Genomic DNA, 57,671 nt, shown 5'->3' on the forward strand with positions numbered 1-57,671 from the left:
ATCGCCCCCATCGCCATGGAAGAAGGTCTGCGTTTCGCTATCCGCGAAGGTGGTCGTACTGTGGGTGCCGGTGTGGTTGCCACGATCATTGCATAATTGATTTTGTAGGGGTATAGCTCAATTGGCAGAGCGTCGGTCTCCAAAACCGAAGGTTGTAGGTTCGATTCCTACTGCCCCTGCCACCTCTTAATGGTGGAATCAACAAGAGCCCGCCTTTGGCGGGCTTTTGTGTCTTGAAATTGCACATTTTTGTGCATTTGAAACAAAATATGGCCACTACTCAGGTTGAAACAGTCAGCTCTGCAGCTGACAAAGCAAAAATAGCCGCTGTTGCGGCTTTAGTTGTTGCTTCTATTGCTGGCTTTTATCTGTTGAGCAAGCAAGGCGCACTGGTGCAGTGGGCGACGTTGATTGTCGGCCTGGCTCTGGCTGCTGGCGTGTTTCTGATCTCTGAGCCGGGTAAGCGCTTCATTGGCTTTGCCCGTGATGCTTGGCGTGAGGTGAAGAAGGTGGTCTGGCCCACACGCAAGGAAACCATGCAGATGACTCTGTATGTCTTTGCCTTCGTGGTGGTGATGGCCTTGTTCTTGTGGTTCACCGATAAGACGCTTGAATGGGTCTTGTACGACTTGATTTTGGGCTGGAGGAAGTAATGGCTGATGCAGTCGAAACAGATGTGAATGGTGGAACGGCGGGACCCGCCAACCCCGATCTGCGCTGGTATATCGTCCATGCCTATTCGGGTATGGAGAAGGCTGTCGAGCGCAATATTGCCGAGCGTATTGCGCGCTCGGACATGCAGTCCAAGTTTGGCCGCATCCTGGTGCCTTCTGAAGAAGTTGTGGAAATGCGCAACGGCACCCGTCGCACGACAGAGCGCCGTCTGTTCCCCGGTTATGTGTTCGTCGAAATGGTGATGGATGACGATACATGGCACCTGGTGAAGCACACCAGCAAGGTGACCGGTTTCGTTGGTGGCGCCAAGAATCGTCCTGCTCCCATCTCCGAGGAAGAAGTTCGCAAGATCGTCGACCAGATGCAGGAAGGCACCGAGAAGCCTCGCCACAAGGTCGAGTTCATGGTTGGCGAAATGGTCCGTGTCAAGGAAGGTCCTTTCGCAGACTTCAACGGCTCCGTCGAGGAAGTCAACTACGAAAAGAACCGTCTGCGTGTGTCGGTCACCATCTTTGGCCGCGCAACTCCTGTGGAATTGGAATTCTCTCAAGTTGAGAAAACTTGAGATTCGCAATAGAATCAAGGGCTTCGCATTTTTTGACTCGATGCGAAGCTTTTTTGTAGAGTCAGCAACCTCGGGGAGCTGCTTGTACGCATTGCAAGTGGCGCTATACCCGTAAGGAGCTCAACATGGCGAAAAAAATCGTCGGCTTCATCAAGCTGCAAGTGCCAGCTGGTAAGGCCAATCCTTCTCCTCCCATCGGTCCTGCGCTGGGTCAGCGCGGCCTCAACATCATGGAATTCTGCAAGGCGTTCAACGCCCAGACCCAAGGTGTCGAGCCCGGCCTGCCTCTGCCCGTGGTGATCACGGCTTTTGCTGACAAGAGCTTCACGTTCGTCATCAAGACTCCTCCCGCAACCGTTCTGATCAAGAAGGCTGTGAAGCTGGACAAGGGTTCTTCCAATCCTCTGAAGAACAAGGTCGGCAAGATCACACGTGCTCAGCTGGAAGAAATCGCCAAGACCAAGCTGAAGGACATGAACGCCGCTGACGTTGACGCTGCTGTGCGTACGCTGGCTGGTTCTGCCCGTTCGATGGGCGTGATCGTGGAGGGTGTGTAAATGGCCAAGTTGACCAAGAAGCAAAAAGCTCTCCAGGGCAAGGTTGATTCCAACAAGCTGTACTCTTTCGCTGACGCCGTGGCGCTGGTGAAGGAAGCTGCAACTGCCAAGTTCGATGAATCCATCGACGTGGCCGTGCAACTGGGCGTGGATGCCAAGAAGTCGGACCAAGTGGTGCGTGGCGCCGTGGTTCTGCCTCACGGTACCGGCAAGACTGCTCGCGTGGCTGTGTTCGCACAAGGCGCCAAGGCTGAAGAAGCCAAGGCCGCCGGCGCTGACGTGGTCGGTATGGACGACCTGGCTGCTCAAGTCAAGGCCGGTGACATGCCCTTCGACGTGGTGATCGCTGCTCCCGACGCTATGCGCGTTGTGGGTCAGCTGGGTCAGATCCTGGGCCCCCGCGGCCTGATGCCTAACCCCAAGGTTGGCACCGTGACTCCTGACGTCGCTACGGCCGTGAAGAACGCCAAGGCTGGTCAAGTGCAGTTCCGCGTGGACAAGGCCGGTATCGTGCACGGCACGATCGGTCGCCGCTCGTTCGACGCCGACAAGCTGCAGGGTAACCTGGCTGCTCTGATCGATGCGCTGAACAAGGCCAAGCCTGCTTCCAGCAAGGGGCAGTACCTGCGCAAGGTGGCGGTGTCGTCGACCATGGGTGTGGGCGTTCGCGTCGATACACAATCCATCTCGGCGTAATTGCTAGAAATCGTCAGATGAGCCTGGCTCATCTGGTGTGGTGGGCTGCGGGAGTTGTTGCTCCTGCAGGTCATCCAAGACCGTTGGTGTGATTTGATCACTTAATCACGAAGGCCAACGCAGATGGCGATCCCGCTGCAGATGGAAATTTTTCCTAAACAGTTGGTCGCTGCAACAAGAGCGTGTATGCAGGGCTTGCCTTGTATATACATTTGAAGGAGTAGACCTTGAGTCTGAATCGCAGTGAGAAAGAAGCGGTCATTTCCGAAGTGACCAGCCTCGCCGCTAAAGCTCAAACGCTTGTGATCGCGGAATACCGTGGCATCACGGTCGCCGACATGACCAAACTGCGTGCCGATGCTCGCAGCAAGGGTGTGAGCCTGAGCGTGTTGAAGAACACCCTGGCCCGCCGTGCTGTTGCCGGTAGCGCGTTTGACGTGGTGGCTGACCAGATGACTGGTCCCCTGATCTATGGCTTCTCTGAAGACGCAGTGGCTGCCGCCAAGGTGGTGGCCGACTTCGCGAAGACCAACGACAAGTTGGTGATTCGCGGTGGTGCGTTTGCAGGTAAGGCCCTGGACGTCGACGGCGTTAAGCAACTGGCAAACATCCCCTCTAAGGAAGTACTGCTCGCACAACTGTGCGGCTTGCTCATGTCGCCTATCTCGCGTACAGCCGTTGTGCTGGGCGCTCTGGCGGCCAAGAAGGGCGAAGGCTCTGCCGAAGCGGCAGCCGAACCAGCCGCAGCCTGAGTGCTCGGCAAAACCAACCAATTTTAGGAAATCAAAATGGCATTCGATAAAGACGCATTCCTGACCGCCCTGGACAGCATGACTGTTCTGGAACTGAACGACCTGGTCAAGGCTATTGAAGAGAAGTTTGGCGTGTCCGCCGCTGCTATGGCTGCTCCCGCTGCTGGCGGCGCTGCTGGCGGCGCTGCTGCTGCTGAAGAAAAGACCGACTTCGACGTCGTTCTGACTGAAGCTGGCGCCAACAAGGTGTCCGTGATTAAGGCTGTGCGCGAAATCACTGGCCTGGGTCTGAAGGAAGCCAAGGATCTGGTCGACGGCGCTCCCAAGACTGTGAAGGAAGCCGCTCCCAAGGCTGACGCTGAAGCCGCTGTGAAGAAGCTGGTGGAAGCCGGTGCTAAGGCTGAACTGAAGTAATTCAGTGAAATCAAGGGCTGGAGACTCGTAAAAGGGTCTCCAGCCTTTGGCGCTTGTGGAACGCGCTGAAAGAACACACCAGAAAGCAGGTTTCCTAGGGAGTCTGCTTTTTAGTGTCTTCTGACAATCCGACAGCAGAAGATGCCTTGGTTCGGGCGATGTGCAACGCATCGCCGTCAGCCATGGTTGGTAGTGGCCAACCGCCAAGCCCGCAGGAGAACCCTGTGGGGCAGTCGTCGCAGACCCAGGACTCATGTCTTTGCCCGGAGATCTCATGGCCTATTCTTATACCGAACGCAAGCGAATCCGCAAAAGCTTCGGGAGCCGCGATAGCGTGCTCGAAGTGCCTTATCTGCTGCAGATGCAAAAAGATGCCTATACAGCATTCCTGCAGGCAGATGTAGCCCCCAAAAAACGTACCATTGATGGCCTGCAAGCGGCCTTCAATTCCGCCTTCCCCATCGTCTCCCACAATGGTTTTGTGGAGATGAAGTTTGTCGAGTACAACCTCGCCAAGCCCGCTTTCGACGTGCGTGAATGCCAGACCCGTGGTCTGACCTTCGCCTCCGCTGTCCGCGCCAAGGTTCAACTGATCATCTATGACCGCGAGTCCTCCACGGCTCAGTCCAAGGTGGTCAAGGAAGTGAAGGAACAAGAGGTCTACATGGGCGAAGTGCCCCTGATGACCGACAAGGGTTCGTTCATCATCAACGGTACCGAGCGCGTGATCGTGTCTCAGCTGCACCGTTCGCCTGGCGTGTTCTTCGAACACGACAAGGGCAAGACCCATAGCTCGGGCAAGCTGCTCTTCTCGGCTCGTATCATTCCTTACCGCGGCTCGTGGCTGGACTTCGAGTTCGACCCCAAGGATCTGCTGTACTTCCGCGTCGACCGTCGCCGCAAGATGCCTGTGTCGATCCTGCTGAAGGCCATCGGCATGACGCCCGAGACCATCCTGGCGACGTTCTTCGTGAACGACAACTTCCGCCTGATGGACAGCGGTGCCCAGATGGAATTCGTGGCCGATCGCCTGAAGGGCGAAGTCGCGCGTTTCGACATCACCGACAAGTCCGGCAAGGTCGTGGTCGCCAAGGACAAGCGCATCACCGCTCGCCACACCCGCGAGCTGGAGCAGTCCGGCACCAAGTTCGTCAGCGTGCCTGAAGACTTCCTGCTGGGTCGTGTGCTGGCCAAGAACATCGTTGATCCCGACACCGGTGAAATCATCGCCAAGGCCAACGAAGAACTGACCGAAGCCCTGCTCAAGAAGCTGCGCAGCGCCGGTGTGCAGGACGTTCAGTGCATCTACACCAATGAACTGGACCAAGGCGCCTACATCTCGCAGACCCTGCGCACCGATGAAACCGTGGACGAGTTCGCTGCCCGCGTTGCCATCTACCGCATGATGCGCCCTGGCGAGCCTCCTACCGAGGACGCCGTGCAGGCCCTGTTCCAGCGCCTGTTCTACAACGCCGACACCTATGATCTGTCGCGCGTGGGCCGTATGAAGTTCAACGCCAAGATCGGCCGCGAAGGCGCGACCGGTCCCATGGTGCTGTCCAACGAAGACATCCTGGCTGTGGTCAAGATTCTGGTGGACCTGCGCAATGGCCGTGGCGAAGTCGACGATATCGACCACCTGGGCAACCGCCGTGTGCGTTGCGTGGGCGAACTGGCCGAAAACCAGTACCGCACCGGTCTGGCTCGTATCGAAAAGGCTGTGAAGGAACGTCTGGGTCAGGCCGAGCAAGAGCCTCTGATGCCTCACGACCTGATCAACTCCAAGCCCATCTCTGCGGCCCTGAAGGAGTTCTTCGGTGCCTCGCAGCTGTCGCAGTTCATGGACCAGACCAACCCTCTGGCAGAAATCACGCACAAGCGTCGTGTTTCCGCCCTGGGCCCGGGCGGTCTGACCCGCGAACGTGCCGGCTTTGAAGTGCGTGACGTGCACGTGACCCACTACGGTCGCGTCTGCCCTATCGAAACGCCTGAAGGTCCCAACATCGGTCTGATCAACTCGCTGGCTCTGTACGCCCGCCTGAACGAGTACGGTTTCATCGAAACACCGTACCGTCGCGTGGTGGACGGCAAGGTGACGATGGACATCGACTACCTGTCGGCCATCGAAGAAGGCAAGTACGTGATCGCCCAGGCCAACGCCGATCTGGATGCCGCAGGCAATCTGGTGGGCGAGCTGGTGTCGGCCCGTGAAGCCGGTGAATCGACCCTGGTGTCGGCCGAGCGCGTGCAATACATGGACGTGTCGCCTGCGCAGATCGTGTCCGTGGCTGCTTCGCTGATTCCCTTCCTGGAACACGACGACGCGAACCGTGCCTTGATGGGCGCCAACATGTCGCGTCAGGCCGTGCCTGTGCTGCGTCCTGAAAAGCCCATGGTCGGTACCGGCATCGAGCGCGTTGCCGCCGTGGACTCCGGCACCGTGGTCACCGCCAAGCGCGGCGGTATCGTGGACTATGTCGACGCGACCCGCATCGTGATCCGTGTGAACGACGACGAAGCCGTGGCCGGTGAAGTCGGCGTGGACATCTACAACCTGATCAAGTATCAGCGTTCCAACCAGAACACCAACATCCACCAGCGCCCCATCGTCAGCCGTGGCGACAAGCTGGCCAAGGGTGATGTGCTGGCGGACGGCGCTTCGACCGACCTCGGCGAAATCGCCATCGGCCAGAACATGCTGATCGCGTTCATGCCCTGGAACGGCTACAACTACGAAGACTCGGTGATGATCAACGAGCGCATCGTGGCTGACGATCGCTACACCTCGATCCACATCGAAGAGCTGGTGGTGATGGCTCGCGACACCAAGCTGGGTGCCGAAGAAATCACACGCGACATCCCCAATCTGTCCGAGCAGCAACTGAACCGCCTGGACGAGTCCGGCATCATCTACGTGGGCGCCGAAGTGCAACCCGGCGACGTGCTGGTGGGCAAGGTCACCCCCAAGGGCGAGACCACGCTGACGCCTGAAGAGAAGCTGCTGCGCGCCATCTTCGGCGAGAAGGCTTCCGACGTGAAGGACACTTCTCTGCGTGTGGATCAGGGCTCGCAAGGCACCGTGATCGACGTGCAGGTGTTCACGCGTGAAGGCATCCAGCGCGACAAGCGCGCCCAGCAGATCATCGACGATGAACTCAAGCGCTTCCGCCTGGACCTGAACGACCAGCTGCGCATTGTGGAAGCCGACGCTTTCGACCGTATCGAGAAGCTGCTGACCGGCCGCGTGGCCAACGGTGGTCCTCAGAAACTGTCCAAGGGCGCCAAGATCGACAAGGCCTATCTGGACGGCGTGGAGAAGTTCCACTGGTTCGACATTCGTCCTGCCGAAGACGATGTGGCCGCTCAGCTGGAGTCCATCAAGAACTCCATCGAGCAGCAGCGTCACACCTTCGACCTGGCGTTCGAAGAAAAGCGCAAGAAGCTCACCCAGGGCGACGAACTGCCTGCCGGCGTGCTGAAGATGGTCAAGGTCTACCTGGCCGTCAAGCGTCGTCTGCAGCCTGGTGACAAGATGGCCGGCCGTCACGGTAACAAGGGTGTGGTCTCCAAGATCACTCCTGTGGAAGACATGCCTTTCCTGGCTGATGGCTCCACTGCCGACATCGTGCTGAACCCGCTGGGCGTGCCTTCGCGTATGAACATCGGTCAGGTGCTGGAAGTGCACTTGGGCTGGGCCGGCAAGGGTCTGGGCCAGCGCATCGGCGACATGCTGCAAAAGGAAGCCCGTGCTGCTGAAGTGCGCGCCTTCCTGGAAGAGATCTACAACCGCAGCGGTCGCAAGGAAGAGCTGTCTCAGTTGGACGATGGCGAAGTCATGTCCATGGCCAAGGAACTGACCACGGGCGTGCCATTCGCAACGCCGGTGTTCGACGGTGCTTCCGAAGCCGAAATCAAGGACATGCTGAAGCTGGCCTACCCTGACGACATCGCTGCCGCCAAGGGTCTGACCGAGACACGCACTCAGGCTTATCTGTATGACGGCCGCACCGGCGAGCGCTTCGAGCGTCCGACCACCGTGGGCTATATGCACTACCTGAAGCTGCACCACTTGGTCGACGACAAGATGCATGCCCGCTCCACCGGTCCTTACTCGCTGGTGACGCAACAGCCTCTGGGCGGTAAGGCCCAGTTCGGTGGTCAGCGTTTCGGTGAAATGGAAGTGTGGGCGCTGGAAGCTTACGGCGCCGCCTACGTGCTGCAGGAAATGCTGACCGTGAAGTCCGACGACGTGGTCGGTCGTACCAAGGTGTACGAGTCCATCGTCAAGGGCGAGCACTCGATCGAAGCGGGCATGCCCGAATCGTTCAACGTGCTGGTCAAGGAAATCCGCTCTCTGGGCTTGGACATCGAGCTCGAACGTTCTTAAGCCCTATTAAACAGAGAGCTGCAACCGCTTTAAAACAAAGGATTTGCGCTTGGTTCGTTGCTGAAACCAAGGCAAATCCAGCGGTGGCTGCAATGATTTTTGACGAAAAGGAAAGAGTTACATGAAATCGCTACTCGACCTGTTCAAGCAATTTACGCCTGATGAGCATTTCGATGCCATCAAGATCGGCCTGGCCTCGCCCGAGAAGATCCGTTCCTGGTCTTTCGGTGAAGTGAAGAAGCCTGAAACGATCAACTACCGTACTTTCAAGCCCGAGCGTGATGGTCTGTTCTGCGCCAAGATCTTTGGCCCGATCAAGGACTACGAATGCCTGTGCGGCAAGTACAAGCGCCTCAAGCACCGCGGTGTGATCTGCGAGAAGTGCGGCGTTGAAGTCACACAGACCAAGGTGCGTCGCGAACGCATGGGTCACATCGACCTGGCCGCGCCCTGCGCCCACATCTGGTTCCTGAAGTCCCTGCCTTCGCGCCTGGGCCTGGTGCTGGACATGACGCTGCGCGACATCGAGCGCGTGCTGTACTTCGAAGCCTATGTGGTGACCGACCCCGGCATGACTCCGCTGAAGAAGTTCAGCATCATGACCGAGGACGACTACGACGCCAAGCAACTCGAGTACGGCTACGATGAGTTCACCGCCAAGATGGGCGCTGAAGGCATCAAGGACCTGCTCGAAGGCATCGACATCGACGTCGAGATCGAGCGCCTGCGCAACGATCTGACCGGCTCCGAAGTCAAGGTCAAGAAGAACGCCAAGCGCCTGAAGCTGCTGGAAGCGTTCAAGAAGTCCGGCATCAAGCCCGAGTGGATGGTGATGGAAGTGCTGCCCGTGCTGCCTCCCGATCTGCGTCCTCTGGTGCCTCTGGACGGTGGCCGTTTCGCCACTTCCGACCTGAACGACCTGTACCGCCGCGTCATCAACCGCAACTCGCGTCTGCGTCGTCTGCTCGAGCTCAAGGCTCCTGAAATCATCGCGCGCAACGAAAAGCGCATGCTGCAGGAAGCAGTGGACTCGCTGCTGGACAACGGCCGTCGCGGCAAGGCCATGACGGGCGCAAACAAGCGTGCCCTGAAGTCTCTGGCCGACATGATCAAGGGCAAGAGCGGTCGTTTCCGTCAGAACTTGCTGGGCAAGCGCGTGGACTACTCCGGTCGTTCCGTGATTACCGTGGGTCCTTACCTCAAGCTGCATCAGTGCGGTCTGCCCAAGCTGATGGCGCTGGAGCTGTTCAAGCCCTTCATCTTCGCGCAGCTCGAGCAGCGCGGCATCGCCACGACCATCAAGGCGGCCAAGAAGGAAGTGGAAGCCGGTACGCCCGTGGTGTGGGACATCCTTGAAGAAGTCATCAAGGAACACCCCATCATGCTCAACCGTGCGCCTACGCTGCACCGTCTGGGTATCCAGGCTTTCGAGCCCATCCTGATCGAAGGCAAGGCCCTGCAACTGCACCCGCTGGTCTGCGCGGCCTTCAACGCCGACTTCGACGGTGACCAGATGGCTGTTCACGTGCCCCTGTCTGTGGAAGCGCAGATGGAAGCCCGCGTGCTGATGCTGGCCTCGAACAACGTGCTGTTCCCCGCTTCGGGCGAACCCTCCATCGTTCCTTCCCAGGACGTGGTGCTGGGTCTGTATCACGCCACGCGTGAAAAGATCAACGGCAAGGGCGAAGGCATGGTGTTTGCCGACCTGATGGAGCTGCAACGCGCTCTGGATGCCGGTGAGACCGAACTGCACGCCAAGATCAGCGTGCGCCTGACCGAGTGGAACAAGAACAAGGAAACCGGCGAATTCGAGCCCGTGACCTCGCTCGTGGAAACCACCGTGGGCCGTGCCCTGCTGTCTGAAATCCTGCCCAAGGGCCTGGCTTTCAGCAACATGAACAAGGCGCTGAAGAAGAAGGAAATCTCCAAGCTGATCAACGCCTCCTTCCGCAAGTGCGGTCTGAAGGCCACGGTCGTGTTTGCCGACAAGCTGCTGCAAAACGGTTTCCGTCTGTCCACGCACGCTGGTATCTCGATCTCCATCGACGACATGCTGGTGCCTCCGCAAAAGGCCGACATCCTGGCCCGCGCAGAGTCCGAAGTGAAGGAGATCGAGCAGCAGTACGTCTCAGGTCTGGTGACCTCCGGCGAGCGCTACAACAAGGTGGTGGACATCTGGGGCAAGGCCGGCGACGACGTGTCCAAGGTGATGATGGACCAGCTCAAGGTCCAGAAGACCACCGACCGTCACGGCAACGAAGTCGATCAGGAATCGTTCAACGCGATTTACATGATGGCTGACTCCGGCGCCCGCGGCTCCGCAGCGCAGATTCGTCAGCTGGCCGGTATGCGTGGTCTGATGGCCAAGCCTGACGGCTCGATTATTGAGACGCCTATCACCGCGAACTTCCGCGAAGGCCTCAACGTGCTGCAGTACTTCATCTCGACCCACGGTGCTCGTAAGGGTCTGGCCGACACGGCGCTGAAGACGGCTAACTCCGGTTACCTGACTCGTCGTCTGGTGGACGTGACGCAGGATCTGGTCGTGAACGAACAGGATTGCGGTACCTCCAACGGCTATCTGATGCGCGCCATCGTCGAAGGCGGTGAAGTGATCGAATCCCTGCGCGATCGCGTGCTGGGCCGTTCGACCGCCGAAGAAGTGCTGCACCCCGAAACCCGTGCCGTGCTGGTGCCTGCCGGTACCCTGCTCAACGAAGACACCATCGAAGAGCTGGAAGCTCAGGGCGTGGACGAAATCAAGGTGCGTACGGCTCTGACCTGCGAAACCCGTTTCGGCCTGTGCGCCACCTGCTACGGTCGCGACCTGGGTCGTGGCGGCCTGATCAACCTCGGCGAAGCCGTGGGTGTGATCGCTGCCCAGTCCATCGGTGAACCCGGCACGCAGCTGACCATGCGTACCTTCCACATCGGTGGTGCCGCTTCGCGCGCTGCCATCGCCTCGAGCGTGGAAGCCAAGTCCAATGGTGTCATCGGCTTCAACAGCACGATGCGCTATGTGTCCAACACCAAGGGCGAGCTGGTGGTGATTTCGCGTTCCGGCGAGATCGTGATCAGCGAAAACGGCCGCGAGCGCGAGCGTCACAAGGTGCCTTATGGCGCCGTGCTGACCATCAAGCCCGATGAAGCCATCAAGGCCGGCAAGATCCTGGCGAACTGGGACCCGCTGACCCGACCCATCATTACCGAATACGCCGGTCAAGTGCGTTTCGAGAATGTGGAAGAAGGTCTGACGGTGGCCAAGCAGGTCGACGAAGTGACCGGTCTGTCCACTCTGGTGGTGATCGATCCCAAGCGTCGTGGCTCCGCCAAGGTGGTGCGTCCCCAGGTCAAGCTGATCGACGCCAACAACCAGGAAGTCAAGATCCCTGGTACCGACCACGCCGTGACGATCGGCTTCCAGGTCGGCGCCCTGATTCAGGTGCGCGACGGCCAGGACGTGGGCCCCGGCGAAGTGCTGGCCCGTATCCCTGTGGAAGGTCAGAAGACCCGCGACATTACCGGCGGTCTGCCCCGTGTGGCCGAACTGTTCGAAGCCCGTACGCCCAAGGACAAGGGCACTCTGGCCGAGATGACCGGTACTGTGTCCTTCGGCAAGGAAACCAAGGGCAAGATCCGCCTGCAGATCACCGATCTGGAAGGCAAGGTCTGGGAAGAACTGGTGCCCAAGGAGCGCAACATTCTGGTCCACGAAGGCCAGGTGGTGAACAAGGGCGAGTCCATCGTTGACGGTCCTGCCGATCCTCAAGACATCCTGCGTCTGCTGGGTATCGAAGAGCTGTCGCGCTACATCGTGGACGAGGTGCAGGACGTTTACCGCCTGCAGGGTGTGAAGATCAACGACAAGCACATCGAAGTGATCGTGCGTCAGATGCTGCGTCGCGTGATCATCGAGAACTCTGGCGATACCACCTACATCCAGGGTGAACAGGTCGAGCGTTCCGAGGTGCTCAACACCAACGAACAGATGCAGAAGGAAGGCAAGCTGCCTGCCACGTACTCCAACGTGCTGCTGGGTATCACCAAGGCTTCGCTGTCGACCGACTCGTTCATCTCTGCGGCTTCCTTCCAGGAAACCACCCGTGTTCTGACCGAAGCTGCCATCATGGGCAAGCGCGACGAACTGCGTGGCCTGAAGGAAAACGTGATCGTGGGTCGCCTGATCCCCGCCGGTACCGGTCTGGCCTATCACCAGGCTCGCAAGGCCAAGGACGAGATGGACGATGCCGAGCGTCGTGCCATCGCCGAAGCCGAAGAAGCCGAGCTGGCCGGTGTGCTGGCTGATGACGTCGAAGCACCTGCTGGCGACGCCTCTGCCGACTAAGCATGGCATTGAGCCGCGGCCGGCAACGGCTGCGGTTCGCTGCTGATGCACCGCGCTCCCGCTCTGCCTTGTGCAGACGGGAGCGTATTTCATTGATCAAGACACGATTTGCGCAAGTTCGGATCAGGCATGGCGCTTTTTCGATGAACATGCCCGCTGCGCCTTCCTGTCTGCCTCAGTTTTCCAAGTTTTTCAGGTCTGCTCTTCATGACTTCCAAGCCTTCCCAACCCAAGAACGCCGCGGCTGGCGCTGCTGTGCCCAACGCTCCTGCCCTGTGGCAACAGCTGGATGCAGTGGCCAAGGCCTTGCACGGCATCCTGGGTGGCCAGTCCAGCAAGGCTGTGCTGGCACAGGTGCCGCAGCGCTTGCGTCCGGGAGTGCAGGCCTTGCTGTTCCAGGTGCTGCGCAATCTGGGGCGTGCCCAGGCGCTGCAAAGGCAGCTGGTGTCGCGGGCTCCCGCGCCCAAGGTCAGCGCCTTGCTGAGCACGGCGCTGGCTCTGGCCTGGGATGAGGCGCAAGCCCCTTACCCGCCCTTCACCCTGGTCAACCAGGCCGTGGAAGCCGCCAAGAATGGCGCGGCACGCGCGCAGTCCGGCTTCATCAACGCCTGCCTGCGCCGCTTTCTGCGCGAACGCGATGCGCTGGTGAGCGCCACCGACAACGATCCCGTGGCCGTCTGGAATCACCCCGCCTGGTGGATTGCCCGGCTCAAGAAAGACCATCCCCAGGATTGGCAGGCCATTCTGACGGCCAACAATGCCCTGCCGCCCATGACGCTGCGCGTGAATGCACAGAAAAGCACTGCAGCCCAGTATCAGGATGCGCTGCAGGCGATGAACCTGAAGGCGACGGCCGTCGCCGAGTGCGGGCTTCAGCTGGAGCAGGCCGTGCCCGTGCAGGAGCTGCCGCATTTTGAAGAGGGCTGGGCCTCGGTGCAGGATGCTGCCGCGCAGGCCGCTGCCCCGCTGCTGCTGGCCGGCTTGTCCCAGCCCCAGGGGCGCCCGCTGCGCGTGCTGGATGCCTGTGCCGCGCCCGGTGGCAAGACCGCCCATCTGCTCGAACGTGCCGCGCCCGGCAGCATCGAAGTCACGGCTCTGGAGATCGACCCCGAGCGGGCACGCCGCATCGATGAAACCCTGTCGCGCCTTGGTTTGAAGGCCAAGGTGCTGGTGGCCGATGCGTCCGCGCCAAAGGACTGGTTCGAATCGCAATGTGGTGGTCAACCCTTCGACGCGATCTTGCTCGATGCGCCCTGCACGGCATCGGGCATTGTGCGTCGCCAGCCAGATGTGCGCTGGCTGCGCCGTGAAAGCGATGTGGCCCAGCTGGCAGACATACAGTCCAGGCTGCTGGACACCTTGTGGCCGCTGCTACAGCCCGGCGGGCGCATGGTCTATTGCACCTGCTCGGTCTTCAAGGCCGAGGGCGATGCCCAGATGCAAGCGTTTCTTGCACGCAACACTACGGCGGCCAGCTTGCCTGCTGCAGGCCATTTAATTCCCGGCAAAGCAGCCAAACACGATTCCGTGTCCGACAATCCCCTGGGTGACCACGACGGCTTTTTTTACGCTCTGCTGGAAAAATTGCGCTAACGCTGTAGCGGGGGCCTTGCGGCGTGTGGCCCGTGCAGCTTCGCTGGTGCTGGCGCTATCCCTGGTATTCGTGCTGGCCCGAGCCGATACCGTGTCGCCGGACATCAGCTCCATGCAGCTCACGCGCACCGAGGAAGGCGTGTTTCTCTCGGCCAATCTGCAGTTCGAGCTGCCCGGTCAGGTGGAAGACGCCCTGCGCCAGGGCATTCCCATGTATTTCATTGCCGAAGCCCAGGTGCAGCGCGAGCGCTGGTACTGGTCCGATCAGCAATTGGGTATTGCCACCCGTTACTACCGCATCACGCACCAGCCGCTCACCAAGCGCTGGCGCCTGCATATCTCCAACTCCGCCTTCACCGGCGGCAGCGGCACCGGGCTGGCGCTGGGCCAGACCTATGAGCAGCTCGAGGATGCCATTGCCGCCATTCAGCGCATCTACCGCTGGAAGATTCTGGAGCCCGCCCAGCTCGGCTCCACTTCGGGCGTGTCGGTGCAGCTGCGCTTTCGCGTAGATCTGTCGTCCCTGCCCAGGCCTTTGCAGATCGGTGCGCTGGGGCGCTCGGGCTGGAATCTGCAGATGACGCGCACGCAGACCCTGGAGGCCGCTCCCTGATGGCAGACATCAAGCTCCCGGACGGTGAAGCTGGCGGCACCTCTGCAGCACGCTGGTCGCGCGCCACGCGCTGGGCCGTCGGCACGGGCGTGGTGCTGATGGTGGTGGTGGGGGTGCTGCTGCTGTTCCTGCTGACCTTGGCCACCAACAACCGGCTGGCCTACGAGCGCAACTACAACTGGCTGTTTGCCGCGAATGTGGTGGTGGCCGGATTGCTGCTGCTGGTACTGTTCTGGGGCGGGGTGCGCCTGGCGCTGAGGCTCAGGCGCGGGCGTTTCGGCAGCAAGCTGCTGCTCAAGCTGGCAGGCATCTTCACCCTGGTGGGCTTGCTGCCGGGCTTGCTGATCTATGTGGTGTCCTACCAGTTCGTCTCACGCTCCATCGAGAGCTGGTTCGACGTCAAGGTCGAAGGGGCGCTGTCCGCCGGTGTGAGCCTGGCCAGCGCCACGCTGGATACGGTGGCCAATGACATGGCCAACAACACGCGCACCGCAGGCCTGCAGCTGTCTCAGACCTCGGATGCCGGGGCCGCGCTGATGCTGGAGCGCATCCGCGATCAGATCGGCGCCACCGATGTGGTGCTCTGGAATGCCTCGGGCAAGGCTATCGCCAGCGCCGGCCAGTCTCTGTTCAGCCTCGCACCCGAGCGGCCCAACACCCAACTGCTGCGCAGCCTGAAGGAGCAGGGTGGCCAGCGCGCCGTGTCCAGCATCGAAGGTCTGGATGACGCCGGCGATGTGCCTGCCGAGCAGGCCGCCGCCAATGCCAAGGTGCGCACGCTGGCGCTGGTACCCAGCTCGGCCGTGAATCTGCTCGAAGAAGCGCGTTATCTGCAGGCCACGATTCCCTTGCCTCAGGCCCTGGTCATCAATGCCCTGGCCGTGCAGGAGGCCAATCGCGAGTACCAGGAGCGAGCGCTTGCTCGTGGCGGGCTGCAGCGCATGTATATCGGCACATTGACGCTGGCGCTGTTTCTGGCCGTGTTTGGCGCCGTGGTGCTGGCCGTGGTGCTGGGCAACCAACTGGCCAAGCCGCTGCTGCTGCTGGCCCAGGGCATGCGTGATGTGGCGCGTGGCGATCTGCGCCCCAAGCCCGCGCTGCAGAGCAAGGACGAGATCGGCGGGCTGACGCGCTCCTTTGCCGTCATGACCCAGCAACTGGCCGATGCGCGCTCCGATGCCAACCGCAATCTGCTGCAGCTCGATGCAGCACGCAGCAATCTGCAGACCATTCTGGACAACCTCACATCGGGCGTCATCGTGCTCGATCGTGCCGGTCGCATCGTGCTCAGCAACCCCGGCGCGACACGCATTCTGCGTGCGCCCATGGCGGTGTTTCAGGGCAAGCGACTGCGCGATGTTTCGGGCCTGCAGGACTTTGCCCGTGTGGTGCAGGAGCAGTTCGAGATCTTCCTGGGCGATGCTTCGGCCCAGCAGGGGCGGGACCGCTGGCAGCAGGTCTATGAGCTGGACGCCGGCAACGGCAACGGCGATGTGGTGCACAACACCACCAGTCTGGTCATGCGTGGTGCGGAGCTGCCCGACGACCAGCGCCTGCTGGTGTTCGATGATATTTCGGAGATCGTCTCGGCGCAGCGTGCACAGGCCTGGGGCGAGGTGGCACGCCGCGTTGCGCATGAAATCAAGAATCCGCTGACGCCGATTCAGCTGTCTGCCGAGCGTCTGGCCATGAAGCTGACCGACAAGCTGCAGCCTACCGAGCAGGCGCTGCTAGCCAAGTCGGTGAAGACCATTGTCGATCAGGTGGCTGCGATGAAACGCCTGGTCGATGAGTTCCGCGAGTACGCACGCTTGCCGGCGGCCAATCTGCAGCCGCTGGATCTGAATGCTCTGGTCGCCGAGGTGCTGCAGCTCTATGGCGAGGAGAATGCGACGGTGCGCGTGGAGGCATCCCTGGACGAAGCCTGCCCGCCCATCCAGGGCGATAGCCAGCAATTGCGCCAGGTCATCCACAATCTTTTGCAAAATGCGCAAGATTCCACGGCGCAAAGAGCGCAGGAAACAGGGCAGACTCCGGGCTCCGTCACCATCGAAACCCGCTGGATGGACACGGCCCAGCGTGTGCGCCTGAGCATCAGCGACAGTGGCACAGGTTTTGCTCCCAATATTCTGCAAAGAGCTTTCGAGCCCTATGTGACCACCAAGTCCCGCGGCACCGGCCTGGGCCTTGCGGTGGTCAAAAAAATAGCCGACGAGCATGGCGCAAGAGTGGACCTGGGTAATCGAGAGGAAGACGGGGTAGTTCAAGGCGCGCGAGTGTCGCTATCATTTGTACCTAACGACCGTGCTGGGACGGCTTGATCCCGTTCAGCACAAGGCATAGCAACAGGCTTTAGACACATGGCAAACATACTAGTGGTCGACGACGAACTGGGGATCCGGGATTTGTTGTCGGAAATCCTCAACGACGAAGGTCATAGTGTGGACGTGGCAGAGAACGCCACGCAGGCACGCGTATCCAGGGCTACCAACAACTACGATCTGGTGCTGCTGGACATCTGGATGCCGGACACCGACGGCGTCACCTTGCTCAAGGAATGGGCCACGGCCGGCCAGCTCACCATGCCCGTCATCATGATGAGCGGTCATGCGACCATCGAGACGGCCGTCGAGGCAACGCGCATCGGCGCGCTGTCCTTCCTCGAAAAGCCCATCACCATGCAGAAGCTGCTCAAGGCAGTGGAGCAGGGGCTGGCGCGCAGCACGGCCAGCCAGGGCTCTGAAACCGCATCGCATGCCAGCAGCGGCACGGCGCCATCGGCCGTGGTCAGCATCACGGCGCAGGCGGCGGAAGACAATCTGCCCAATTCGCACCAGGGCTTCGATCTCGACCGCCCCCTGCGCGAGGCGCGAGACGGCTTTGAAAAAGCCTATTTCGAATTCCACCTGGCCCGCGAAGGCGGCTCCATGACGCGTGTGGCCGAGAAGACCGGCCTGGAGCGCACCCATCTGTACCGAAAGCTGCGCCAACTGGGTGTGGACCTCGGACGCAATCGCCGCGGATAATTTTCAAAAAAATCGCAGTTTTCGATTTGGGGTCGAAAAGTGTGCCTATAATCGTGGCTTCGGCACTCAAGAGTGTTGATAAGGGCCCGGTAGCTCAGTCGGTAGAGCAGAGGATTGAAAATCCTTGTGTCGGCGGTTCGATTCCGTCCCAGGCCACCAGATTCAAAGCCCTGGATCAGCAATGATTCAGGGCTTTTCTGCATCTGGATCTGATCCGTGTCCGGAGGCATTTGCAGACCGGCGAGTGCTGCGATCTGGAATGCCCAGGCGGGGCGGGATGCGGAAAAATATGCCTATAATCGCTGCTTCAGCACATTCAAGTTGCTGGACAGCAAAGGCCCGGTAGCTCAGTCGGTAGAGCAGAGGATTGAAAATCCTTGTGTCGGCGGTTCGATTCCGTCCCAGGCCACCAAATATGAAGCCCCAGATCAGCAATGATCTGGGGCTTTTCTCATTGTCACCTCGAATATCTGCAAGCCCAGAGCGGAAGTCTGGGCCATGGGCAGCAAAAAGCAGAGCGGCTTGCGCTTGCTTTGGCTCGATTTCAAGGTGTTTCAGCTCCAGTTCGCTTTGTAGGTATGCGCAACCAGCTTTTCATTTGATAGCGCCTGCATGCTGCCGTTAAGCTTGCAGCTTTCATCGTGCACAGACAGGCACAGGAGCGCGTGTGACAGCAGATCAGCAACCAAGGGCGTCGCAACCGGCAGCGAACTGGCAGCCGGGCCTGATCGCCATCCACGGCAACCAGACCGAGGCGCTGGCCGATACCGTGCTGGCCTGGCTGGCGGCGCATCCCTTGCAGGCGCTGGAGCCCGAGATCGTGCTGGTGCAAAGCAACGGCATGGCCGAGTGGTTCAAGATGCGCATGGCCGAGCAGCAGGGCGTGTGCGCCGCAGCACAGGTCGAATTGCCGGCGCGCTTTGTCTGGCGCAGCTACCGGCAGATTCTGGGCAGGCACGAAGTGCCGCGTGAGTCGCCGCTGGACAAGACACCCATGATCTGGCGCCTGATGCGTCTGCTGCCGCAGTGCCTGGGCGAGCCTGCATTTGCGCCTATTGCCAATTTTCTGCGCCCTGGCGAGCCGCAGCGCCTGCTGCAGCTGGCCGAAAAACTGGCCGACCTGTTCGACCAGTACCAGATCTACCGCGCCGACTGGCTGGCCGCCTGGGAGCAGGGCGAGGATGTGCTGCGCACGGCGGGCCGCCCCGACGCGCCCGTGCCCGAAGGGCAGCTCTGGCAGCCCCAGCTGTGGCGCAAGGTGCTGGCCGAGCTCGATGAGCAGGAGCGTGCTGCCACCCGCCCGGCCCTGCTGGCACGGATTCTGGACGCGCTGCAAAGCGGTCGGCCGCCGGTCACGCCGCTGGCGCGCCGCGTGGTGGTGTTCGGCATGAGCCAGATGCCGTTGTCGCTGATGCAGTTTCTGAGCGGCATTGCCCAGCACAGCCAGGTGCTGATCGCCGTTCCCAACCCCTGCCGCTTTCACTGGGCCGATGCCATCGACGGGCGCGAGCTGCTGCGCCAGCAGCGCCGCCGCCATGCCGACAAGGGCGGCAAGGACCTGGCACAGATTCCGCTGGCCGCCATGCACGCCCACGCCCACCCGCTGCTGGCCGCCTGGGGGCGCCAGAGCCGCGACTATGTGCGCCAGCTCGATGCCTTCGACACCACGGGCGACACCGCAGTGCAATGGGGCTGGCAGCGTGTGGATGTGTATGACGAGGCTGACGCGAGCGAACTGATCGACGCACCGCTGCTGACCCAGGTGCAGCAGCGTATTCGCGATCTGGTGCCCATGTCGGAGCACCCTGCGGTCGAGATTGCAGCGGCAGACCAGTCCATCGTCTTTCACAAGGCCCATGGCCTGGTGCGCGAGCTTGAAGTGCTACACGACCAGTTGCTGCAATGGCTGGCCGAGCCTGCCGCTGCGGGCCACGCCGCGCCGGCGCCGCGCGAGGTGGTGGTCATGCTGCCGTCGATCGAAGAAGCTGCACCCGCCATCCGCGCCGTGTTCGGTCAGTACGGCCGCCACGATGCGCGCCATATTCCGTTTGACATTGCCGACGTGGGCGCGCGCGCCAGCAGCCCGCTGGTGACGGCGCTGCAATGGCTGCTCAAGCTGCCACAGCAGCGCTGCCGTCTGAGCGAGTTGTGCGATCTGCTCGATGTGCCCGCCGTGGCGGCGCGGGTGGGGCTGGCGGCCGACGATCTGCCCCAGCTCACGCACTGGATGGCCGGCGCAGGCATTCGCTGGGGGCTCAACCATGCGCAGCGCGCCCAGCTGGGTCTGGCAGCCTGCGGTGATCCCAACAGCGCCTGGTTCGGCCTGCGCCGCATGCTGCTGGGCTATGCCTGCGGACCGGCGCTGGAGGCCGCCTTCGACGAGGCGCAGGCTTTTGCCGGCATGGAGCCCTATGACGAAGTGGGCGGCCTGACGGCCGAGCTTGCCGGATCGCTGGCCAGCTTGCTGGGGCGCATGCTGCAGTGGTGGCAAACGGCTGCAACGGCCGCAGCTCCCGAGGTCTGGGCCCAGCGTTTTCGCAGTCTGATGGACGACTTCTTTGTCGCGCAGGGCGATGAGGACCAGGCCCTGTGCGCCGCTCTCGACACGGCCCTGGTCGGCTGGCAGGCCGCCTGCGAGCAAGCGGGCTTCGACGCCCTGATTCCGCTGGAGGTGGCGCAGGAGGCCTGGCTGCAGGCCCTGTCCGAGCCCGCGCTCAACCAGCGTTTTCGCGCCGGCGGCGTGACTTTTTGCACGCTGATGCCGATGCGGGCCATCCCCTTCGAAGTGGTGTGTCTGCTGGGCATGAACGATGGCGACTACCCGCGCCGCGCCACGCGCGTGGACTTCGATCTGATGGCCCTGCCCGGCCAGCAGCGCCCTGGTGATCGCGCGCGCCGCGACGATGACCGTCAGCTGATGCTGGATGCCTTGCTGTCGGCCCGCAGCAAGCTCTACATCAGCTGGGCCGGCCGCCATGTGCGCGACAACAGCGAGCAGCCCCCCTCGGTGCTGGTCTCGCAGCTGCGCGACTATCTCCGCCAGGGCTGGCAAGGGGAAGGCAGTGCAGGTCTTTCCGCCAGCGAGCGCGGAGATCTGCTGCTGGCCCAGCGTACCCGCCAGCATCCTTTGCAGCCCTTCAGCCGCCGCTATTTCGAACAGGCTTCAGGGCTGTCGACCTTCGCACGCGAATGGTATGGCGCGCATGAAGAGCGGGCCGCGCAGGCGCTGCCGGTCGTGGCCGCCTTCGAGCCCGACCCCGAGGTGCCGCTGACGCTGGCGCGACTGACGGAATTTCTGCTCCATCCCGCACGCAGCTTTTTGCGCAACCGCTTGCAGGTGCGCTTTGAGCAGGACGAGGAACTGCTGGAGGACGATGAGCTTTTCAGCGTCGATGGCCTGACCGCCTACGGCCTGATTCAGCAGCTGCAGCAGGGTGTACGCACGCAGCTGGCGCATGATGCGGCGCTGGACGTGGGCCTGCAGGTGCAGCGCCAGGTGCAGCGTCTGGGGCGTGCCGGCGTGCTGCCGCTGGCAGGTCTCGGCAGGCGCGAGGCCGAGGCCTTGAAGGCGCAGGCCACGCCGTCGCTGCTGGCCTGGCAGCAGCAGATGCGGCTGTGGCCCCAGGCGGCGCCGCGCGAGCGGCTGTTGCTGCACTCCGGCGCGGTCACGCTGGACGACTGGATGGATGGCTTGCAGGAGCGCGAAGAGCCGTCCTCGGATGCGGACTACAGCCGCTGCTGGTTCGTGCTGGAGCCGCGCGCGCTGCTGAACAAAAAGGGCGAACTTCAGGTCTACAAGCTGCTGCCCGTTTATGTGCGCAGTCTGGCGCTTTCAAGCACGGGCGTCGACACGCTGATGGGTGTGATCGCACGCGACACCCTGGTCTGGGTGCAGCCGCTGGAGCCGGAGGCGGCCACGCAGCGCTTGCAAGCCCTGATGCAGCTGTGGCTGGCGGGCCAGAACGAGCCCTTGCCACTGCCTCTCAAAGCCGCCATCGCAGCCGGCCTGGACGATTTGAGCGCCGCCGCACAGGCCTACGAGGGCGGCTACATGCTGGGCGGCGAATGTGAAGACCCCAGCTGGGCGCGCTGCTACCCAGACTGGGAGGCGCTGACGGCTGATCTGCGCTTTCATGCGCTGGCCAAGCAGGTCTATGGCCCATTGCATGACTGGCTGGCTGCGCAGGTGCAGATCGAGGCCCTGCCCCTGATGCAGCGTGCAGACCAGGACGAACAACCAGGAGAGCCGGCATGAGCGCGCCCGCCAACCCGATGAAGCCCGGCAGCCAGGCGCTGCAGCCCCTGCATTTCCCGCTCTGGGGTTCGCGCCTGATCGAAGCCAGTGCGGGAACAGGCAAGACCTGGACCATTGCCGCACTCTATCTGCGGCTGGTGCTGGGCCATGGCGCCGAGAACGGTTTTGCCAGGCCCTTGATGCCGCCCGACATTCTGGTGATGACCTTTACGCGGGCCGCCACGCGCGAGCTGTCGGACCGCATTCGCGCACGCCTGATCGAGGCCGTGCAATGCTTTCGCGGCGAGGCCGAACCGGCGGCGCACGACAGTTTCCTGCGCGATCTGCGCGACTCCTATGCCGAAGGAGTGGAACGTGACACCGCTGCCTGGCGGCTGGACATGGCTGCGCAGTGCATGGACGATGCCGCCATCCACACCATAGATGCCTGGTGCCAGCGCATGTTGCGCGAGCATGCTTTCGACAGCGGCAACCTGTTTGATGAAACGCTGGAGGCCGATGAAAGCCAGCGTCAGACCGAAGCTGCCCAGGATTACTGGCGCCAGCAGTGCTACCCGCTGTCGGGCGAGGTGCTGGAGACGGCGCTGCAGGTCTGGCCCGATGTGCATGCGCTGGTCAAAGACATGCAATCGCTGCTGCGCGAAAACGTGCCCGCTGTGGCAGGTGTCGGGTCGTTGGGCGAATGCATTACGCAGACACGTGCAGAGCGTGCGCAGCGACTGCAAGTGCTTGCCGATGGCTGGGAAGCCAAGGCCGAGCGCATGTTGCGCTGGATTGAGGGTGAACTGGACGGCCGCGCCGCGCTGTGGGACAAGCGAAAGCTGCAGGCTCGCTACTACACAGGCTGGTTTGCGGCGCTGACCGTTTGGGCGCAAGACCCACTGAACCAGCCTCTGGAGCTCAGCGACTCCGCCCGCAAGCGCCTGTGCCCAGAGGGTATGGCCGAGGCCTTCAAGGGCTCGACCATGGACTTGCTGCTGCCCACTGAATTTTCCGAGTTGGAGCAATTGCTGAAAGCGTTGACCGAGCTGCCGTCGATCAAGGTGGCGCTGCGCCTGCATGCTGCAGTCCATGTCCAGCAGCGCCTGCTGTGGCTCAAGCGCCAGGCCGGCACTTTTGGCTTTGCCGATATGTTGCAGCGCCTGGATACCGCCCTGGCCGGCGATAGCGGCCCGGCACTGCGCGCCGGCATCCTGGCCCAGTACCCGGTGGCGCTGATTGACGAGTTTCAGGACACCTCGCCGCTGCAATACCGCTTGTTTGACCAGATCTACCGCACGGCAGACAACAGCGCGGACAGCGCACTGCTGCTGATCGGCGACCCCAAACAATCCATCTACGGCTTTCGCGGCGCGGACATCTACAGCTATCTGCAGGCCAGGCAGGCGACCGAGGGCCGCCACTATGTGCTGGACACCAACTTCCGCTCCACCGAGGCGCTGGTCGATGCGGTCAACCAGTGGTTTGTGCAGGCCGAGGTGCGCGAAGGCGAGGGTGCTTTCCTGTTCCGCGCCGGACAGAGCAATCCGCTGCCGTTCGAGAGCGTCAAGGCCAATGGCCGCAAGGAGCGGCTGATGCAGGGCAGCCAGCGCATGGCGGCGTTGACCATTGCCTGGGATGGCAGCAGTGATGAACCGCTGAGCAATGACGACATCCGCCGCCGTGGGGCGGAGTTCTGCGCCAGCCAGATCGTGCAGTGGCTGATGGACGGTGCCACGGGCTTTGCCGAGGGCGGTCAGCCGCTGCAGCGCCTGCGCCCGGCAGATGTCGCGGTGCTGGTGCGCACGGGCAAGGAGGCCGCTGCCGTGCGCCGTGCGCTGGCGCGGCGCAATGTGGCCTCGGTCTATCTCTCCGATCAGGACTCGGTCTTCGCCAGCAGCGAGGCACAGGATCTGCTGCTGTGGCTGCGTGCCGTGGCCGCCCCCCTGGACGCGCTTGCTGTGCGCGCCGGTCTGGCCACGCCCATGATGGGTCTGTCGTTTGACGAGCTGGCCTGGCTGGCCAGCGATGACGAGGCCTTCGATGCGCGCAGCGAGCTGCTCAAGGAACTGCACAGTCTCTGGCTGCGCCTGGGCGTGCTGGCCATGCTGCGCCAGACGCTGTACCGTTTTGAATTGCCGGCGCGCTGGCTGCGGGACATGGGCGGCGAGCGCCGTCTGACCAACTATCTGCACCTGGCCGAGCTGCTGCAAGGCGCGAGTGCCCAGCTGGAGGGCGAGCAGGCGCTGATCCGCTGGCTGGCCACCCAGATCGAGAGCCCGGGCGCGGCCGGCGATGCTCAGATCGTGCGGCTGGAATCGGACGCCGATCTGGTCAAGGTCGTCACCGTGCACAAGAGCAAGGGGCTGGAGTATCCCCTGGTCTGCCTGCCGTTTGGCGGCAGCTTCCGGCCTGTGGATGGCAAGGCGGCCTATCTTTCGCTGCCCGTGCAGATCGATGGCGCACCCGCACGCGAGCTGGTGCTGGACTACGACGATGCGCAGCTGGCGCAGGCCGACAAGGAGCGCCTGCGCGAGGATCTGCGTCTGCTCTATGTGGCGCTGACCCGTCCGCGCCATGCGCTGTGGATGGGGCTGGCCCCCATGAAGCGCGGCAGCAGCAAAAACTGTGCGAACGAGCAGGGGGCTGCGGGCTATCTGCTGGCCGGAGCTGTTTCGCAGTCAGCAGCGGGCTGGCGCGCCAGCATCCAGGCCCTGAGTGAGCTTTGCTCGGAGATCGCCGTGGTGGATCTGCCGGCCGAACTGCCCGTGCCCTCGCGCTATGTGGCCGCGCAGGCCTTGCCCGCCCTGGCCGCCGCGCCGGTGTACGAGGCGCAGTTCGACCGCCGCTGGGGCATTGGCAGCTTTTCGTCGCTGACGCGCGCCATGGCCGCACCCAGCCTGCCGGTCCTGCCGGTGGCGGCACAAAGCCCCGCCGAGGACGAACGTGCGCTGCAGGCCCAGGAGGCGGGTGAAACCGCGCTGGACCTGGGTGTCATCAACGAGGTCATGACCGTCCTGCCCATGACAGCTGGCGCGCGCAGCGATGCGGCGGTCTGGCACCGCTTCATGCGCGGCCCGGTGGTGGGCAATTTCTTGCACGACCAGCTGGAATGGCTGGCCGCAGAGGACTTTGCGCTGCAGGCTCAGGATGATCCCGACAGCAGCGAGCCCCTGGCGGCCCGGCTGCTGCGCCGCTGCGAGCGCGCGGGACGCAAGGAGCAGGCCGCCGATGTGCTGCAGTGGCTGCGCGCCGTGGTGCACCAGCCGCTGGCGCCGCTCGGTGTCTCGCTGGCCCAGCTGGGCGAAGGTGATGCGCTGTTGCCCGAGATGGAGTTCTGGCTGCCGGCGCGGCGCCTGTCGGCACCGCACATCGATGCGCTGTGCCGCCGGCATATCCTGCCCGGTCAGCCGCGCCCGGCGCTGCCAGAGCGCGAGCTGCACGGCATGCTGATGGGCTTTGCCGACCTGGTGTTTCACCATGGCGGCCGTTACTGGGTGCTGGACTACAAGACCAATCATCTGGGCCAGGACGCTGCGGCCTATGGCCCCGGGGCGCTGGAGCAGGCCATGCTCGAGCACCGCTATGACGTGCAGGCGGCGCTGTATCTGCTGGCTCTGCACCGTCTGCTGCAAAGCCGGCTGGGCGCGGCCTACGACCCCCGGGAGCAACTGGGCGGAGCGCTCTATTTCTTCCTGCGCGGTCTCGATGGCGAGGCCGCCGGCATGCATGTGCTGAAGCCGCCGCTGGCGCTGCTGCAAGGGCTTGAGTCGCTGCTTGGCGACTGCGAGCAAGAATCGAAGGAGGAGCAGCCATGAAGGGCCGCCGCAAAGCCGATCTGCAGACGATGGACCTGTTTGCCTCCCCGGTGGATGGCGGTGGCGACACGCTGGTGCTGGAAACCACGGACTGGCTGGTCGCGCTGGAGCGACTGGCCGATGCCGGCCTGCTGCGCCGCCTGGACAGCGCCCTGGCGGCTTTTGTGGCCACGCAGGACGCCGAGGCCGGGCCTGCGCTGCTGGTAGCCACCGCCGTGCTGGCGCAGATGGAGGGGCGCGGACACAGCTGCCTGCCCCTGCAGGCGCTGGCTGGCGATCCCAATCAGATTCTCGCCTGGCCCAAGGAGGCCGAGCGGCTGCAGCAATCGCTATGGGCGCAATTGCCCGGCCGGCTGGCTGACTGGCTGCAGGCCCTGCGTCGCAGCCCTGTGGTGCGTGTCGTGCAGCCAGGAGCGGTAGCGGCTGACCGAGGCCAGCCGCTGGTGCTGCTGGACGGCGCTGCGCCCTTGCTGTATTTGCGCCGCTACTGGGACTACGAGCGCAGTGTCGCCGCCCATATCGCCCAGCGCACGGCGGCCGATGCGGTGGCGCTTGACGAGCCCAGGGTCCGCGACTGGCTGGCGCGGCTTTTCACTGCCTCGGCCGATGCCGCGACGGTGCCGGACTGGCAAAAACTGGCTTGCGCACTGGCACTGCGCGGGCGCATGTCCGTCATCACCGGCGGGCCGGGCACGGGCAAGACCTATACGGCCGCCCGCCTGCTGGCGCTGCTGTTTGCCACGGCGCCGGATGCCGCCCAGCTGCGCGTCGCGCTGGCTGCGCCAACCGGCAAGGCGGCGGCGCGGCTCAAGCAGTCCATCGACAGCTCGCTGCTGGAGTTGAAGGAGGCCGTGGGCCGTGAGCTGGATCTGGAAGCGCTGGTCAAACGCATGGGGGCGGCGCGCACCCTGCATTCGCTGCTGGGCGCCAGGCCCGATACGCGGCGCTTTGCCCACCATGCGGGCAATCCGCTGGATGTCGACGTGCTCATCGTCGATGAGGCCTCCATGATCCACCTCGAGATGATGGCCGCGCTGCTGCAGGCCCTGCCGCCCACGGCGCGCCTGATTCTGCTGGGCGACAAGGATCAGCTTGCCTCGGTGGAGGCCGGTGCCGTGCTCGGCGATCTGTGCCGCGATGCGCAGCGGGGCAATTACACGCCGGACACTGCGGCCTATGCCGAGCGCGTGACGGGCCAGCCCCTGCCAGCGCAGTACCTGGCGCCGGCCCGGGCCTTGCCGCTGGCCCAGCACACCGTCATGCTGCGCGAGAGCCGCCGCTTTGGCGGCCCTATCGGTCAGCTGGCACAGGCCGTGAATGCCGGCGATGCACCGGCTGCCATGGCGCTGCTGCGCACGCAAACCCAGTCTGGCCTGCATGCCGAACTCTGGGCGCGCGAAGGCGGTGATGTCGAGGCCGTGGTGCGCAGCGCCGTGCAAGGCCGTGGCGGCATGGCCAGCTATGCCGCCTATGCCCAGGTGCTGGCACAACATGGACAGGGCAAGGAGCGCGGCTTTGCCAGCGAGGCCGAGCACCAGCAATGGGTGAGGGCCGTGCTGGCCGCCTTCGACCGCTACCGCCTGCTGTGCGCCGTGCGCGATGGCAACTGGGGCGTGGCGGGCCTGAACCGCACGGTGGAGCAGGCCCTGCAGGCCATGGGCGCCATACGCAAGGAGGGTGAATGGTATATGGGCCGTCCGGTGATGGTCACCCGCAACGATGCGCAACTGGGCGTGTTCAACGGCGACATCGGCATGGCCCTGCCCAGCTTTGCCGACCCGGCGCGGCTGCGCGTGTACTTCATGCAGGGCGAGCAGCTGCACCATGTCAGCACGGCGCGCCTGGCCCATGTGGAGACCGCATTTGCCATGACGGTGCACAAGAGCCAGGGCTCGGAGTTCGAGCACACGGCGCTGGTGCTGGCCGCGCAGGGCGGTAACGTGCTCAGCCGCGAGCTGGTCTATACCGGCATCACGCGGGCGCGCAAGGCGTTTTCGCTGTGGGCCGAAGTGCCCGGCCTGCTGGTGTCGGCGATGGGCAGTCCCACGCAACGCAGCAGCGGTTTGCTGGGATTCATGGAGATTGCTCGCCAGCCTATGGGTGGGGTCCTGTTTTGATAGCTGCTGGCGCAACACAGGTAGGCGCCGGAGGCTGATTTTGCTCAAGCTTTTGGGGCTTGCGCAAACAGGAATGCAACAACGGCCTGCCTGCTGAGGCAGTCATGCTGCCTGAACCCGTTTTGCGTGAGTCTTGCTGTTCCGGTCGACCATCTGGCCTGGCGCGAAGTGATGAGCTTGTGACACTGGCGCAGTCCAGGCGCGAGACGGCCAGCCAGGGCCGCCCCGCAGCCAAGATCGTCGTTCCTCTTCGGCAGAAGACGCGAAGCGGCTCAGGGGGAGATCAGTGTTCGTAAACCGCTTCCCAGTTGGCGAATCCCTTGACCTCGATCGGGTTGCCGCAAGGGTCGGTGAAGAACATCGTCCACTGCTCGCCGGGTTCGCCTTCGAAGCGCACCTGCGGCTCCAGAATGAAAGCCGTGCCGACGGCCTTGAGGCGTTCGGCCAGTGCCAGCCAGTCGGGCTTGAGCAGGATCACGCCCAGGTGGGGCATGGGCACCATGTGGTTGCCGACCTTGCCGGTATTGCTCACGGCAAAGGGTTGGCCCAGGTGCAGGGAGATCTGGTGGCCGAAGAAGTCGAAATCGACCCAGGTGTCGGTGCTGCGACCCTCGCGGCAGCCCAGCACGCCGCCATAGAAACGGCGGGCTTGGTCGAGATCGGTCACGTGATAGGCGAGATGAAAAGCGCTTTGCATGATGGTCTCAAGCGTAGCATCAGCGGGCCCGGTCCGGCCAGGCCAGACCAGGCCCTGCCGCATCAGCGCGCAGCCTTGGCCTGCATGCGTGCCATCAGCTCTTCGGTATTGCTCTTGCGATCGGCGTTGACCTTCTGCACCGTGGGGCGCTCGCTCATGCGCGCCAGATAGTCGCGCACCGGCAGCTCGGCCAGCAGATCGCTGCCGCCCAGGATCTTGCTGGCGCTGCTGACCAGGGGCAGATGCACGATGGCGCTGCAGTCGGCCAGCGTGAAGCTGTCGCCAGCGATGAACGGGGTGTCGAAGCGGGCCAGCTTGGCAAAGGCCGCAATGTTCTTTTTCAGCTGCTCCAGGGTCTTGTCGCGCGTGGAGTCGCTGATCTTGCCGCCGAAGAAGGCCTGGGGATAGAGGTTGCGCGCCACCAGCTCCAGGTGCAGGTTCATATAGACGCAAAGCTCACGCACCTTGGCGGCAGCAAAGGGGTCTGCGGGCAGCAGCGGCACCTTGCTGGACAGCGCTTCCACATATTCGATGATGGCGTCGGACTCGCTGATGGCACCATGCTGGGTGCGCAGATACGGTACCTTGCCCAGCGGCGATTCCTCAGGATTGGTGCTGCCCAGCCACGCCAGCTCCTCGGCGAAGGGAATCTGCTTTTCCATCAAGGCCAGCTTGACCTTGTTGTAGTAGTTGCTGGCCGAAAATCCGCACAAAGTCAGCATGCTTGTCTCCTGATCGGTGGTTGTGAATAGGTATCCGTGGCCAGTCATCGTAGAGGCAAGTGGTGCAAGCCCTGCGTCGCCAACCGGATAGCGGTCCGGCTCCTACAATCGCCCCATGCATTGGCACGCACACCCTCCTCGGCACCAACCGGCAGCCCTTATGGCGCGCTGGGCGCTGGGTGCGTGGTTTTGCGTTTTGCTGGTCAGCATGCTCACGCCCTGGGCGCGCGCCACGCCGCCTGCCGGTTGGGAGGCGGTGTGCACGGCCAGCGGCAGCACCCACTGGGTGCCCAGCCCCGCCAGCGACGATGCTGCCACCCCGCATGGACTGGATTGCGCGCTGTGCCTGCCGCTGCTGGCGCCGCCGCCCGCGCAGCAGCCAGGGCCGGGCAGTCACCGCACCGTTCTCGATGCCCGGCCCTGGGCCGAGGTCGCACACAGAGCTTTTGTCTCCACCCTGCCGCCCGTGCGTGCGCCGCCCTTTGAAACCTTGAAAAACATAGCTGAAGGCGCTTGATGGTCAAGCGCTTCAGTGCGATTTGAGATTGACACGACTTGCGCAAATCAGGCCCAGGCAAGGGCCTGGTTTCAAGGAGGGCATCCTGATGCATCCTTGCTTGCGTAAGTCCAGACTGAATTTGAATGGAGATGGTTTCATGAATACGCGTCGTTTTACCGTGATGGCCCTGGGTTCGCTGGTCGCTTCGCTGCTGGTTTCGGGGGCTGCCTGGGCCCATGCCGATGCGGCCCATGTCAAGGTCGAGAACGCCTGGGCCCGCGCCAGCGTGGCGGGTCAGCAGGCCTCGGGGGCCTTTATGCGCCTGACGGCCCAGGAGCCGCTCAAGCTCGTGGGCGTGGAAACCACGGCCGCTGCCGTGGCCGAGGTGCACGAGATGAAGATGGAGGGCGATGTGATGCGCATGCGCGCCATCGAGGCCCTGGATCTGCCCCAGGGCGTGGCGGTGGATCTCAAGCCCGGCGGCTATCACCTGATGCTGCAGCAGCTCAAGGCTCCGCTGGTCAAGGACAGCCAGGTGCCCGTGACCCTGGTGTTCAAGGATGTCAAGGGCGCCCTCTCGCGCCTGAGCCTGCAGCTGCCGGTGCGCGCGACAGCCCCAGCGGCTGCCGGAGCTGGGAATCAGCACATGGGCCATGGCGGGCATCAGCATTGAGGCCATGAGCCAGGCCTGCAGCCTGCTCCCTTGTTTGCAGCAAACATCGCAAGTGCAGTAAGCTAGTTCCGCGTCCGGCCCTGTCCGGATGCGGATTCTGGTATCCATCCCTGCAGCGGAGAGCACTATGAGCGGTGACGCATCGGCATTTGGTTTCGGCAAGTTCATTCCCGGCTTTGACTTTTTGCAGGGGCTGGCGCAGAGCGCTGGCGCTGCGGCCAATCCCATGGGCCGCGTGCCCCAATGGGTGGCCCCCACGGTGAGCGTGGAGGAGGTGGACAAGCGCATTGCCGAGCTCAAGGCCGTGCAGTTCTGGCTGGAGCAAAACAGCCGCGCTCTGGCCGCCACCATCCAGGCGCTGGAAGTGCAGCGCATGACGCTGTCCACGCTCAAGGACATGAATGTCAGCATGAGCGAGCTGGCCAAGTCCTTTCCTTTCCCCGGCGCAGCGCCGGTTGAGCCCGCTGCGACCGGCAATACCGGCTGGCCCATGGGCAGCGTCTCGGCCAGGACGGCAGCCGCAGAGCCATCAGCGGCGCCAGTGCCGGAGCCCGAGGCAGAACCCGCAACCACCGAGGCGGATGCCAAGGCCCAGGCCCAGGCTGAACCGCCTTCTCAGCCCGGCTTGAGCCAGGCCATGCAATGGTGGGGTGCGCTGACCCAGCAGTTCCAGCAGATTGCCGCCAAGGCCATGGCCGAGCCCGTTCCTCCCGAGACCCTGGCTGCTGCCCAGCGTGCAACCGAGATGGCCAGCGGCTTTGCCAAATCCACCATGGAAAAAGTGATGGCGCAGGCTGGCGGCTTTGGCACTGCTGCGGCGGCAAAAACTGCGGCGACAGGTGCGGCAAAGAGTGCCGCGACTGCCGAACCCAAGCCTGCACGCAAGGCTGCGGCCAAGAGCAGCCAGTCCAAAGCGCCAGCCAGCAAGACGGCAGCCGCCAAAAAAACGGCGGCCAAACAGCCACCGGCCAGGAAGACGGCAGGTAAAGCTTCTCCCAATTCGCGCAAGCCCTGAGCAAGCCGTTGCGCCCAGGGTGGAAAATCGTGCTTGCAAGGCATCCACGCCCCAGCAAGAACAGGAGGGCTTATGTCATTGTTTCCCGTCGCTCATGCCGCTCATGAAGACTGGCGCGCTGCGGCAGAGCAAGTCGTGCTGCAACTGCGCGAGCAACTGCTGCGCCAGTCGTTGCAGCCGCACCGCCTGGGTCTGATCTATATCGCCCAGGGACTGGTGCCCCATGCGCAGCAATTGCTGGCGCTGCTGGCGCGCGAGCTGCCCCAGGTCACCGACTGGGTGGGCAGCTCCGGTCATGCCGTGCTGGCCATGGAGCATGAGTATTCCGAAAGCTCCTCGCTGGCGGTGATGCTGCTGGACCTGCCGGCCGCCCATTACCGCGTCTACTCCGGTGTGGCGCCGCTGGCGCAAAGCGGCGCCGAAGCCGGATTCGAAGCCCATTCGGCCCTGGTCCACTCCAGCATCGACCAGCCCGATCTGGCAGAGCTTTTGCTGGAGCTGTCCGAGCGCATCAGCTCGGGAAACCTGTTCGGGGCGCTCAGCAACGAGCAGGGCATGCAGTTTGCCTGCCGCGCCGAAGACCTGCCCCGCTTGCGTGCCCAGGCCAGCGTCGGCATCTTTCATGCCGGCTTTTCGGGGGTGGCCTTCGATGCCGACGTGGCCTGCATCTCCAGGCTGGCCCAGGGCTGTGCGCCCTTGGGGGCGGGGTTGGAGATTACCGAGGCCAGGGGCCCGGTGGTGCTGGAGCTCGAAGGCGAGCCCGCCTTGCCCCGACTGCTGCAGATGCTGGATGTGGAAGCCAGCCCCAGCGCCGGCGGCGGCTGGCAGGCTGCGCTGTCCCAGCTGCGCAAGACCCAGGCGGCGATCGCACCGCTGGGCCGGGGTCTGGAGCGCGGCGCGCTGACCGACGAGGCCCAGGTGCTGCATATCGTGGGGCTGGACCCGGTGCGCCAGGGCATTGCGCTGTCGTCGCCCGTGGAGGCCGAGCACACGGTGATCTTCTGCCAGCGCCAGAGCAGTGCGGCCCGCCATGAGCTGATGCAGATGGGCGCGGCCCTCAAGGATGCGCTGCAGCCCGACTTTGCCGATGCCGGTCCCGAAACCATGGCCGAGGCGGCCGTGCCGCAGCATGTACGCGGTGCCATCTATGTGAGCAGCAAGGGGCGGGGCAGCGAGCTGTTTGGCGGCGTCGATGCCGAGCTCAAGCTGCTGCGCCATGCGCTGGGGCCGGTACCCCTGATCGGTCTGGTGGCCGAGGCCCAGCTGATGGATGCGCATGTGCATCAGCTGGCTGGCGTGCTGACGGTGTTTACCGGCAAATAGCCTGAAATTTGATAGCTGCTAGCGCTTGATTCAAATGGTTTTTAAACTCAATTGACTCTGAAGTCATGAATTAACCAGCGTAAGCAGCTATCAAAAAAGAAAAGCCGTGCCAAAAACGGCACGGCCTAAAACCAGTGACAGCAAGCAAGCGCCGCCGCGCAGCGACGCTGTCGTCCCCCTCCCGTAGCGCGCAGCGCGTAGAGAGAGGGGGAAGGCGCTGGGCCGTCTAGGCAAAGCGCCTCAGAGGGTGGCGTAAATTTCCACACCCAAATTCAGCATCAGGCGATTGGCCCAGCCGAACAGTGCGGCCGAGTGCAGCATGTCCAGAATTTCCAGATCGGACAGACCTGCATCACGCAGTGGCTGCAGCTGCTTCGGGCCAAAGCTGCCCGGCGCACGCGTCAGTGTCAGCGAAGCCTGGATGATGGCGCGCTCGCGGGCATTGGTGCCGGCAGTGTCGGGCTCGTCAAACAGCTGGGCCATCACATCGTTGCGCTTGGCCAGCTGCTCGAAACGCTGAGCGTGCACCGATGCGCAGTACACGCAGCCGTTGGAGCGAGAGACGGCCGTGGCTGCCACTTCACGCTCGGCGCGGGAAAGGCCGCCGGGCGCATACATGATGGCGTTGAAGGCCTGGGAGCGCTCCAGCAGCACCTGGGGCTGGCGGGCCAGCAGCAGGTAGAAGTCCATGCTCTTGGCCTTGGGGTGGCTGACTTCCAGTACATGCTGCTGCTCGGGCGTGGCGGTGCCGGGGTCCAGCACCTGCAGCCAGGCCTTCCAGTCCAGCGTCTCGCTGGTGAAGCCGTTGCGGCGCAGCGGCTCGCCGGGCGGCGGCAGGTTGGCGGGGTGGACAAAGGGTGCGGCATCGACAGGCAGGGCGGCAGGCGCTTCGGTCACTCCGCCCAGCTCGGCCATGGCCTTCACACCCGCCAGAAGGCGGGCCTGATAGGCCACAAAGCCGATCAGCTGGGCCAGCAGCACGGTGTCGTTGAGCGACAGACCCGCGGCCGGAATGGCCAGCAGCGCGGCCTGATCGCTCTGGGCCGGGTTCAGGGCCAGTGTGCGCACAAAGTGCAGCATGGCGTCCAGGCGTGCATTGCCGGTCTGGGTGCCGGGCTGGTCGAGGATGGCGCGCAGCTCGGGCGTGATAGCGTCGCCCAGGGCCTCGGCGCGGCTGCGGTATTCGGCTTCCAGCGTGCTCACGCCGCTGACGCGGGCCTGCTCGGCGGCCAGCACCAGGCGCTCGGCCTGGGTCAGCGCGCTGTCCAGCTGATTGCCCAGCAGCAGGTCTTCGCAAGCCTGGGTGGCCAGAGCGACTTTTTCGCGCTCGTGGCGGGTGGTGAATGTGGGGCTGCCTTGCTCGAGGCCGGCCAGTCGGTCGATGGTGTCTGTCATGCGAAGTCTCTTGATTCAGGGTTGCAGCTGGCGGATGCGCGCAGCGCTGTCGGCTGCGGTCCATTCCGTGCCGTCCAGTTCGGGCTCGGCATAGGCCTTGAGCTTGTCGAAGTGCTGCTCGATATCGTTCAGATAGAACAGCGAGGCCAGACCTTGTGCGAGTTTGCGTGCTCCGTCGCTGATGGCGGGAATATCGCCCGACACCGTGCCGTGCGAGAGCGCAGCTGGGTAGCAGAAGCAGTGGATCCGGTCGAGACCGGGTAGCTCGCCCTGGAACTCGAACAGCGGCCCCAGATCGGGCGATGCGCTCAACTCGGCATCCTCATCGGCGGCCTCGGGCGTGAAGCGGCTGTTCCACAGCTTCACGTGCGGCGCGATGTCGGCAAACTCGGGACGCAGGCTCCAGTCGATGGCAAAGCCCGTGGAGACGATCAGAAAATCCAGCAGGAACACGCCGGCCGAGGTCTGCACCTGCAGCTTGTCGCCCGCTTTTTCCACGCTCTGCACCGCGCAGCCCAGGTGGAAGAAGGCATTGTCATGGCGCGAGACGCGCAGCGTGCTGCCGTGTGGGGGCGGCACCTGCTGGGCGTTGATGTAGTGGCGGATGCGCCATTTCCACGCATCGGGCAGCAGATACTGGCCGTGGGTCAGACCGGGCACGCCGGAGCCCTTGGACTTGTTGATCAGCGGCAGCTGCGGGCGGCGGATCAGCATGTCCACGCTGGCCGCGCCGTTTTCGAGAGCTGTTGCAGCGCTGTCCATGGCCGAAGCCCCGGCACCGACCACGCCCACATGCTTGCCGGCCAGCGTGGCGTAGTCCATGGCGTCGGAGGAGTGGGCCCAGAACTTCCTGTCCACGCCCCGCATGAAGGCGGGAACCGTTGCGCCGCCCAGGCCGTCGCGGCCCGTGGCCAGCACCAGGCGGCGGGTCTGCCAGGTGGCGATCACGCCATTGGCCTTGACATCGACTTCCACCACGCCATCGGCCTGCGGGCGCACTGCAACGACTTCATGGCCGTTGCGCACATCGGCGTTGGTCACGCGGCGGTACCAGCGCAGATAGTCCATCCACTGCAGGCGCGGAATCTTGTCCAGTGCCGTCCAGGCATCCAGACCGAACTGGGCGATGAACCAGGCCCGGAAGGACAGGGCTGCAACTCCCATGGCGGGGCCGGTCAGCTCCTTGGGCGAGCGCAGGGTTTCCATGCGCGCCGTGGTGGCCCATGGGCCTTCGAAGTCCGGCGCGGACCTGTCCAGCAGCACAGGCTTGATGCCGACCTGCTGCAGCGCCATGCTGAGCGCAAGACCGGCCTGGCCGGCGCCGATGACGAGCACGTCATGCACCGGCAGTCCCTTGCGGGTGGAAGGGGGAATCCAGGCCTTGGCAGGCCAGCCCAGAGTGACGAAGTCGTCACGCAGGCGTTCTTCCAGCGTTGCCAGCCCCGATGTGGCGGCTGTCGTAGAAGGTGAAATTGACATAGCTAAAACCCAAAAGCGCCTGAGGCTTGAGCCGCAGACGCATCAAACAAACACCGATAACTTAACACTGCTTGAACTCGAAGCAGGACCAAGTGAGAGACACCGAGGAAGGGCCTGGGCGGCCCCGCCGCCCCGCATCGAGGGTGTCGTTCCTCTCCCTTAGCGCGCAGCGCGTAGAGGGAGGGGGAAGCGGCAGGGCCGCTCAGGGGGTGTTAGTCAATACTGATTTTGGCATCCTTGACCACCTTGGCCCATTTGATGCGATCTTCATGCACGGTCTTCTTGAACTGCTCGGGAGTCTCTTCGCGGATGGTGTTGCCCTGGGAGACAAAGCGCTCGCGCACCTCGGGCTGCTTGAGCACGTCGTTGACCGCCAGGTTGAGCTTCTTGATGATCACCGGGTCCGTGCCCTTGGGCGCGAAGATGCCGAACCAGATGGAGCTGTTAAAGCCCTTGGTGCCCGGCAGGCCGCTGGCGGCAATGGTGGGCACTTCCTTGACGGCTTCTACGGGCTTGGCCGTGGTCACGCCCAGCAGGCGCACCTTGCCGGCCTTGTAGTGGCTCAGTACGGTCTGCACCTGGTTCATGATGCAGCAGGTCTCGCCGCGCAGCACCGAGGTGATGGCTTCGGGGCCGCCCTTGTAGGGCACATGGACCATGTCCAGGCCCAGACGCGAGTTGAACTCGGCAAACGCCATATGGGTGCCTGCGCCATTACCGGTGGAGGCGTAGTTGTACTTGCCGGGATGGGCCTTGACCTCGTCGACGAACTCCTTGAGGTTCTTGACGTTGATCACATTGGGATTGATGGTCAGCACATTGGCCACGTCCACCAGCGGTGCGACGGGCACAAAGTCGGCCTCCACGTCGAACGGCAGTTTCTTGTACAGCGCGGCATTGCTGCCATGGGTGGCGGCGGTGCCGAAGTAGATGGTGTAGCCATCGGGCTTGGCGCGGGCCACAAACTCGCTGCCGATATTGCCGGCGGCGCCGCTCTTGTAGTCAATGATCACGGGCTGGCCCAGGATCTTGCCCAGCGGCTCCTGTGCCACGCGGCCGATCACATCCACACCCGAACCGGCGTTGAAGCCCATGATCATGGTGATGGGCTGGTGCGGATAGCTGGCGGCACCGGAATCGGCGGCCTGGCTGGCCAGGGGAAGCAGGGCGGCGGCCGCCGTTGTGGCAACAAGACCGGAGATGAAACGGGGCAGCAAACGCATGATGGGACTTGTCCAGAGGAACCTTGAATGCTGTGAATTGTGTCCGTAATTTAATGATTTGCTTCTATATGCTTATGCAGCATTAAGCTTGTGGGGTTAATGCAAAAAAGCCCAGGTCTCTTGCGAGACATGGGCTGAAATCCGCTGGAAAGTGATGACTCGGAGGGCCAGCGGAGGGAGCGATCAAGGCTTAAAGCGTCAACAGGCTCTTAGCGACGATAGGGATTGTTGGGGTTGCGGTCATGGCGGTTGGGCACGCCGTCACCATCCCTGTCCCAGCGGCTGGCGCGGTAGTCCCAGCGGTTGCCGTGCTGCACCCAGGTGGGCTGGCGGTACACATAGCCGGGGCGGTTCTGCACCCAGTGGCCGGCGCGCCAGACATGGCGGTGGCCGCGCGGCTCCCAGTAACCAGGGGCCCAGACATAGCCACGGCGCGGAGCGGGCACGGCTTCATAGCGGACGGGGGGAGGTGCGTTGAACTGCACGTTCACATAGGCGCCCTGGCTGGCACCCGCCCAGTAAGCGTTTTGGGCCTGTGCACTACCGGCAAAGCCCATCAGGGCGAGTGCGCCTGCGGCAGCGACGGTGTGGATGGTGTTGCGGATTGTCAGCATATACGCCTCCTTCATGGGTAGCGGGCTGTCTGTAGGTTCAGGCATCCCTTGGGCTCCATGTTGGAAGGCCAGCGTCAACCGTGGGTTGCCGCTGTGCGAAGTCTTGCAATCTTGTGTGTCTGTTTGGTGAAGAATGTATAAAACAGGCGGATTACACAGATGTAGCAAGCGCATTTAGCTACATATTTGGGAGTGAATGTCTACCGACGCAAGGCCGCAAAGGCGGGTAGCTCCCATTTGCGCATGCCCAGCACCAGGGTGTAGCCCTCGATCTTGTTGGGTCCCAGGCGCTGATCCTGCAGATGTTGCTGCGAAAAGTCCTGACCGATGCGCTGGATGCGCTCCACGAAGCTGGGGGCCAGGCTGGGGGCGATGGAGCCATGCACCAGCAGCATGGTCTCGTCCTCGCCGGCAAAAGTGCCGCCGAAGTAGTCCAGCACGGCGTTTTCGCGGAAGAAGTCCATCACCGGCCCGTTGGTCTGCCAGCGGAAGGTCTTGGCCAGGCGCAGCTTGTAGCGGTTGCCGGGACGCAGCTCGATGATGCCGATGCGGTCCAGCTGTGCCAGACAGCCAATGCCCTCGGTCTCGCTGATGCGGTAGGTGGCGACGATCTGCTCCAGCGTCCACTGGCTGAGCACGCAGATGGCCGTGAGCAGCAGCTTGCGGTCGGCAACCACGGCAATCTCCTGCTCGCGCGTGATCTGCTGCAGCAGCGGCCGGCTGTCGGCCACATTGCGCGCCAGATCGGCAAAGTCCAGGTGCAGGGCGCGGCAGATCTCGTCGATGCGCGACAGCGGCATGTCGCCTTTGGCCAGCATGCGCTTGACGCTGGATTCGGCCATGCCTATGGACTGGGCCAGGTCGGCATAGGTCATCTGCGCGGCCTTGAGTTCTTTCTTGATGGCGGTGACGAGATCGGCGGTCGTGCTCATGGTATCGGTTGGTAGTACTGGCAGTGCAGCGATATGGCGCAAGTTTAGAAGATCGATGCCGCCGCTTCGGCGGATTTCCATACTGCGCGGCATTCACACAAGGAAGCGCCATGCAACTGCATACCTCATCGATCACGACCGTGGAAATGACGGGCCCCGAGACCTCGGGCACGCTGGAGCAGCGCTTTGCCTTGTTCGGGGGCATGGCCTTGCTGTTCACGCTGGCTCTGCTGATGCCCGGCATGGCCCAGCCTGAGCACTATCACGCCTTTGCCGACCAGCGTGGCTGGCTGGGCCTGCCGCATGCGGCCGATGTGTTGAGCAATCTGGGGTTTGTGCTGGCCGGAATGGCGGGAGGGTTTGCGCTGCGGCGCGCCGACTATCAGAAGCTCAATGGCACGGCGCGTGCCCTGTGCGCCCTGTTCTTTGCGGGCCTGCTGTGCTCGGGGGCGGGCTCGGCCTGGTATCACTGGGCGCCGCAGGATTCGAGTCTGGTCTGGGACCGGCTGGGCATGAGCCTGGCTTTCGCCGGCTTGCTGGGTCTGGCGGTGCAGACGCGCATTGACGACATCAGCGCCCGCATCACTGCCGGGGTCTTGCTGGTGGCGGCGCCCGTCAGCGTGGCAGTCTGGGCGCAGACCAGCAATGTGCTGCCCTGGGTGCTGGTGCAGGGCGGCGGCATGCTCGTTCTCCTGTGGCTGGCCTTTGTTACGCCGCGTCGTCATGCGCTGCCTGTGGAGCTGGGCTGGGTGATCGGTCTTTACCTCGTGGCCAAGCTGCTGGAGCTGTCGGATGGCGATGTGTTCGACGTGACCGCGCACGCAATCTCCGGGCACAGCCTCAAGCACTGGGTGGCCGCCGCCGCCGCGTGGCCTGTGCTGCGTGCCTTGCAGCAGTGGCGTGAGTCCTAATATTCATAGCGGCTGGCGCATGCTCAACAAGCGTCAGCCGCATAAAACCTACAAAAAAATCCGGGCAAGTTGGCACAATGCCAGCAGCGCCACAGGGAGAGATCCATGAATTCCACGCCGACCGTGCATACGGCCGCCGCTGCACAGCAGCATGCCCACCCCAACCAGTTTGCCCTGCTGGGCCAGCGCCGCTTTGCGCCGTTTTTCTGGACGCAGTTTGCCGGTGCGGGCAATGACAATCTCTTCAAGTTCGCCTTCACGGTGATGGTTACCTATCAGCTCAGCGTCTCGTGGCTGCCGCCTTCCATGGCGGGCCTGGTGATCGGTGCGCTGTTCACCCTGCCTTATCTGCTGTTTTCGGCCACTTCGGGCCAGCTGACCGACAAGTGGGACAAGACCCGCATGTTCCGCCTGGTCAAGAATCTTGAAATCGGCATCATGCTGATCGCGGCCTGGGGCTTTATCCAGGCCAATGTGCCGGTGCTGTTGCTGTGCGTGTTCCTCATGGGACTGCACTCCACGCTGTTCGGTCCCGTCAAGTTCGCCTATCTGCCCCAAGTGCTCAACGACCGTGAACTCACGGGCGGTAATGGCATGGTGGAAATGGGCACTTTTGTCGCCATCCTGCTGGGTCAGGTCGCTGGCGGCCTGCTGATTGCCGTGCCGCAGGTCGGTCATATGCAGGTCGCCATGGCCTGCGTGGCCGTTGCGGTCGTGGGTCGCATCTGCGCGCAGTTCATTCCTCATGCACCGGCCACCGACCCGGGCCTGGTCATCAACTGGAACCCGTTCACCGAAACCTGGCGCAACCTCCAGCTGGCGCGCCAGCAGCCCGTGGTGTTTCGCTCGCTGCTCGGCATCAGCTGGATGTGGTTCTTCGGCGCGGTGTTTCTCTCGCAGTTTCCCAGCTTTGCCAAGGAGGTGCTGCATGGCGACGAGCATGTGGCATCGTTGCTGCTGGTGATCTTCTCGGTGGGCATCGGCATTGGCTCGCTGCTGTGCGAAGTGTTCAGCCGTCGCCAGGTGGAGATCGGCCTGGTGCCGCTGGGCGCGATTGGCATGAGCGTGTTTGCGATTGATCTGTTCTTCGCCACGCGCGCGCTGCCGCCCTCCGAGCTGATGGGCGTGAGCGCCTTTTTTGGAGAGGCCAAACACTGGCGCGTGATGCTGGACCTGGGCCTGCTGGCACTATCGGCGGGCATTTACAGCGTGCCCATGTATGCATTGATCCAGATGCGCAGCCAGCCCACGCACCGCGCACGCATCATCGCGGCCAACAATATCCTGAACGCGCTGTTCATGATCGCCTCGGCCGTGCTGGCCGGAGCCCTGCTGGCCGCAGGTTGCAGCATTCCCCAGGTGTTCCTGATCACCGGCATTGCCAACGCCATCGTGGCGCTCTATGTGTTCCTGCTGGTACCCGAATATCTGCTGCGCTTTGTGGCCTGGGTCATCACCCACTTTGTCTACCGCTTCAAGGTGCGTGGCGACGAGCATATTCCGCGCGACGGCGCGGCCGTGCTGGTCTGCAACCATGTGAGCTTTGTCGATGCCATCTTGCTCATGGCGGCCAGCCCACGCCCCATTCACTTCGTGATGGATCACCGCATCTTCCAGACGCCGGTGCTGGGCTGGTTGTTCAAGCTGGCCAAGGCGATCCCGATCGCACCGCACAAGGAGGATCCTGCGACCTATGAAGCAGCGTTCGCGCGCGCGGCAGAGGTGCTGCGCGAGGGCGATCTGCTGGCCATCTTCCCCGAGGGCGGCATCACCTCTGACGGCCAGCTGCAGCCCTTCAAGGGCGGCATCATGAAGATTCTCGACCACGCTCGAGACGACGGCCTGCAGGTTCCCGTCATTCCCATGGCGCTGACCAATCTCTGGGGCTCCTACTTCAGCCGCATCGAGTTGCGCGGCGGCAGGAATGTGGCCATGGTCAAGCCGCTGCGCCGCGGCCTGTTCAACCGCGTGGGGCTGGAAGTGGGCGAGCCCGTAGCGGCTGCTGCAGTCACGCCGGCCCTGCTGCAGCAGAACGTGGCGGAATTGCTCCGGCGTTGAGGCTGAATGATCAGGGCGCGAGCCGGATATCACCCATGTAGGCAAGTCCTTCCCCATGGGTGTTGTCCGAGTCTGCCGAGACGGTGACGCCGATGATGGTGGGCATGGCCTGGGACTCATCGCCAAAGGCCTGCTGGTAGTCGGAGGAGAGATGGCGCTGCTCCGTCACCCACTGGCCTTTGTGTGCGTCACCGCTTTGCAGCACGATGTAACGCATGCGATGCGTGAACGCGTTGTGCATGACCGTGCCCACGGGCTGCTTGTTGTCCCAGACATAGCACAGGGTCTCGGCCGGGATGTCCTCGCCGGTGCTGATTCTGCCCAGGCGCAGCTTGGCCCGTTCGCCAAAGCTCAGCTGCGATTTGTCAAAGTCGAAGGACACGCAGAGCTTGAGCGCCGCATCGTCGCCGGCCCTGGTTTTGATATCGGCCCTGTCGATCAGCTGATCCACGCGCCAGCGCCACTGAAGCTGCAGATCGGGCGCGGCAGCCTGGTGGAGGGTGTGCACCATATTGCCGTAAGCGTCATGTGTGCTCACGCGCAGCACATGCCCGCCATCCTGGTCCACCACATTGAAGGCCGTCGGGTTCTTGTTGGGCAGGGTGGCGAAGTGCCAGGGTCCGCCCAGCGGGCCCGGCGGCATTTGCGAAAAAGCAGGAATACCGCTGCCCTGTGCCAGGCCAGGGACAGCCAGGGTGGAGATGACGGTGGCGAGCGCTGCCGCAAGCCAGATCCGCGAAGGCGAAGGTTTGCGCTGGACAAAGGTCTGAGAGTGAAACCGCATGGATTGCCTGATGATTTTTAAAAGTTGTGGGCGCGGAAATCGGACAGGATGCATACACTGCCACCGGTTCGGGGGCAGCAGCGGACTGAAAGTATCGGGTTGAGATACTGAAAGATCTGCCAATTGCTGATTTTGACAAAACACAGGGCCAAAGTTTCGGGCGCGTGGATGATTCGTTCGTCGCCGCATGGAAATCGCGGTTCATTTCAACAACCATCGGGAGCCATTTGTGATCAACGTCTTGACCTTTATCCGTCCTCTTCGCAACAGCCTGTGCGCCCTGGGCGCGGCCTTTGCCTTGCTGGGCGGCAGCGCAGTCCACGCCCAGAGCGAAGCCTCTCTGGTGCTGTCGGCCCTGCCTGTGGCATCGGTGGTTGCAGCGGTATCGGGTGGCGCTTCGGAGGAAGTCGTGGCAATACCCCTGTTTCTGTCGGCCGCTGGCGCATCCGTGATCGTTGAGGCCGTGGAGAGCAGTGCCACAGGCGTGACCTATGTGCTCAAGAATGTGGCCGACGGCACATCGGCGGTGGTCAAGGTCTCTGGCCATGCCGCAGGCGCCCTGTCGGTCGGTGTGGGCACGGTGGTGCAGACCAGCGCCACAGCGGCCGGCGTGATTCTGTCCACGGCAGGCAAGGTGCTGGCCTTCATCCCCAACGAAATCGGCAAGGCGCTGATGCACAACGAGCGTCTGTAACTCAAGAAGCAGGAGGCTCGCATGATCAAGGAACCGACAAACGTTGTACACGCCATGGCACCCGCTCAACGCACCGGCATGCCCATTCCCGGCCCTGTGGTGCTGGCGCTGGGCGCTGCGCTGATTGCCTGGGCAGGCTCGGCCCAGGCAGGCCGCAGCTGTGAGGATCGGCCGCTGACTGCCGATGTCATGGCCAAGGGGCTGAATCTGGCTGCGCGTACCGCCAAGGCGCTGGATGCCGAGTTTCAGAAGAACGGCACCCAGGTCGTGCTGCTGGCGCGGCAAGGACAGGATTTGAGCAAATACGATCTCAAGTATTCGCACTATGGCTGGGCTTACAGAACGCCCGCCGGTCCCTGGCGCGTGGCGCACAAGCTCAATGAGTGCGGAACTGCATCCGGTCATATCTACCGCCAGGGCCTGGGCGAGTTCTTTCTCGACGATATGTGGCGCTACGAAGCCGCCATTCAGATCCCGACACCTGCGGTGCAGCAGGCCTTGCTCAAGTTCCTGAGCGCTCCCACGGTGCTGCGCCTGCAAAACGAACCCTACAGCATGGTCAGCTATGTCTGGAGCAGCAAGTACCAGCAGTCGAACCAATGGGCAACCGAGACACTGGCCGCGGCCATGGAGCCGGCGGCGATTCAGAATCGCGCACAGGCCCAGGCCTGGCTGCAGGCCAAGGGTTACGAGCCCAGCGCGCTCATCATTCGCGCGTTCTCGCGGCTGGGCGGGCGCATGACGGCTGCCAATATCGCGTTTGACGATCATCCGAATGAAAAGCGCTTTGCCAGCCGCATAGAGACGGTGACGGTGGACTCCGTAACCCAGTGGTTGCAGCGCACGCAACTGGCATCGGCCGTGCGTACCGTGCAATGAGTATGAGTCTTTTTGGCTTCAAGGCCTTGCTGAGTATGCGCATGGCGCTACGTTTTTGGAGTAATTGAAAATGAGCAAGTCTCTGCGTTTGCCCGAGAAATGGTTTCGCCGTGGCCTCTGGCTGGTGGCGCTGGTGTTTGCCTTCTTCCTGATCGGTCTGGGTGGGCTGGTGGTGGGCAACCTGCCGCAGCCCGATCGCTCGCTGGAGATCGAGTCTTTTATTCCTGAGGCTGATGCACAGCGTGTGCAGGCCCAAATCGACCAGGCCCGGAAGACGGCCGGCGTCACCCAGAAGGCCCTGGACAGGGCCCAGCTCAAGTTCGATGCCGAGCGCGCGCGCTATCAGTCGGCGCGCGATACCTTTGACAACTGGGTGGCGACCCGTCGGGCTACGGAGCGCCCGGAGCAGGATGCCGAGCTGGTGGCGCGCAGCAAGGCGCTGGATGCGCTCAAGCAGGCCGAAGACATGGCCCGCCAGGAGCGCGAAAAGGAAGCCCAGACCCATCTGGAAGCGAATCAGGCCGTCTCCAACGCCGAAGCTGAGATGAGCAGCCTGCGCGAGCAGGCCTATCCCCAGTATGAAGCCGCCATGCGCGCCAGCGAGCTGCGCGTGTTTCTGTTCCGTCTGGCCATTACCCTGCCCCTGCTGGGCGTGGCGGGCTGGCTGTTCGCCAAGAAGCGCAAGAGTACCTGGTGGCCTTTTGTCTGGGGCTTCATCTTTTTCGCGCTGTTCGCCTTCTTTGTCGAGCTGGTGCCCTATCTGCCTGACTACGGCGGCTATGTGCGCTACATCGTGGGCATCGTGGTGACGGTTCTGCTGGGACGCTATGCCATTCTTGCGCTCAACCGCTATCTGGAAAAACAGAAGCTGCAGGAGTCTCTGCCCGAAGAGCAGCGTCGTGAAGAGCTGAGCTATGACGTGGCGCTGGAGCGGCTGTCCAAGAATGTGTGCCCGGGCTGCGAGCGCCCGGTGGATCTCAAGAACACCGAGATCGACTTCTGCCCTCACTGCGGCATCGGCCTGTTCGACCATTGCGGCAGCTGCAATACCCGCAAGAGCGCGTTCTCACGCTTTTGCCACAGCTGCGGCACTGCGGCAGGCAAGATCCTGCCGCGCCTGGATGGGGCACCAGCAGCTCAGCCAACATCCGGGGTGAACGAGATCAGATGAGCGCCGGCCGGGCAGTCCAGCTACTGGACGCAGGGCTGCGAGCCGCGCTCAGCAAAGCTGTGAACTGACTCGGTCGCGCCCGGCCGCCTTGGCCTCATACAAAGCCTGGTCGGCATCCTGCAGCAGCAGATCAAGGCTTTGATGCGCTTGCAGCCGGTCGATATGGACCAAGCCGATGCTGACCGTGGCGCTCATCAACTGGTCATCCATGGGAACGCGCAGCTCCCGGATGGCGCGGTTGATGCGCTTGGCAATCTCCTGCGCTGCGGCGGCATTCACCTTGGGCAGAGCCACGGCGAATTCCTCGCCTCCCATGCGGCCCACGATGTCCTGAGCGCGCAGCACCTGGGTCAGCGTCTGGCAGAAGCTGCGTAGCAATTGGTCGCCTCCCGCATGGCCGAAGCTGTCGTTGATCTGCTTGAAATGGTCCAGATCCAGCATGAGGATGGCAAACGGCTGGCCATCCTGCCGGCAGCGCTCCAGTATTCTTTGCCCCTGCTTCATGAAGGCACCGCGTGCCAGCATATCGGTCAGAAAGTCGTGGTTGACGGCATGGCTGAGCTTTTGCATCAGCTCGTTGCGGGCCATGTGCGATCCTGCCACCGCAAGCGGGCCAAGCACCAGCATGCACAGACCCATGCGAAATGACAAAGCCTCCAGAAAATGAGCGGGTGTGAATTCAAGCGTGCCCAGCGAAATGAAGATGATGCTGCTCAGGCAGAGTGCTGCCGTGATCAGCGTCAGGCTGAAGATGCGATAGCTCAGCGCGCACCATATGAGAGCCGGCAGCGAGAACGCCAGCGAACCGGGGCCTTTGATCCAGTAGCTGATGGCTTCCAGTGCAACGACAGACAGCAGAGGCAGGACGCGGCGCATGGGGGTGGGCTCGGTCCAGTTCGGTGCAGGCTGCTTGCGTGTCGGCCATGCCAGAACAATGGGCAAAAATGTCATGTAGTTCAGCCATTCGCTGCTCAACCACATGGAGAAAGCCTGCCAGTGCGGTGTTCCGAACACGGCAGTCACCACCGGCCCGCCCAGTACTGCTGCTGTCAGTGCGCCCATGCCGCTGCCGACAAAGAGCACCAAGGCGGAAGACTGGCGTTGCATGAACAAGGTGGCGCGGCTTTGCCTGTGCATCAGCGCCCAGGCCGTTCCGACGCCGGCCATATTGGCGATGCTCAGCAGGACTGCGACATCCAGCCTGCTGCCTGTCAGCAGATCCGCAGCGATATAGCCTGCCGAGACCGCCAGGATCGAGCCAGGACGCAGCCAGCCAGGCTTGTGCAGAAGCACCCCCAGCAAGAGCGCGTTGGCCGGCCAGATCGCCGAGAAAAACCCCAGAGGACGCCATAGGATACCGAGCAAGGCCGCCACGAACACCATGCACCCAAGGGCGAGCGCGACCGTCCATGCCTGGGGGGCGGTGGTCTGTAGCGAAGGCATTTGCTTGGGTGAGGAAGCTTCGGTCATGGAGGGAGATGCCGCGAGCGTTTCGTGTCGTGCTTTTCAGTGGTTATTGGTGGATTTCGATGTCAATCGTCAAAGATGGCGGTGGTTGCCGTCCAATGCGCTGACGTTTTAACAAAAACATACAGAAAATCGGCCTCCTACGCTGCATTGCAGTGGGCAATTGACGAAATTTTTCAATTGAAGGTTTCAATGGTGAAATCGGAAAGCAAAAAAGCCAGAGACTGGCTCTGGCTTTTTTGTGTTCTGCTGCAGCAGATGGAGTCGAAGGCTTAGACCCCGCGTGCGCGATCGGCCTTGAAGCGGGCGCGGAACTCGGCAAACGTGCCCGCGTCGAGCGCATTGCGGATTTCCTGCATCAGGTTCAGGTAGTAGTGCAGGTTGTGGATGGTGGTCAGCATGGGGCCCAGCATTTCGCCGCAGCGATCCAGATGGTGCAGATAGGCGCGGCTGAAGCCGTCGCGACCGCCATCGTCCCAGCTCACGCCGCTCTTGCCGGCGCAGGCATGGCAGGTGCAGGTGGTGTCTATGGGCTGGTGGTCCACCTTGTGACGGGCGTTGCGGATCTTCAGATCGCCGTAGCGCGTGAAGATGGTGCCGTTGCGTGCATTGCGGGTAGGCATCACGCAGTCAAACATGTCCACGCCGTCGGCAACGCCTTGCACCAGGTCTTCGGGTGTCCCCACGCCCATCAGGTAGCGTGGCTTGTTGGCGGGCAGCAGATGCGGCGTGTGGGCCATGATCTCCAGCATCTCGTCCTTGGGCTCGCCCACGGAGACGCCGCCCACGGCATAACCTGGGAAATCGATTTCCAGCAGTCCCTGCAGCGATTCCTCGCGCAGATTGGTGTACATGCCGCCTTGCACAATGCCGAACAAGGCATTGGGGTTCTCCAGGCGCTGGAACTCCTCCTTGGAGCGCTTGGCCCAGCGACGGCTCATCTCCATGGACTTGCGTGCTTCGGCCTCGGTGGTCTTCTTGCCGTTGGTCTCGTAGGGCGTGCACTCGTCGAGCTGCATGACGATGTCCGAATTCAGAATCGTCTGGATCTGCATGCTGACCTCGGGCGACATGAACAGCTTGTCGCCGTTCACGGGACTCTGGAAATGCACGCCTTCTTCGGTGATCTTGCGCATGGCGCCCAGCGACCAGACCTGGAAGCCCCCCGAGTCGGTCAGGATGGGCTTGTCCCACTTCTCGAAGTCATGCAGACCGCCGAAGGACTTCATGATGTCCAGGCCGGGACGCATCCACAGGTGGAAGGTATTGCCCAGGATGATCTGCGCGCCCATTTCTTCGAGGCTGCGCGGCATCACGCCCTTGACGGTGCCATAGGTGCCCACGGGCATGAAGATGGGGGTCTGAACCTTGCCGTGGTTAAGCGTCAAGGTGCCACGGCGCGCGTGGCTGTTCGGGTCGGTCTTGAGAAGGTCAAACTGCAGCATAGTCCGCTATTTTCCCAGATGCTTGCAAGCACTGCTGCAATAGCCGATGCTTGGCCCAGATTCGTAACCCGTCTTTGCTGCCTGGCCCTACACTGGTGCACAAGACGAACAGGAGGTTGCCATGCTCAAGATCATGCTTGCGGTGGATGGATCGGATGTCGCGCTTGAGGCCGTACGCCACGGCATCAAGCTTTTGCAGAGCGGACTGGATGCTCACTTTGTGATAGCTCATGTGCAGAAGGAGGCATCGCTGCTCGAGCTGGCAACCACAGATTCCGATCTGATCGCCAACGCCAGCATCGAAGCCGGCATGGATCTGGTGGCACCGGCGCAGGATCTGCTCAAGGAAGCCGGAGCCTCTTATGAGGTGGAGATCAGCCTGGGTGAAGAGGCGAACACCTTGATCGATATTGCCGAGAGCAATGAATGCGATCAGATCATCATTGGCGCCACGGGTCAGAGCGGACTGGGCAGCATTCTGATCGGCTCGGTTTCACGCGAGGTGGCCAGGCACAGCCGTCTGCCGGTGACGATCGTGAAGATGCCGGAGGTCGCGGAGCTGGATGAAGGTTCCGACGAGGAAGCGGACGCCTGACGGGATGACCCTGCGCAATACGCAGCAGGGATGCTTGGGGGTGAAGTCAGGCCGCGCGGCGCTGCTGGCCGGATTCGCGCCTTTGCCAACTGCTGCGGCTGCCTGCGCGGTGGGCGGAAAACTTGCCATGCGGCATGCTGGCCAGACGCATCAGCATCCAGCGGCAATAGCCCTGAACGCTCAGGCATTTGTTGATTTCCTCTTCCGGCAAGGGGCCGGAGACCACGATCAGCCGGTCTGCGCCCTCCCAGTCTCCTGCCATGCGCAGCCGGCGCTGCGCACCCATGGCCCAGGAGTGGATGCGAGTGGGGTGACCATGCTGATGCACGCGGCCGGTGATGCGATCGAACGCGATGGCGACCAGCTCGGTCTTGAGGCGATAGGGGCGCTCTCCCGTGATGGCATTGAGCGCATCACGCATGTCGTAGAGGTAGTAATACCCGGACCTGAGCCGATATCGCAGATGCATTAAATCCATGAACCATGCCCCCAAAGCCTGTGTCACGCAGGACTGCGTGCAGGGCATTCTCCATGAAATTGTCACTAAGCGGTGGTTTTTCGGGCTCAGGCACCTTCTGACAAGCTCAGTACCTGTCTGAGCTTGCCCAGCTGTTCGTAAAGATCGCTGGCGCTTTCGCTGTCCAGCGGTGCCAGCAACTGCTGCAGCCACTGCTCATGGGCGGTGGCCATGGCCTTGAACTGCTTTCTGCCCATGCGCGTCAGCCGAACGATCATGGCGCGTCGATCTTCTTCGTCGGCCACGCGCTCCACCCAACCTTCGGCGACCAGCTGATCGGTCAGCCCCGTCACATTGCCTCCGGTCACCATCAGATATTCCGACAAGGTCTTCATGCGCAGCCCCTTCGGAAAGCGGCTGAGCTGGGCCAGATAGTCGAAGCGAGGCAGGGTGGTACTGAATTCCGTGCGCAGCTGGCTGCGTATGACCTGCTCGATTTGCGTGCTGCAGGTTAGCAGGCGCAGCCACAGGCGAACGGCCTGATGGTCGGAGTCAGACAGACCGGCCTCGCGGCCAGGGGTGTCCGGCATATCGATGGAAGAGTCCAGATGGTGTTTGTCCATGGTCTACATAGTGTTTCAAGCGCCTGAGCTTGGCTTCAGGGTTTGGCCTGATTTTAGTGAAAAGTTCATGCGTTAATAATTTAGACATAAAGTAATTTTCAGTGCGCCATTTCTCGACGCGCCAGGAAGGGATTGCTGTCATGAAGATCGTCTGCATAGGTGGCGGCCCCGCCGGCCTGTATTTCGCGCTGCTGATGAAGCAGATGAACTCTGCGCACGAGGTGACGGTGGTGGAGCGCAACCTGCCCTATGACACCTTCGGCTGGGGCGTGGTGTTCTCCGATGCCACCATGGACAATATGCGCGTCTGGGACCCGGTGACGGCGACGCAGATCGAGCAGGCCTTCAACCATTGGGACGATATCGAACTGCTGTTCAAGGGGCGCAGGATTCGCTCCGGCGGCCATGGCTTTGTGGGGATTGGCCGCAAGCACCTGCTCAACATTCTGCAGGCGCGCTGCGAGCAACTGGGTGTCAACCTGGTGTTCGAGACCGATGTGCAGAGCGACGAGGAGTATCCGGATGCCGACCTCATCATTGCCTGCGATGGCGTGAACTCTCGCATCCGCAGCAAGTACGAGAACACTTTCAAACCCGATATCGTCACCCGTCCCAATCGCTACATCTGGCTGGGCACGAACAAGGTCTACGAGGCCTTCACCTTTGATTTCGTGCGCACCGAGCATGGCTGGTTCCAGGCGCATATCTACAAGTTCGACGACAAGACCTCGACTTTCATCGTCGAGACCACGGAGGAATGCTGGAAGGCCAGCGGCCTCGATGGCGCCGACCAGGAGCAGTCCATCGCCTTCTGCGAAAAGCTGTTTGCAGACAATCTGCAGGGCGAGAAGCTGATGACCAATGCCCGCCATCTGCGCGGTTCGGCCTGGATCAATTTTCAGCGCGTGGTCTGCGACCAATGGTGGTTGCGCAATGCCAGGGGCAGCCATGTGGTGCTGATGGGCGATGCCGTGCATACGGCGCATTTCGCGATCGGCTCGGGGACCAAACTGGCGATTGAAGATGCCATCGAGCTGGCGCGCCAGTTCAAGCAGATCGGCGATGCGGTCGAGCATATTCCCGAGGTGTTGACCGCCTACCAGGAGGCGCGTCGTGTGGAGACGCTGCGCCTGCAGAACGCAGCCTGGAATGCGATGGAGTGGTTCGAGGTCTGCGGCCAGCGTTACTGCGATCAGCTCGAGCCCGAGCAGTTCATGTACTCCATGCTGACGCGCAGCCAGCGCATCAGTCACGAGAATCTGCGCCTGCGCGATGCCGCCTGGCTGGACGGCTATGAGCGCTGGCTGGCCGAAAGAAATGGCGTGACCACGGATGGCAAGGCGCCGCCACCCATGTTCCTGCCCTACAGGCTGCGCGGGCTCACGCTCAAGAACCGCATCGTGGTGTCGCCCATGGCCCAGTACTCGGCCGTGGACGGCGTGCCCGGAGACTATCACCTCATGCATCTGGGCGCGCGCGCCATGGGCGGGGCGGGGCTGGTGTTTGCCGAGATGGCCTGTGTCAGCCCCGAGGGGCGCATCACGCCGGGCTGCCCCGGGACTTACTCGGCGCAGCAGAAGCAGGCCTGGAAGCGCATTGCGGACTGGATTCATGCCAATACCGATGCCAAGTTCGCCATGCAGATCGGCCATGCGGGCGCCAAGGCCTCGACGCGGCTGGCCTGGGAAGGTACGGATCTGCCACTGGAGCAGGCCAACTGGCCGATCATGGCCGCGTCGGAGCAGCAATATCTGCAGGGAGTGAGCCAGATCTCCAAGGCCATGACACGCGCCGATATGGATGAGGTGCTGCAGCAGTTTGTCCATGCTGCGCAGATGGCGGCCGACATCGGCGTGGACTGGCTGGAGCTGCATTGCGCCCACGGCTATCTGCTGTCGGGCTTTATCTCGCCGCTGACCAATCACCGCAGCGATGAATATGGCGGCAGTCTGGAAAACCGCTTGCGCTATCCGTTGGAAGTCTTCAAGGCCATGCGCGCCGTCTGGCCTCAGGACCGGCCTATGTCCGTGCGCATCTCGGCCCATGACTGGGTGCCCGGCGGCATCACCCCCGAAGACGCGGTGGAGATCGCCAAGGCGTTCAAGGCCGCGGGTGCGGACCTGATCGACTGCTCCTCGGGTCAGGTCAGCAAGGCAGAAAAGCCGGTGTTCGGGCGCATGTTTCAGACCCCGTTTGCCGACCGCATTCGCCAGGAGGCCGGCATTGCGACCATGGCCGTGGGCGCGATCAGCGAGGCCGACCATGCCAACAGCATCATTGCCGCAGGACGTGCCGATCTGTGCGCGATTGCCAGACCGCATCTGGCCAACCCGGCCTGGACGCTGACCGAAGCCGCCAAGATTGGCTACACGCCCATCGTCTGGCCCAAACAATACTTCCAGGGCAAGCGCCAGATGGAAGCCTTGTTCGAGCGCGAGAAAGCGCAGCAGGCATCGGCCAAATGAAACCCCTGAGTCTTCGCTGCGTGCCTTCACCTAAGCCTGAGGACAGCGGATGCGGGGCGTTCCCGGCCCGGCAGGTGAGGGCTGGAATGCATCCGTTTGATGGGCCGCTGGCCTGGAGAATTCAATGACAGGCGATATGAACGATCAACATGCGCTGGTGACGGGCGCGGGCCAGGGCATTGGCGAGGCGATTGCGCGTCGGCTGCTGGCTCAGGGCGCTCGCGTCACGGTGCTTGGGCGTCGCGCCGAGCCGCTGCAAAAGCTGGTGGAGCAGCACCCTGGTCACTGCCAGATGGTACTGGCCGATGTGGCCGACGAAGAACAGGTGGCGGCGGCGTTTGCGCAGGCGGCGGCCGCGCATGGTGAAATCAGCATTCTGGTCAACAACGCCGGCCAGGCCAGCAGCGCGCCCTTCATGAAGATGGATGCCGGGCACTGGCAGCAGATGCTGGCGGTCAACCTGACCGGTACCATGCACTGCATTCAGCAGGTGCTGCCGGCCATGTCCGCTTCGGGCTGGGGGCGCATTGTCAATGTGGCCAGCACGGCCGGCCTGGTGGGCTATGCCTATGTCGCGGCCTATGTGGCTGCCAAGCATGGCGTGGTGGGCCTGACACGCGCCCTGGCGCTGGAGTACGCCAGAACCGGGATCACCGTCAACGCCGTCTGCCCTGGTTATACCGAAACCGAGATTGTCAAAACCAGCATAGACCGCGTGGTGGCCAAGACCGGCCGCACACCGCAGCAGGCCATGGCCGAGTTCGTCAAATCCAACCCCCAAGGCCGTCTGGTGCAGCCGCAGGAGGTGGCGGACGCCGTCCAGTGGCTGTGTGGGCGCGGCGCATCAAGCATTACCGGGCAAGCCATCGCCGTCGCCGGTGGCGAAGTCATGTGACCCGGAGTTTATGGAGACAGACATGAGCGAATACGCAATCGATCCAGCGCTGCAAGCTGGCAACCACAAGCCGCTGGCCGGCTATCAGGCCACGCATTTCCTGTGGCAGGTGGCAGATGGTGTGGCCACCATCACCCTCAATCGCCCGGAGCGCAAGAATCCGCTGACGTTTGATTCCTATGCCGAGCTGCGCGACCTGTTTCATCAGCTCAAGTGGGCGCAGGATGTGAAGGCAGTGGTGCTGGTCGGCGCCGGCGGCAACTTCTGCTCGGGTGGCGATGTGCATGAAATCATCGGTCCGCTGGTCGCGCTCAAGGCCCCCGAGCTTTTGATGTTCACCCGCATGACGGGCGAGCTGGTCAAGACCATGCGTGCCTGCCCCCAGCCCATCATTGCGGCAATCGATGGCGTATGTGCGGGGGCTGGGGCCATCATGGCCATGGCCTCGGACATGCGCCTGGGCACTGCGCGCAGCAAGACCGCATTCCTGTTCAACCGCGTGGGGCTGGCGGGCTGCGACATGGGGGCCTGCGCCATGCTGCCGCGCATCATTGGTCAGGGGCGTGCGAGCGAGCTGCTCTATACGGGACGCAGCCTGGGTGGCGAGGAGGGCGAGCGCTGGGGCTTCTTCAACCGTCTGTGCGAATCTGAGAGCGTGCTGGCCGAGGCGCAGAAGCTGGCCGCCGACCTGGCTGCCGGTCCCAGCTTTGCCAACGGCATTACCAAGACCATGCTGCACCAGGAATGGGCCATGACCATAGAGCAGGCCATCGAAGCCGAAGCCCAGGCCCAGGCCCTGTGCATGCTGACCGAGGATTTCTCGCGTGCCTATCACGCGTTCGTGGCCAAGCAAAAGCCAGTCTTTCAAGGAAACTGATATGGCAGACACCAGCTATCTGAAGTGGCCTTTTTTTGAAGCCCATCATGCTCGTCTGGCCCAGTCGATGGATGCCTGGGCCAGGCAGAACATTGCGCATTCCCATGGCCCCGATGTGGATGCCGAATGCCGGCAACTGGTCAAGGCCCTGGGCGAAGCCGGCTGGCTGCGGCATGCGGTTGCGGGTGAGATCCATGGCGGCGCAGGAGAGCAGATCGACACCAGAGCCATCTGCCTGATCCGGGAGACGCTGGCGCGTCACAGCGGTCTGGCCGACTTTGCGTTTGCCATGCAGGGCCTGGGTTCGGGGGCGATCTCTCTGGCGGGTAGTGAAGAGCAGAAAAAGCGCTACCTGAGCCGGGTGGCCAGGGGCGAGGCGATCTCGGCCTTTGCACTGTCCGAGCCCGATGCCGGCTCGGACGTGGCTGCCATGGCCTGCGAGGCCAGACTCGAAGGTGATCACTATGTGATCAACGGCGAGAAGACCTGGATCTCCAACGGCGGCATTGCCGACTTCTATGTCGTTTTTGTGCGCACCGGCGAGGCTCCGGGGTCGCGTGGCCTGTCGGCGCTGATTGTGGATGCCGACTCACCGGGCTTCGAAGTGGCCGAGCGCATCGACGTCATCGCACCGCACCCGCTGGCGCGTTTGAAGTTCTCCAACTGCCGCGTGTCCGCAGCGCAGCGCGTGGGCGAGGCCGGTGAGGGCTTCAAGGTGGCCATGCGCACGCTCGATGTGTTCCGCACCTCGGTGGCTGCGGCATCGCTGGGCTTTGCGCGTCGTGCCATGGATGAGGCCTTGCAGCGTGCCACCAGCCGCAAGATGTTCGGCGGTGTGCTGGCCGACTTCCAGCTCACCCAGGCCAAGCTGGCGCAGATGGCCACGCAGATCGACAGCGCAGCGCTGCTGACCTACCGTGCGGCCTGGCTGCGCGACCAGGGCGAGAGCGTGACACGCGAAGCTGCCATGGCCAAGATGACGGCGACGGAAAACGCCCAGCAGGTGATCGATGCGGCCGTGCAGATCTGGGGCGGTCTGGGCGTGGTCAGCGAGCAGCCCGTGGAGCGGCTGTACCGGGAGATTCGGGCCCTGCGCATCTACGAAGGCGCGACCGAGGTGCAGCAGCTCATCATCGGGCGCGACCTCATCAAGAACCATGGCTGAAAGCGCTCACGAATAAAGAACATCCGCCTGTTTTGGCCAAAAGGAGTGTGAGTCATGTCGTACACCGCGCATATCGATACCTTTGCCGCTGACAATCTGCCGCCCGCCGAGCTGCAGCCCGAGTTCCGTTTCGAGCTGCCCGAGCTGCAGTTCCCGGAGCGCCTGAACTGTGCCGTGGAGCTGCTCGACAGACATGTGGCGCAAGGTCGGGGCGATCGCCTGTGTATTCAGGCCGAGGGAGTGCGCTGGACCTATGCCGAGCTGCAGGCGCAAGCCAACCGCATTGCCAACGTGCTGACCGGGCAGCTTGGCCTGGTGCCCGGCAACCGCGTGCTGCTGTGCGCGCCCAACAATCCGATGATGGTGGCCTGCTGGTTTGGCGTCATCAAGGCCGGCGGGATCGCGGTGGCTGCCATGCCGCTGCTGCGAGCCAAGGAGCTGTCCGCGATTGTCGACATTGCGCAGATCGGCCATGCGCTGTGCGACGAGGCCTTGCGCAGCGAGGTGCAGGGCGCCCAAGGAAAATCCGCCCGGCTGCAGAAGGTTCTGTTCTTCAACGGCCAAGGCGCTGCTGCGGATGCGCTGGAGCCGCTGATGCAGGCTGCGTCTGCCAGCTTCACGGCCGTGGATACTGCCGCCACGGACACCTGCTTGCTGGGCTTCACCTCGGGCACCACGGGCGTGCCCAAGGCCACCATGCATTTCCATCGCGACGTGATGGCAGTCTGCGCCTGCTGGCCTGTGCATATGCTGCGCGCCAATGCCGACGATGTGTTCATCGGCAGCCCGCCGCTGGCCTTCACTTTCGGGCTGGGCGGACAGGTGTTGTTCCCCATGTCCATAGCGGCCAGCATGGCCTTGCTGGAGAAGGCCGGCCCCGCGCAACTGGTGGACGGCATCGAGAAATTTGGCGCCACCGTGGTGTTCACGGCCCCTACCTCCTATCGCGTGATGGCCCAGCAGGGCGAACGCATTCGTCGCACCCGGCTGCGCAAATGCGTGTCGGCGGGCGAGGCATTGACTGCCTCCACGCGGGCGCTGTGGAAGGATGCGACCGGCATCGAAATCATCGACGGCATCGGCTCCACCGAGATGCTGCACATCTTCATCTCGCACCGCGAAGAGGATGCGCGCCCTGGTGCCACCGGCAAGGCCGTGCCCGGCTATCGGGCCAAGGTGGTGGATGATGCGGGGCTCGAGGTACCGCCCGGCACCGTGGGCAAGCTGGCCGTGCAAGGCCCCACGGGGTGCCGCTATCTCAACGACAGTCGTCAGACCAAATATGTGAGCCAGGGCTGGAATCTGACGGGCGATGCCTATCTGATGGATGGCGACGGCTATTTTGTCTATCAGGCGCGTACCGACGACATGATCATCTCGTCCGGCTACAACATTGCCTCTCCCGAAGTCGAGGAGGCCTTGCTGCTGCACGCGGCCGTGGCCGAATGTGCGGTGATCGGCGTGGCCGACAGCGAGCGCGGCCAGATCGTCAAGGCCTTTGTGGTGCTGCGTGCCGGCCATACGGCCAGCGATGCCCTGGTCATGGAGCTGCAGGACTTTGTGAAGAGTCAGGTCGCGCCCTACAAATACCCACGGGCCGTGCAGTTCGTCGATCAGCTGCCGCGCACGGCCACAGGCAAGTTGCAACGCTTTCGCCTGCACGAAACCTGATGGCCATGTTTTTCAAGCGGCCTGCGCCTGATGGGCAGGTGTTGCGCGCAAATTTTATGGAAAGAACAGTCTGGCTATGAGTGAAGTAGCAATGGCTTCAGAACGCTTTGTGACGCAGGTGCCGATTCGCTTTGCGCACTGCGACCCGGCGGGCATCATCTTCTTTCCGCAGTATCTGGTGCTGTTCAACGGACTGGTGGAAGACTGGTTCAACAACGCGCTGGGCCTGAGCTATGCGGACATGCTGCAAAAGGACAGGGTGGGTCTGCCCATCGTGCACCTGGAATGCGATTTTCGCGCCATCACCCGCATGGGGGAAACCGTGGCGCTGGGCCTGTCGGTTGCCAAGCTGGGCAATCGTTCGCTGACACTCGATGTGGACTGCACAGGCCCGGAGGGACAGCTGCGCGTGACGGCGCAGAAAGTGCTGGTCTTCACCAGTCTTCAAACCCATCAGGCGATCAGCGCGCCACCCGCAATTCGCCGCGCCATCGAACGCTGGCTGAGTTCATCCAATCCAACAGAAAACAGGAGTTGAACATGCAAGTACTGCTGCCGCCGGGCTGGCCCCGGCCCAAGGGATATGCGAATGGAGTGTCCGTGAGTGGCCGCCAGATCTATGTGGCCGGCATGATTGGCTGGGACGCCGAGGGCCGGTTTCATACCGACGATCTCGCGGCGCAGGCCAGACAGGCTCTGCACAATATCGTCGAGGTGCTGCAGGCCGGTGGAGCCAGGCCTGAACACATCGTGCGCATGACCTGGTACATCACCGACAAGAAGGAATATCTGGCGCAGCAGGCCGAGATCGGCAAGGCCTATCGCGAGCTGATTGGCTCATTCAGCGTGGCCATGACGGCCGTGCAGGTGGCGGCCCTGATCGAGGACCGGGCCAAGGTGGAGATCGAAGTGACGGCCGTGGTGCCCGAGTGACTCTGATTTGATAGCTTCTAGCGCTTGTATCTATTGAATTTCAATGCTATTTAAGCTTGAAATCGATGAGGGGAGAGCGCTATATGCTATGAAATATGATTAAGCCGCAACTGACGGACGCCATCTGTAGAAGCGGTACTCCCCGAGCCCCAAGCCCTTAGCCGAAGGCAGCGAGCCCGGGCTGCCCCGTTGCCTCTCGCCTCTGGGGAGGGCGCGG

Annotated in this window: 45 protein-coding genes and 3 tRNA genes; 36 read left to right on the plus strand and 12 right to left on the minus strand. The window is 62.9% G+C overall.

The features are described from left to right. From ACLBXN_RS21470 to recD, 19 genes are all read left to right on the plus strand, one after another. A partial coding sequence (locus tag ACLBXN_RS21470) for an EF-Tu C-terminal domain-related protein (protein ID WP_447613590.1) occupies window positions 1–96 on the plus strand: 96 nt, incomplete at its 5' end. 10 nt (window positions 97–106) lie between these two features. Further along, window positions 107–182, plus strand: a tRNA-Trp gene (locus ACLBXN_RS21475). Window positions 183–269: 87 nt separating this feature from the next. Further along, window positions 270–653, plus strand: a complete 384-nt coding sequence (secE, locus tag ACLBXN_RS21480) for a preprotein translocase subunit SecE (RefSeq protein WP_003059341.1) — start codon at window positions 270–272, stop codon at window positions 651–653. Next, a complete protein-coding gene (nusG, locus tag ACLBXN_RS21485; protein WP_003059340.1) occupies window positions 653–1,240 on the plus strand; it encodes a transcription termination/antitermination protein NusG in 588 nt (195 codons plus the stop codon). The genes secE and nusG overlap by 1 nt, the downstream gene beginning before the upstream one ends. Before the next feature lie 125 nt (window positions 1,241–1,365). Next, on the plus strand, window positions 1,366–1,797 hold the full coding sequence (gene rplK, locus ACLBXN_RS21490) for a 50S ribosomal protein L11 (RefSeq protein WP_003059339.1): 432 nt from the start codon (window positions 1,366–1,368) through the stop codon (window positions 1,795–1,797). Continuing rightward, window positions 1,798–2,493 (plus strand): 50S ribosomal protein L1, encoded by a 696-nt coding sequence (gene rplA, locus ACLBXN_RS21495; protein ID WP_043006654.1) that lies wholly within the window; start codon window positions 1,798–1,800, stop codon window positions 2,491–2,493. Between the two features lie 227 nt (window positions 2,494–2,720). Further along, window positions 2,721–3,245, plus strand: a complete 525-nt coding sequence (gene rplJ / locus ACLBXN_RS21500) for a 50S ribosomal protein L10 (RefSeq protein WP_043006656.1) — start codon at window positions 2,721–2,723, stop codon at window positions 3,243–3,245. A gap of 36 nt (window positions 3,246–3,281) precedes the next feature. Further along, window positions 3,282–3,659 (plus strand): 50S ribosomal protein L7/L12, encoded by a 378-nt coding sequence (gene rplL / locus ACLBXN_RS21505; RefSeq protein WP_043006658.1) that lies wholly within the window; start codon window positions 3,282–3,284, stop codon window positions 3,657–3,659. Window positions 3,660–3,933: 274 nt separating this feature from the next. Next, window positions 3,934–8,046, plus strand: coding sequence for a DNA-directed RNA polymerase subunit beta (rpoB, locus tag ACLBXN_RS21510; RefSeq protein ID WP_003059330.1), 4,113 nt, complete (start codon window positions 3,934–3,936; stop codon window positions 8,044–8,046). Window positions 8,047–8,167: 121 nt separating this feature from the next. After that, a complete protein-coding gene (gene rpoC, locus ACLBXN_RS21515; RefSeq protein ID WP_003065685.1) occupies window positions 8,168–12,391 on the plus strand; it encodes a DNA-directed RNA polymerase subunit beta' in 4,224 nt (1,407 codons plus the stop codon). A 207-nt stretch (window positions 12,392–12,598) separates the two neighbouring features. Continuing rightward, window positions 12,599–13,984 (plus strand): 16S rRNA (cytosine(967)-C(5))-methyltransferase RsmB, encoded by a 1,386-nt coding sequence (gene rsmB / locus ACLBXN_RS21520; protein WP_447613509.1) that lies wholly within the window; start codon window positions 12,599–12,601, stop codon window positions 13,982–13,984. A 43-nt stretch (window positions 13,985–14,027) separates the two neighbouring features. Further along, window positions 14,028–14,597 (plus strand): DUF4390 domain-containing protein, encoded by a 570-nt coding sequence (locus ACLBXN_RS21525; RefSeq protein ID WP_447613591.1) that lies wholly within the window; start codon window positions 14,028–14,030, stop codon window positions 14,595–14,597. Further along, window positions 14,597–16,918, plus strand: a complete 2,322-nt coding sequence (locus ACLBXN_RS21530) for a sensor histidine kinase (RefSeq protein ID WP_407714890.1) — start codon at window positions 14,597–14,599, stop codon at window positions 16,916–16,918. The genes ACLBXN_RS21525 and ACLBXN_RS21530 overlap by 1 nt, the downstream gene beginning before the upstream one ends. Window positions 16,919–16,957: 39 nt before the next feature. Then, window positions 16,958–17,623: a response regulator gene (locus tag ACLBXN_RS21535; RefSeq protein WP_043006666.1), complete on the plus strand. Its 666-nt coding sequence runs from the start codon at window positions 16,958–16,960 to the stop codon at window positions 17,621–17,623. 83 nt (window positions 17,624–17,706) lie between these two features. Further along, window positions 17,707–17,782 (plus strand) — tRNA-Phe (locus ACLBXN_RS21540). A gap of 177 nt (window positions 17,783–17,959) precedes the next feature. Further along, window positions 17,960–18,035: transfer RNA gene (locus tag ACLBXN_RS21545), tRNA-Phe, on the plus strand. 255 nt (window positions 18,036–18,290) lie between these two features. After that, window positions 18,291–21,878, plus strand: a complete 3,588-nt coding sequence (gene recC, locus ACLBXN_RS21550; protein ID WP_447613510.1) for an exodeoxyribonuclease V subunit gamma — start codon at window positions 18,291–18,293, stop codon at window positions 21,876–21,878. Continuing rightward, window positions 21,875–25,675 (plus strand): exodeoxyribonuclease V subunit beta, encoded by a 3,801-nt coding sequence (recB, locus tag ACLBXN_RS21555; RefSeq protein ID WP_447613511.1) that lies wholly within the window; start codon window positions 21,875–21,877, stop codon window positions 25,673–25,675. The genes recC and recB overlap by 4 nt, the downstream gene beginning before the upstream one ends. Next, window positions 25,672–27,792: an exodeoxyribonuclease V subunit alpha gene (gene recD, locus ACLBXN_RS21560; protein ID WP_447613512.1), complete on the plus strand. Its 2,121-nt coding sequence runs from the start codon at window positions 25,672–25,674 to the stop codon at window positions 27,790–27,792. The genes recB and recD overlap by 4 nt, the downstream gene beginning before the upstream one ends. Before the next feature lie 283 nt (window positions 27,793–28,075). On the opposite strand, the gene ACLBXN_RS21565 is transcribed toward recD, so the two are convergent. Together ACLBXN_RS21565 and ACLBXN_RS21570 are read right to left on the minus strand one after the other, a co-directional pair. After that, window positions 28,076–28,489, minus strand: a complete 414-nt coding sequence (locus tag ACLBXN_RS21565; protein WP_063665057.1) for a VOC family protein — start codon at window positions 28,487–28,489, stop codon at window positions 28,076–28,078. Window positions 28,490–28,551: 62 nt separating this feature from the next. Continuing rightward, entirely contained in the window at window positions 28,552–29,211 is a 660-nt protein-coding gene (locus ACLBXN_RS21570) for a glutathione S-transferase (RefSeq protein ID WP_447613513.1), read from the minus strand. 115 nt (window positions 29,212–29,326) lie between these two features. Here ACLBXN_RS21570 and ACLBXN_RS21575 point away from each other — a divergent pair, with 115 nt between their 5' ends. The 4 genes from ACLBXN_RS21575 to ACLBXN_RS21590 all read left to right on the plus strand — a co-directional run bounded on the left by ACLBXN_RS21575 (window position 29,327) and on the right by ACLBXN_RS21590 (window position 32,721). Further along, window positions 29,327–29,728 carry a hypothetical protein gene (locus tag ACLBXN_RS21575; protein WP_447613514.1) on the plus strand — a complete coding sequence of 134 codons (402 nt, stop codon included), beginning with the start codon at window positions 29,327–29,329 and terminating at the stop codon, window positions 29,726–29,728. A 139-nt stretch (window positions 29,729–29,867) separates the two neighbouring features. Further along, window positions 29,868–30,383, plus strand: a complete 516-nt coding sequence (locus ACLBXN_RS21580) for a copper chaperone PCu(A)C (protein ID WP_447613515.1) — start codon at window positions 29,868–29,870, stop codon at window positions 30,381–30,383. A gap of 127 nt (window positions 30,384–30,510) precedes the next feature. Next, window positions 30,511–31,398 (plus strand): PhaM family polyhydroxyalkanoate granule multifunctional regulatory protein, encoded by an 888-nt coding sequence (locus ACLBXN_RS21585; RefSeq protein WP_447613516.1) that lies wholly within the window; start codon window positions 30,511–30,513, stop codon window positions 31,396–31,398. A gap of 72 nt (window positions 31,399–31,470) precedes the next feature. Continuing rightward, a complete protein-coding gene (locus ACLBXN_RS21590; RefSeq protein WP_211459796.1) occupies window positions 31,471–32,721 on the plus strand; it encodes an FIST signal transduction protein in 1,251 nt (416 codons plus the stop codon). A 240-nt stretch (window positions 32,722–32,961) separates the two neighbouring features. Here the strand turns inward: ACLBXN_RS21590 and ACLBXN_RS21595 are convergent, their stop codons facing one another. From ACLBXN_RS21595 to ACLBXN_RS21615, 5 genes are all read right to left on the minus strand, one after another. Continuing rightward, complete coding sequence (locus ACLBXN_RS21595) at window positions 32,962–34,116, minus strand: CMD domain-containing protein (protein WP_447613517.1); 1,155 nt, start codon at window positions 34,114–34,116, stop codon at window positions 32,962–32,964. A gap of 15 nt (window positions 34,117–34,131) precedes the next feature. Beyond that, window positions 34,132–35,595 carry an NAD(P)-binding domain-containing protein gene (locus ACLBXN_RS21600; RefSeq protein WP_447613518.1) on the minus strand — a complete coding sequence of 488 codons (1,464 nt, stop codon included), beginning with the start codon at window positions 35,593–35,595 and terminating at the stop codon, window positions 34,132–34,134. A 212-nt stretch (window positions 35,596–35,807) separates the two neighbouring features. Beyond that, window positions 35,808–36,818, minus strand: a complete 1,011-nt coding sequence (locus ACLBXN_RS21605) for a Bug family tripartite tricarboxylate transporter substrate binding protein (protein WP_447613519.1) — start codon at window positions 36,816–36,818, stop codon at window positions 35,808–35,810. 209 nt (window positions 36,819–37,027) lie between these two features. After that, window positions 37,028–37,432: a YXWGXW repeat-containing protein gene (locus ACLBXN_RS21610; RefSeq protein ID WP_447613520.1), complete on the minus strand. Its 405-nt coding sequence runs from the start codon at window positions 37,430–37,432 to the stop codon at window positions 37,028–37,030. 200 nt (window positions 37,433–37,632) lie between these two features. Next, a complete protein-coding gene (locus ACLBXN_RS21615; protein ID WP_447613521.1) occupies window positions 37,633–38,364 on the minus strand; it encodes a helix-turn-helix domain-containing protein in 732 nt (243 codons plus the stop codon). Between the two features lie 110 nt (window positions 38,365–38,474). Between ACLBXN_RS21615 and ACLBXN_RS21620 the strand changes: the two genes are divergently transcribed. Both ACLBXN_RS21620 and ACLBXN_RS21625 read left to right on the plus strand, forming a co-directional pair. Next, on the plus strand, window positions 38,475–39,275 hold the full coding sequence (locus ACLBXN_RS21620) for a hypothetical protein (RefSeq protein WP_447613522.1): 801 nt from the start codon (window positions 38,475–38,477) through the stop codon (window positions 39,273–39,275). A 105-nt stretch (window positions 39,276–39,380) separates the two neighbouring features. Further along, a complete protein-coding gene (locus tag ACLBXN_RS21625) occupies window positions 39,381–41,333 on the plus strand; it encodes an MFS transporter (protein ID WP_447613523.1) in 1,953 nt (650 codons plus the stop codon). Between the two features lie 10 nt (window positions 41,334–41,343). On the opposite strand, the gene ACLBXN_RS21630 is transcribed toward ACLBXN_RS21625, so the two are convergent. Next, window positions 41,344–42,117, minus strand: coding sequence for a DUF3047 domain-containing protein (locus ACLBXN_RS21630; protein ID WP_447613524.1), 774 nt, complete (start codon window positions 42,115–42,117; stop codon window positions 41,344–41,346). 187 nt (window positions 42,118–42,304) lie between these two features. Between ACLBXN_RS21630 and ACLBXN_RS21635 the strand changes: the two genes are divergently transcribed. The 3 genes from ACLBXN_RS21635 (at window position 42,305) to ACLBXN_RS21645 (ending at window position 44,861) form a co-directional block, all read left to right on the plus strand. Beyond that, a complete protein-coding gene (locus ACLBXN_RS21635; RefSeq protein WP_447613525.1) occupies window positions 42,305–42,811 on the plus strand; it encodes a hypothetical protein in 507 nt (168 codons plus the stop codon). A gap of 21 nt (window positions 42,812–42,832) precedes the next feature. After that, window positions 42,833–43,690, plus strand: coding sequence for a DUF2145 domain-containing protein (locus tag ACLBXN_RS21640; protein WP_043370652.1), 858 nt, complete (start codon window positions 42,833–42,835; stop codon window positions 43,688–43,690). A gap of 70 nt (window positions 43,691–43,760) precedes the next feature. Further along, complete coding sequence (locus tag ACLBXN_RS21645) at window positions 43,761–44,861, plus strand: serine endopeptidase (protein WP_447613526.1); 1,101 nt, start codon at window positions 43,761–43,763, stop codon at window positions 44,859–44,861. 48 nt (window positions 44,862–44,909) lie between these two features. Here the strand turns inward: ACLBXN_RS21645 and ACLBXN_RS21650 are convergent, their stop codons facing one another. Together ACLBXN_RS21650 and tgt are read right to left on the minus strand one after the other, a co-directional pair. Further along, a complete protein-coding gene (locus ACLBXN_RS21650) occupies window positions 44,910–46,331 on the minus strand; it encodes a diguanylate cyclase (protein ID WP_447613527.1) in 1,422 nt (473 codons plus the stop codon). Window positions 46,332–46,600: 269 nt separating this feature from the next. Continuing rightward, complete coding sequence (gene tgt / locus ACLBXN_RS21655) at window positions 46,601–47,773, minus strand: tRNA guanosine(34) transglycosylase Tgt (RefSeq protein ID WP_043007918.1); 1,173 nt, start codon at window positions 47,771–47,773, stop codon at window positions 46,601–46,603. 121 nt (window positions 47,774–47,894) lie between these two features. On the opposite strand from tgt, the gene ACLBXN_RS21660 reads away from it, so the two are divergent. Further along, window positions 47,895–48,368 carry a universal stress protein gene (locus tag ACLBXN_RS21660; protein WP_211459816.1) on the plus strand — a complete coding sequence of 158 codons (474 nt, stop codon included), beginning with the start codon at window positions 47,895–47,897 and terminating at the stop codon, window positions 48,366–48,368. A gap of 46 nt (window positions 48,369–48,414) precedes the next feature. Here ACLBXN_RS21660 and ACLBXN_RS21665 read toward each other — a convergent pair whose 3' ends face one another. Beyond that, window positions 48,415–48,837 carry a hypothetical protein gene (locus ACLBXN_RS21665; RefSeq protein WP_050785796.1) on the minus strand — a complete coding sequence of 141 codons (423 nt, stop codon included), beginning with the start codon at window positions 48,835–48,837 and terminating at the stop codon, window positions 48,415–48,417. A 95-nt stretch (window positions 48,838–48,932) separates the two neighbouring features. Further along, window positions 48,933–49,448 carry a MarR family winged helix-turn-helix transcriptional regulator gene (locus ACLBXN_RS21670; protein ID WP_043007922.1) on the minus strand — a complete coding sequence of 172 codons (516 nt, stop codon included), beginning with the start codon at window positions 49,446–49,448 and terminating at the stop codon, window positions 48,933–48,935. Between the two features lie 140 nt (window positions 49,449–49,588). Here ACLBXN_RS21670 and ACLBXN_RS21675 point away from each other — a divergent pair, with 140 nt between their 5' ends. From ACLBXN_RS21675 to ACLBXN_RS21705, 7 genes are all read left to right on the plus strand, one after another. After that, window positions 49,589–51,913, plus strand: a complete 2,325-nt coding sequence (locus ACLBXN_RS21675; protein WP_447613528.1) for a bifunctional salicylyl-CoA 5-hydroxylase/oxidoreductase — start codon at window positions 49,589–49,591, stop codon at window positions 51,911–51,913. Between the two features lie 124 nt (window positions 51,914–52,037). Continuing rightward, window positions 52,038–52,808: an SDR family NAD(P)-dependent oxidoreductase gene (locus ACLBXN_RS21680; RefSeq protein WP_447613529.1), complete on the plus strand. Its 771-nt coding sequence runs from the start codon at window positions 52,038–52,040 to the stop codon at window positions 52,806–52,808. 22 nt (window positions 52,809–52,830) lie between these two features. Then, the gene (locus tag ACLBXN_RS21685; protein ID WP_447613530.1) at window positions 52,831–53,685 is read left to right on the plus strand and encodes an enoyl-CoA hydratase family protein; all 855 of its coding nucleotides are present in this window, start codon (window positions 52,831–52,833) and stop codon (window positions 53,683–53,685) included. A gap of 1 nt (window position 53,686) precedes the next feature. Beyond that, window positions 53,687–54,850 carry an acyl-CoA dehydrogenase family protein gene (locus ACLBXN_RS21690; protein ID WP_447613531.1) on the plus strand — a complete coding sequence of 388 codons (1,164 nt, stop codon included), beginning with the start codon at window positions 53,687–53,689 and terminating at the stop codon, window positions 54,848–54,850. 54 nt (window positions 54,851–54,904) lie between these two features. Beyond that, window positions 54,905–56,521 carry a benzoate-CoA ligase family protein gene (locus tag ACLBXN_RS21695; RefSeq protein WP_447613532.1) on the plus strand — a complete coding sequence of 539 codons (1,617 nt, stop codon included), beginning with the start codon at window positions 54,905–54,907 and terminating at the stop codon, window positions 56,519–56,521. Between the two features lie 76 nt (window positions 56,522–56,597). Continuing rightward, window positions 56,598–57,059 (plus strand): acyl-CoA thioesterase, encoded by a 462-nt coding sequence (locus ACLBXN_RS21700; protein ID WP_343679003.1) that lies wholly within the window; start codon window positions 56,598–56,600, stop codon window positions 57,057–57,059. Window positions 57,060–57,061: 2 nt separating this feature from the next. Further along, a complete protein-coding gene (locus ACLBXN_RS21705; RefSeq protein WP_167011014.1) occupies window positions 57,062–57,454 on the plus strand; it encodes a RidA family protein in 393 nt (130 codons plus the stop codon). Window positions 57,455–57,671 lie beyond the last annotated feature (217 nt).

Source organism: Comamonas sp. C24C (assembly GCF_053345995.1).

What these genes read in the sequence shown, in the direction of transcription:
- secE (WP_003059341.1), top strand. Translation starts at nt 270, where the DNA reads ATGGCCACTACTCAGGTTGAAACAGTCAGCTCTGCAGCTGACAAAGCA.
- nusG (WP_003059340.1), top strand. Translation starts at nt 653, where the DNA reads ATGGCTGATGCAGTCGAAACAGATGTGAATGGTGGAACGGCGGGACCC.
- rplK (WP_003059339.1), top strand. Translation starts at nt 1,366, where the DNA reads ATGGCGAAAAAAATCGTCGGCTTCATCAAGCTGCAAGTGCCAGCTGGT.
- rplA (WP_043006654.1), top strand. Translation starts at nt 1,798, where the DNA reads ATGGCCAAGTTGACCAAGAAGCAAAAAGCTCTCCAGGGCAAGGTTGAT.
- rplL (WP_043006658.1), top strand. Translation starts at nt 3,282, where the DNA reads ATGGCATTCGATAAAGACGCATTCCTGACCGCCCTGGACAGCATGACT.
- rpoB (WP_003059330.1), top strand. Translation starts at nt 3,934, where the DNA reads ATGGCCTATTCTTATACCGAACGCAAGCGAATCCGCAAAAGCTTCGGG.
- rpoC (WP_003065685.1), top strand. Translation starts at nt 8,168, where the DNA reads ATGAAATCGCTACTCGACCTGTTCAAGCAATTTACGCCTGATGAGCAT.
- rsmB (WP_447613509.1), top strand. Translation starts at nt 12,599, where the DNA reads ATGACTTCCAAGCCTTCCCAACCCAAGAACGCCGCGGCTGGCGCTGCT.
- ACLBXN_RS21530 (WP_407714890.1), top strand. Translation starts at nt 14,597, where the DNA reads ATGGCAGACATCAAGCTCCCGGACGGTGAAGCTGGCGGCACCTCTGCA.
- ACLBXN_RS21535 (WP_043006666.1), top strand. Translation starts at nt 16,958, where the DNA reads ATGGCAAACATACTAGTGGTCGACGACGAACTGGGGATCCGGGATTTG.
- recB (WP_447613511.1), top strand. Translation starts at nt 21,875, where the DNA reads ATGAGCGCGCCCGCCAACCCGATGAAGCCCGGCAGCCAGGCGCTGCAG.
- recD (WP_447613512.1), top strand. Translation starts at nt 25,672, where the DNA reads ATGAAGGGCCGCCGCAAAGCCGATCTGCAGACGATGGACCTGTTTGCC.
- ACLBXN_RS21565 (WP_063665057.1), bottom strand. Translation starts at nt 28,489, where the DNA reads ATGCAAAGCGCTTTTCATCTCGCCTATCACGTGACCGATCTCGACCAA.
- ACLBXN_RS21570 (WP_447613513.1), bottom strand. Translation starts at nt 29,211, where the DNA reads ATGCTGACTTTGTGCGGATTTTCGGCCAGCAACTACTACAACAAGGTC.
- ACLBXN_RS21575 (WP_447613514.1), top strand. Translation starts at nt 29,327, where the DNA reads ATGCATTGGCACGCACACCCTCCTCGGCACCAACCGGCAGCCCTTATG.
- ACLBXN_RS21580 (WP_447613515.1), top strand. Translation starts at nt 29,868, where the DNA reads ATGAATACGCGTCGTTTTACCGTGATGGCCCTGGGTTCGCTGGTCGCT.
- ACLBXN_RS21585 (WP_447613516.1), top strand. Translation starts at nt 30,511, where the DNA reads ATGAGCGGTGACGCATCGGCATTTGGTTTCGGCAAGTTCATTCCCGGC.
- ACLBXN_RS21590 (WP_211459796.1), top strand. Translation starts at nt 31,471, where the DNA reads ATGTCATTGTTTCCCGTCGCTCATGCCGCTCATGAAGACTGGCGCGCT.
- ACLBXN_RS21595 (WP_447613517.1), bottom strand. Translation starts at nt 34,116, where the DNA reads ATGACAGACACCATCGACCGACTGGCCGGCCTCGAGCAAGGCAGCCCC.
- ACLBXN_RS21600 (WP_447613518.1), bottom strand. Translation starts at nt 35,595, where the DNA reads ATGTCAATTTCACCTTCTACGACAGCCGCCACATCGGGGCTGGCAACG.
- ACLBXN_RS21605 (WP_447613519.1), bottom strand. Translation starts at nt 36,818, where the DNA reads ATGCGTTTGCTGCCCCGTTTCATCTCCGGTCTTGTTGCCACAACGGCG.
- ACLBXN_RS21610 (WP_447613520.1), bottom strand. Translation starts at nt 37,432, where the DNA reads ATGCTGACAATCCGCAACACCATCCACACCGTCGCTGCCGCAGGCGCA.
- ACLBXN_RS21615 (WP_447613521.1), bottom strand. Translation starts at nt 38,364, where the DNA reads ATGAGCACGACCGCCGATCTCGTCACCGCCATCAAGAAAGAACTCAAG.
- ACLBXN_RS21620 (WP_447613522.1), top strand. Translation starts at nt 38,475, where the DNA reads ATGCAACTGCATACCTCATCGATCACGACCGTGGAAATGACGGGCCCC.
- ACLBXN_RS21625 (WP_447613523.1), top strand. Translation starts at nt 39,381, where the DNA reads ATGAATTCCACGCCGACCGTGCATACGGCCGCCGCTGCACAGCAGCAT.
- ACLBXN_RS21630 (WP_447613524.1), bottom strand. Translation starts at nt 42,117, where the DNA reads ATGCGGTTTCACTCTCAGACCTTTGTCCAGCGCAAACCTTCGCCTTCG.
- ACLBXN_RS21635 (WP_447613525.1), top strand. Translation starts at nt 42,305, where the DNA reads ATGGAAATCGCGGTTCATTTCAACAACCATCGGGAGCCATTTGTGATC.
- ACLBXN_RS21640 (WP_043370652.1), top strand. Translation starts at nt 42,833, where the DNA reads ATGATCAAGGAACCGACAAACGTTGTACACGCCATGGCACCCGCTCAA.
- ACLBXN_RS21645 (WP_447613526.1), top strand. Translation starts at nt 43,761, where the DNA reads ATGAGCAAGTCTCTGCGTTTGCCCGAGAAATGGTTTCGCCGTGGCCTC.
- ACLBXN_RS21650 (WP_447613527.1), bottom strand. Translation starts at nt 46,331, where the DNA reads ATGACCGAAGCTTCCTCACCCAAGCAAATGCCTTCGCTACAGACCACC.
- tgt (WP_043007918.1), bottom strand. Translation starts at nt 47,773, where the DNA reads ATGCTGCAGTTTGACCTTCTCAAGACCGACCCGAACAGCCACGCGCGC.
- ACLBXN_RS21660 (WP_211459816.1), top strand. Translation starts at nt 47,895, where the DNA reads ATGCTCAAGATCATGCTTGCGGTGGATGGATCGGATGTCGCGCTTGAG.
- ACLBXN_RS21665 (WP_050785796.1), bottom strand. Translation starts at nt 48,837, where the DNA reads ATGCATCTGCGATATCGGCTCAGGTCCGGGTATTACTACCTCTACGAC.
- ACLBXN_RS21670 (WP_043007922.1), bottom strand. Translation starts at nt 49,448, where the DNA reads ATGGACAAACACCATCTGGACTCTTCCATCGATATGCCGGACACCCCT.
- ACLBXN_RS21675 (WP_447613528.1), top strand. Translation starts at nt 49,589, where the DNA reads ATGAAGATCGTCTGCATAGGTGGCGGCCCCGCCGGCCTGTATTTCGCG.
- ACLBXN_RS21680 (WP_447613529.1), top strand. Translation starts at nt 52,038, where the DNA reads ATGACAGGCGATATGAACGATCAACATGCGCTGGTGACGGGCGCGGGC.
- ACLBXN_RS21685 (WP_447613530.1), top strand. Translation starts at nt 52,831, where the DNA reads ATGAGCGAATACGCAATCGATCCAGCGCTGCAAGCTGGCAACCACAAG.
- ACLBXN_RS21690 (WP_447613531.1), top strand. Translation starts at nt 53,687, where the DNA reads ATGGCAGACACCAGCTATCTGAAGTGGCCTTTTTTTGAAGCCCATCAT.
- ACLBXN_RS21695 (WP_447613532.1), top strand. Translation starts at nt 54,905, where the DNA reads ATGTCGTACACCGCGCATATCGATACCTTTGCCGCTGACAATCTGCCG.
- ACLBXN_RS21700 (WP_343679003.1), top strand. Translation starts at nt 56,598, where the DNA reads ATGAGTGAAGTAGCAATGGCTTCAGAACGCTTTGTGACGCAGGTGCCG.
- ACLBXN_RS21705 (WP_167011014.1), top strand. Translation starts at nt 57,062, where the DNA reads ATGCAAGTACTGCTGCCGCCGGGCTGGCCCCGGCCCAAGGGATATGCG.